This is a genomic window from Thiospirillum jenense, from assembly GCF_014145225.1.
GTDB lineage: Bacteria > Pseudomonadota > Gammaproteobacteria > Chromatiales > Chromatiaceae > Thiospirillum > Thiospirillum jenense.
This window is the reverse complement of sequence record NZ_JABVCQ010000030.1, coordinates 1-42,047: the sequence shown is the minus strand read 5'-3', so window position 1 is coordinate 42,047 and position 42,047 is coordinate 1. Positions and strand designations below refer to the sequence as shown.

Sequence of the window (42,047 nt, the reverse complement as noted above, 5' to 3'; positions counted from 1 at the left end):
ATAAACCTTTATCCGTTTCACTTAAACTCAAGCTGTAGGAGAAGCACACATGGCGATTAGTTTGCAAAAGGGCGCTAATGTCAGTTTAACCAAAACTGACCCAGGATTAGTGAATGCGTTAATTGGATTAGGCTGGGATGCGCGTTCCACTGATGGTGCGGATTTCGATTTAGATTCCAGCATCTTTTTAGTTGGTGAATCGGGCAAGGTATTATCCGATGCGCATTTCGTGTTTTATAATCAAAAGACTTCACCAGATGGCGCCATTGTGCATTCGGGCGATAATTTAACTGGCGCGGGTGAAGGCGATGATGAATCTATTAGCGTCAATTTACCCGGCGTGGATGCCCAAATTCAGCGCATTGTGGTTGCCGTCACTATTCACGAAGCCGAAAGCCGAAAACAAAATTTTGGCATGGTGCGCAATGCGTTTATGCGGGTGGTGAATAAAGATAGCGATACCGAATTGGCCCGGTTTGATTTATCCGAAGATTACTCCACTGAAACTGCCATGATTTTTGGTGAGCTTTATCGCCATGGTGCCGAATGGAAATTCAAAGCCGTTGGTCAAGGATTTGCCGGCGGTTTAGGCGCATTAGCCAAAGATCATGGTGTCAATATTGGTTAAACTAAAGCGCACTGGAGCAAATAAATATGGCAATTAGTTTACAAAAAGGCGGCAATGTCAGTTTAACTAAAACTGATCCCGGCTTAATTAATGCAATAATTGGATTGGGTTGGGATGCCCGCACCACTGACGGCTCACCATTCGATTTGGATGTGAGCGTTTTTTTGGTTGGCGCGAATGAGAAAGTATTATCTGATGCGCACTTTATTTTTTATAATCAACGCACGTCACCTGATGGTGCGGTGGTTTATTCGGGTGATAATTTAACCGGCACGGGTGCGGGTGATGATGAAACTGTCATAATTAACTTGCCCGGTGTAGATGCGCAAATCCAACGCATTGTATTTGCTGTTACTATTCACGAAGCTGAAAGCCGGCGGCAAAATTTCGGCATGGTTCGCAATGCGTTCATGCGCATTCTTAATCAAGATAGCCAAACTGAATTAGCACGGTTTGATTTATCAGAAGACTATTCAATTGAAACCGCAATGGTGTTTGGTGAAATCTATCGCAGCGGTACTGAATGGAAATTCAAAGCCGTTGGACAAGGCTTCACCGGTGGATTAACCGCATTAGCTAAGGATCATGGTGTTAATATCGGTTAATTTCATTTGTTAATCATAATCGCCAGTGGTCTGTCATTCACTGGCGATTCACCATGATCTTGCATTGTTATGCCCATCTTCACTGTCACTGGCGAAATTGATCCATTTCTACATATTCACCTGCGCAAAGGCGAAAAAGTTTTTTGTGAATCCGGCGCAATGGTCATGTTAGAAGCCGTATTGCGCGTCAAAGGGCAATTACGCGGTGGAATTGGCCGTGCTTTATTACGCCGTTTAGCGAGTGATGAATCGCTCTTTCAACAAGAAATTGAAGCAATCGATGATGGCGATTGTCTATTAGCGCCAACTCTGCCGGGTTCAATTGAATTACTGCAAGTGACACCCACATCCGCTTATGTATTATCCGATGGCAGTTTTCTTGCCGCTGATATTGGCGTTGAAGTGCGTCCACAATTAAATACACTGGGCGGCGGTTTATTCGGCGGCACGGGTGGATTTATCATTATGAAAGCACGGGGTAACGGACAATTAGCTGTCTCTGGTTTTGGCGCAATCTTTACATTAGACATCAGCCCAGAACGTGAAACAGTTATTGATAATCATCATGTTGTCGCCTGGTCATCTGATTTGCATTATGAAGTCGGAATGCCGAATAGCGGGAGCGGCGGTTTTTTTGGCACATTAGTCAATTCTGTCACGTCGGGCGAGGGGCTTATTATTCGATTTCGCGGGCGCGGCAAAGTCGTAGTCTGCTCACGCAATCGATCTGTTTTCCGTCCACAACCGAGCGTTTAATTCTAAAACAGAGTCTTGAGGTAATAAAAAATGGCAATTAGTCTGCAAAAAGGTCAAAAGATTTCATTAGAAAAAGAGGCCGGAACAAGTCTCAACCATATCATTATGGGTTTAGGTTGGGATGCCGGTCAACGCAGTCAATCCGGTGGAATGTTTGGTGGTTTATTCAGCGGCGGTGGTGATAATAGCGTTGATTTAGATGCGTCCTGTTTATTATTTAATGAACAGGGGCAATTAGCAGATACCGTCTGGTTTCGGCAATTGCGCAGTCAAGACGGCAGCATTCAACATAGCGGCGATAATCGCACCGGTGAGGGCGAAGGGGATGATGAACAGATTCATGTTCAATTGTCGGCGATTCCAGCGCACATTAAAACGCTCATGTTCACCGTGAATAATTATACGGGGCAAGATTTTTCCCAAGTGGCAAATGCCTATTGTCGTATTATTAATGCGGCGAATAATCAGGAAGTGGCGCGCTATGATTTGAGTTGTCAAGGCGGGCATTCTGCAATGATTATGGCGAAAGTGTATCGGCATGGTGGCGAATGGAAAATGCACGCCATTGGTGACACGGGCCAGGGTAGAACGTTCGACCAATTGATGCCGCAAATCGCAGGTTATCTATAACGCTTGTTGATGATAGTAAATAAACAAAACAACATCTGCTGTCAATTAAAGTTGCACCAGTTTAGATGAGTGACAAATAGCAGTTTGTTATTGCTAAACATCACAGGTGCAACTTGTTTTTAAACACTGAGCCAATGCAGTTGTTTAATTGACCTGACAATAACGGTGATACACGTTTTTAATCAGCGTTGCTTCCAGCATAAAATGCGGATTGGCAATTTCTATCGTGGACGATAAATGCGGGCGATCTGCACGGCAAAACAGCGTGAGCGCATCAATTAGTGTCTCCGTTCCCCAATTGATACATTCCTGTATTAAAACATGACCGCCGGCGCGGCGAATTAATTCAGCATACAATTGACCGCTGACATTTTCAGCACGACAATGCGTATTAGGTTGGGTTTCATTCGCATCCGCCCAATTAGAATGGTGAATAAACGCTACCCCGGTTGTTTTTAATTTCGCCAGGATTTGTGGAATGTAAATTTCGTGGACATCCAAATCAGCATGGACGAGCGAATCGAATGAAAACACCAAATCGAAATGATGATCTGGCGCTGCCGCTAAACTCAATCCATCATTCACATCAAATTGAATGTGCGGTGGTTGCTGAATGAACGTGCGCTGACAATGCCCAATCACTTCATTGGCCATGTCAATCCCGTGATAGCCGCCGTGAATATGTCGCAATAAATGCCGCGTCCAGCGTCCATAACCGGGCGCGATTTCCAACACATGTTCAGCGGGCAAAAAGCGATGCAGACGCGGATATAATGACCCGAACCATTGTGCTTCGCTGCTGCCCCACGCTTCACTCCATTCTTCACCGCGTCCCTGCCAATCATAGCCACCATCCCAATAGGTTTTATTCCACGCCAGGTCGGGCATGTTGTCATTTCCTTTATTGTGCTAATCACATCTATTGCATTGACTAATGCTTAAGTTTTATTTAACCAACCGGGGTGTCTTCATGGGATTGCACTGGTCTAATATGCCGATAATGTGCCAATACCTTATCCACCGTATCACTCGCAACCACGCGCCCGTGTTCAATTAATACTGCCTTTTCGCACATATCACGAATTAAACGTTCTGAATGAGACGCTAATACAATAATAGCCGCTTTATTCCAAAACTCTTTTAAGCGCGCATTGGCTTTGGCCATAAAAGCGGCATCACCAGCGCTTAATCCTTCATCCAGTAATAAAATGTCCGGTTGAATAGCGGTTGACACGGCAAATCCCAAACGCATTCGCATTCCTAATGAATAGGTGCGCAGCGGTAAATTAAGAAAGTCACCTAACTCGGTGAATTCGGCAATGTCATGCGCTTGACGTTTTATTTCCCGTTTGGTCAAACCCAAATATAAACCGCGTAATAAGATGTTGTCATAACCAGTGGCTTCCATTTCCATTCCCAAGCCAATATCGAATAATGGCGCGACTTGACCGGCTATATTCACCTGACCTAATGCGGGTTCATAGATGCCAGCCAGAACGCGCAATAAGGTCGTTTTACCGGCGCCATTATGGCCAATTAACGCCACACGGTCGCCATGTTCAAAATTAAAGGTGACGTCTTCTAATGCTTGAACAATGGTGGTGCGTTTGGCGGTTGGTTCGGCACCAATCCGCCCACCGGTGCTGCTTGCCATTAAACGTTTTTTTAATGAACGGCCAGTGAGTTCATAGAGAGGAAAGCTGACGTGGACGTTGGTTAAATGAATATGCGCCATAAGCGGTTATTTAAATGAGAAGTGTCGCGGAGCAGGAGTGAATAGAGAGCGGCGGGTGTGTTTTAATCAAATGTCTAGTCATTGGTTAAAACACGGCGCCATGCAATGGGTGAATTAAACCCAATACGCAATCCGCCAACGATAGACGGTATAAAACACTAATGTAATGAACCAGCCAACAATGGTAATGGACAGCACGGATAACCATTGTTCAGGTGTTGGTGCTTGCCCTAATAATGGGGAGCGTACGATTTCAACGAGGTGATAAAATGGATTACCGGTCATAATGAATTCGCGCCCCGTCAGCATCTCCGGCCGCCAAATAATCGGGGTTAAAAAGAATGCGAGTTGCACAACAGAGGCAATGATTTGTGGCACATCACGAAACCGCGCACCAATTAACCCGAATAAAACACCGATCCATAAACCATTAATGAGAACTGCCAACAGTCCCGGAATAATATAAAAGACATTCCAGCCCGGGTTAATGCTGAAAATTAAAGCCGTGATAATATAGACCCAGATATTGTGGGCGAAAATGATTAGATTTGTCCACAAGACGCGATAGACATGTAATGATAATGGCCCCGGCAATTGGCGAATTAATGATTCTGAAGCAATGAAACTGCGGGTGCCGTCGAGTATTAAACCCGAAATTAACCCCCAAACAGTAAAGCCCGCTGCGACATAGGGTAAATAATCACCAACCTCTTGACGTAAAATGCCGGCATATAATAAACCGAGGGCTAATACCATGACGCCGAGTGAAATGGTGAGCCAAAATGGCCCGAGCATTGAGCGCCGATAACGATCATGGATTTCTTGCATCCCCATTGTTGACCATAATTCAATACGCAGGAAACCATCAATTAAATCGGCTAATGCTTTGCGCAGGTTATGAATGGTCAGCCCAGTTTTGAGTTGTGCGATGAGCCAAAATCCAGTTTGATTTTTGAGAGATGTCAACACGATAGCGAATAACGGCAGATGGCCGGCGGGAAAAATGATGCGCGTATCATAACGCGAATAGTGCCGCAATGCGCAATCCAAGGTGTGGATTTAATCGAAATCGGCAGCAGCGCATTCACCAGCCCGTTGGATAGCCAAGATAGTCATCGAGGGCAGTGATGCGCGGGCGATACAGCGTTTCTAATACCCGGCGCAAGGTCGGGCGTAATGGTGCGCCGTTGCCGCTAAAAGATTTGCGGTGTAATTGCGCGGCTGGCAGGGTTATAAAATGCTCGGCATCTATTGCTAAGTGATGCGCTAAACGAATTAACAGCGCCCGCGGTTCTTGCACGACGCATTCATAACGTAATAATAATAACTGCTCGGGTGGAAAAATACTCTGCCAATGGCGCAGTGCTAATTCATAATCGCCGCGCAGCAATGATCCCTGTGAATGAAAGTGGTCTATAAACCATTGATCGCTGGCTTCGGTGATGGTCATTTCAGCCCGATTTAATGCCATTAACGCGGCTGACCAGGCCCGATCTATTGGATTTCTAATTAAATAAAACAGCCGTAGGTGCGGCGCGATTTGATAAATCTGCGTAATGATTGCGGGCGGTAAAAACGCATAGGCGGGCGTGATTTCGCCTTCGCGTTGGGTTGGGTGAGTGAATTGATTCAAATAGCGCGCAATGGCGGCATCGTCGGGTTGATGATTCCAAAAGTGCTGTTCTTTGCCATTGGGAAAGTGAATCTCTGGATGGGTGTTTAATTGCTCAAAGAGCCAAGTGGTGGCGGATTTTTGCGCCCCGATACCGAGGAAATGAAACACGGTTTAATGCCTCATCAGTGATTAACACGCATAAAAAAACCGGCTCGTGAGAGCCGGTTTCAACATCAATAATAACGCTGCCCTAAGTGATTAACCAGATAGCGTTATCATCACAACAATTAACGTGACCAGTTATACCCGTGATCCAACATTTGCGCATAGTTCAGCGTACGGCCTTCCTTAGCACGGTTCTTCATCACGAAGCCATACACTGGCAATCCCACGAATGGGTTGGCGCCTGGTGTACCTGACACCCCACTGAATTGCAGATCCATCCAACCATACAACGCATCAGCGTTACCCAACGCATCTTGCGCATCAAACCGCGCTGACATGATGGATTGCAACGGCGCATCTTCTTCATTGGTGGCGAAGCGAATGACGTTGGTTTCAAACTTCAATTCTGCCTGTGCCGAGCCACCTGGTGAGAAGATCGGGCTGTCGGCAATCGCACCACCTTCTTCACGATCAAAGATCGCGGAAGAGTAACGAATGGCTGACTTGGCAATACCATCACTGCCCACGGCCCACAAATTATTGAATGGCGCTAACCGCATACTGGAGGGTGTGGCGCGAGTGCCATCCGCCAACACGGCAGTGTAGTTGGCACGTTCGTCACGCGCTGTGGAGGAATTGTCCTGCGCACATGCCAACACATTCGCGCCATCATTCCGCCACGCATTGTTGTTCGCCTGCACAATATGGCAGAACTGGTCAACGTGGAAACCCTTCGTTGGGAAGTTGACAATCCAGTCAGTGTAGGCAGCGTTATCGGCGTTATCCGCCCATTCGTTGACCACACTCGCCCAAGTGAAACGGCTTTCCAGCAGATTCAACGAACGCGCATCCCACAACCCATTCGGCATGGTCGCAATGGTCGGCTCGAGGAAGTAGTCTGGTGATTGCGCCGTCACTAAGTTAGCGGACTGATTACCACATACCCGCCCCTGCGGCGCGGCTTGACTGTTACAGGCGACGGCATCCAGATGCAGTGCTTGCACACCGCCACCCTGACCATTGACGCTGTTAACAAATGAAATGTTGCCCTTCAACGGTGCGTAAGACATGACCGAACCGTAACCGCGGCCGCTGTAAAGACCTAATGAATTACGATAAGCGGGTGCGCCATGCTTTTGGTTACCAGTGAAGCTGGCACCTAATGCTGGGAACCCGGCGTTGCCATCAGCGACTGACATTGCCCGTGCGCGGGCGCAATCGCGTGGCATACCAGCGACATGCTTGGTCAAATAACCAATGCCATCGTCATCAGGTACCACAGTGCTAAAGTCAGTCATACAGGCGCCGTCTGAGCGACATTCACCGATGACCATCAGCTCAATGTAACCTTCAGCAAGACGTGAATTGTCCGTTGGCCCACCGTCTGCGTTGCCGCCGGAAAATGCCATTGCACTCAAAGGAACGCCTTCAGCAGGCAGGGCAGGCGTGGTGCAAGTCGTATCGTCGGTACGGAACACCGGCGCATCGCCTTCGTTCAAGCCGGGCGTCAGGTAGCCATTCCACACGTCATGCGGCGACATCATCACGTTAAAGTCAAGAATGTCACGGCTATTCTGGGCTTCGTGGAAACGCACCTTCACCAGCAACGCATTGTTCGTGACGTTGGTAAAATTGATTGCGGTAGTCCAGCCACCATTGGTGGTGTAATACGGGACGATCAGCACCTGACCGGTACCGGTCGGGGCAAAGCCAATCGGATCGCCCGGGGTTTGCGCCATCGCTGCCATCGGCACCGAAATCACCGCCACCGCCCCCAGCGCGGAGGCAATCGCTGTACTCAAGCGCGCCTTCTTCATCTGTGTCATCGTCATGTCTCCATTCATTACGGATTAAAAAAAGCTATGGCTTCTGGCTCGAATTCTCAGGAGCCATGCCGGGTATGGTAACTGATTGGGATTGGTGCCACCACTCCCCATCCCGTCGAATCCACCGTTCTTGAGCAAATCGTTCAGTGCGCGTCAAATGATCTGTTCCGTCAACGGGGAAACTGTAATCAAGCAAAAAACTCAGCATTGCAGTGTCGGGTGTTGGATACTGCACGGCAATTGGTTCAATGCCATGCCAAGTGACAAAGGGACCAAACTGGGCATGAAACGTTTTGGCATCAGTCTTGGCACGAAACTCTGGCGTCTCAAATGTGTATGCCCGATCAAAATCACTGGCAATGAGCGCCGCCCAACGAGCTTGCAGGCGCTTGACCAACTGTACCGAGGTGGCGTCAGTCGGTAGGTTAGGCGTTGGACGCGGTGGGCGTAGCTTATCCGCCTCTTTCGTGCTTAACCCGAAAGGGCCGAAACGTGGCTCGGACAGCTCCTCGGGAGTAAATTGCCGAGTAGGCTTGTCAGTGACTGATGTGTGTGGTTCGTGCAACACCGCCGGTGATTGCGCCGAATCAACCACATTATCCACTTTTTGCCCGACGGCAGATGAGGAAAATAGCGGAAAAAACAACAGGCAGACCATAACGGCGCGCTGGTGGTCACGCATCAACTCACACGCGGTGATAACGCGGCGTGACCATTGGATGATTGGGAAGTTAATCAACACGGGCGACAATTTCGCAACTCAAAAATGGTGAGGTTTAAAATGTTAGTAAAAATGTACCCGTACTCCATGCAACTGTCAACTTTTTCGCAAAAAAAATCGTTTTTTTCGCAACGTGACCGCAGTCACGACGACGTCAATAATCTGTGTCAATTTGTTTTAAGAAAAAGTGATATAAATTGATTACTTAGGTTAGAGTAATGTAACTAAATATCCCTGCTAACCTAACGCAAATTCGCCCGCCACCCCGTTAGCTGTTGTAAAATAGCGACGATTATTCATTCAGGCAACAGCCATGCCCACCCATACCGCAACGCGCCACCATTCAAGATCGCAGGTTCTGACCCATTGTATTGTTTTTGTATTATTATCAATGATTGTCACCACGAGTGACGCAATGGACTATCGCGTATTAGCAACTTATCCGCACGATGTACACGCCTTTACCCAGGGATTAATATTCGCGGATGGTCAATTATGGGAAAGTACCGGACGGTACGGTTATTCATCATTACGGCGTGTCGAATTAACCAGTGGTCAAGTATTGCAGTCAGTGCGGTTACCGGCCAATGTATTTGCCGAAGGACTTGCCCAGTGGGGTAATTGCTTAATCCAATTAACTTGGCGCGCTGGCATCGCATTAGTGTATGATCGTACCACCCTGAAGCAGATCACGCAATTCAATTATCAAGGTGAAGGTTGGGGATTAACCAGCGACGGGCAATATTTAATAATGAGTGACGGCACGGCGCAGTTGCGTTGGATTGATCCCGTTACCTATCAAAACACTGGGCAAATTGAAATACGCGATGGCAAAATGCCACTCACTCAGTTAAATGAACTAGAATATATTAACGGCGAGGTCTGGGCAAATGTGTATGGACGTGATGCGATTGTCCGAATTGATCCATTAAAGGGTACGGTGCGCGGTTGGTTGGATTTAACCACGCTCTATCCAAAAGAACGGCGCCCGCCAACCGCGGATGTGATGAATGGAATTGCCTATGATCCGGCCACGCAGCGGTTATTTGTGACCGGTAAATATTGGCCGCTGTTATTTGTCTTGGAGTTGATTCATAATTGACTGACACCGAATTAATATTGATTGTCTCCAAGCGCGGGTACAATCAACTTCACGCCCTCATCATTAAATCTGTTTTGTTAATCGCCCAGTAGTATTTGATTAGATCAATTAACTTTTCAATTGCTTTTTCGTCAGGATTTATTCGCCACATGCACTTTCATTTTCATCCCCCACGCCTCGGTTTTGTTCTGCGCACCATGATTGTTACAACGGTTGCAGTAATGATCGTTGGATTATTATATGGCGTGCATCTTGATCGGATTGTGCGGAATAAGTTTGAAGGCAAACGTTGGGCGCTACCGGCGCGGGTTTATGCGCGACCATTAGAATTATACGTCGGGCGGGTATTAACACCGGCGACGTTCATTGGTGAATTGCAACGCATTAAATACCGTACTACGCCAACAACGCCGCACCCTGGCACTTATCAACAACAAGGCGAGCAAATCACGTTTCACACGCACGGGTTTCAATTCTGGGATGGCACTGAACCGCCGTTATTATTAACCGTGCGATTTGCGAATAATGTCATTACAGAATTGCGGGATGCCACGACCAATCAAGAGGTGGCGCTGGTGCGTTTAGAACCGGCGTTAATTGCCAATATTTATCCCACGCATAATGAAGATCGGGTGTTATTGACGCGGCGGCAGTTGCCTGATTTATTAATTAAAACGTTGCTGGCCGTCGAAGATCGCAATTTTTATCAACACGTTGGATTAGACCCAAAAGGCATTGCGCGGGCGGCGTATAAGAATGTATTAGCCGGGCGCACGGTTGAAGGTGCCAGTACCTTGACGCAGCAGTTGGTGAAGAACTTTTATTTAACCCAACAGCGCACGTTGGAACGCAAATTTAATGAAGCCTACATGGCGCTGTTATTGGAACGGCGGTATAGTAAAGATGAGATTCTGACCGCTTATACCAATGAGATTTACATGGGGCAAGATGGTAATCGCGCCATTCACGGCTTTGGATTAGCCAGTCAATTTTATTTTGACCGCCCGCTGGCGGAATTGCGCAGTGCCGACATTGCATTATTGGTGGCAATGATTAAAGGGCCATCTGAGTTTAATCCGCGCCGTCATCCAGAAAAGGCATTAGCCCGCCGCAATTTGGTATTAGATTTAATGGTGTATTATCAAATTATTTCACCGGCGGAGGGTGAAATAGCGAAGGCGACTGCATTAGGCGTTCACGACGGCGGCGGGCGGCCGGTGGGTGATTATCCGGCGTTTATTCAATTGGTGCGGCGGCAATTACAGCGCGATTATCGAGAAGAGGATTTACGCTCGGAAGGGTTGCGGATTTTCACGACATTAGACCCGTTAATTCAAAGTCACGCCGAGCAGGTAATGAAACGTGAATTAACTGCGATTGAACAGCGCCAGCAATTGCCGCTGGGTGAATTAGAAACGGCAATGGTGATGACCTCGGTGGCGCAGGGTGAAGTATTAGCATTAGTCGGGGCGCGTAAGCCCGGTTATCAGGGATTTAATCGCGCATTGGATGCGGTGCGTTCAATTGGTTCGTTAATTAAACCGGTGATTTATTTGACGGCATTGGCACAGCCAGAGCGCTATTCATTGGTGACGAAATTGGACGATCAACCCGTCAAATTGCGCATCGGCGGTGAATTGTGGCAGCCGCAAAATTACGATCATCGTAGTCACGGCGCGGTGCCGCTGTATCGGGCGTTGGCGAAATCGTACAATTTGGCCACCGTCAATCTTGGGCTGGAATTGGGCATCGATCAAATCGCGCAAACGTTGAATCAACTCGGGGCGTTGCGCGAAATCCGCCCGGTGCCGGCGATGCTACTTGGTTCGGTATCGTTGACGCCGATTGAATTGGCGCAGGTGTATCAAACCATTGCGGCGGGCGGATTTCGGGCGCCGCTGCGGGCGATTCGGGATGTGCAGGACGCCGCCGGGCAGCCGTTAAACCGTTACCCGCTGGCGATTGAGTCGGTGGTCAGCCCAGCGGCGGCGTATCTGACGCAGTGGGCGCTGCGCCGCGTGGTGGCGGAAGGCACGGCGACCTGGTTGCAACAGCGCCTGCCGTCTGGCTTGACCGTCGCCGGTAAAACTGGCACGACCAATGAATTGCGTGACAGTTGGTTTGCCGGCTTTAGTGGCGATAAGGTGGCAGTGATCTGGGTTGGGTACGATAATAACCAGCCGACGCGCTTGACTGGCTCAACTGGTGCGCTGCGGCTGTGGGGTGAATTGATGGCGGAGTTGGATCATCAGCCGCTCGGTGAGGTGATGCCCGACGGCGTGGAATTAGCGAGCGTGTGTGGCTACGATCAACCCGTTCCGTTTGTCAGCGCTCATGCCGGGGTCGGCGTGAATTGCGGCAGTGCCAGCAAACCGCGCCCCGCGAGTCGGGAACGGGATGGTGCTGACGCGGCGGCGCGGGATAACGCGCCTCGTGACGCGGCGGCAGATGATGAGGTCGTGACGCCCCCACCACCGGCACCAATTACTCCGCCACCACCGCGTCGTGCCGCACCACCTGAAGAAAATGCGTTTATGCGTGATTTTTATGATCGTTGATTCATTGATCATGGCTAATAATCATTCACTCGCGTCGTGATTAATCATTAACGATGTGTCACCTTAACTGTGTCATTCCGCAATTCCAATGAACAAACTCGTCGCGTTATCAATCGTTTTATTATTCTCATTCGCGCTACAAGCCTGCGCCATTCCGCAACGTGCCAGTCCACCCGCCCCCATCATTGACGGGGCGCGCACTGATCCCAGTTCCCGCCGAGTACAGCGCGTACCGGTGCCGATTCCCACCCGACCGCCCGCCCCGGCCCCGCGTGAAGAAATCCGCCCAACGCAGGTGTTTGCTTACGCCCCGCCGGCGGATGACAATGAGACTATCCGCGAAGTCGCCCCGCCACCGGTGACAGCGCCAGCATCGCCACCGCCAGTGGTGGCATCACCCGTGCCACTGCCGGCCGCTGAATCACCGTCAACCACGCCGCCACCGTCGCCTGCCGCGACCGCCGCGCCGCCACAGACGAATCAAATCACGGCTAATCCACCGATTAATCAAACGGTTACACCACCCGTCGTGCCAGCACCGCCACCCGTTGCCCGTCCGGCACCACTCACGCTCCCGCCGCCGGTGTCCACACCAGCGGAGGCGCCACACTCGTCACTGCCGCAACCCGTCACGGTGCCGCATTTGGCCGCGCCGAAATTACCGCCCGCAATCAATGCGTTATCGCAACAAGCCGAGCGGCAGCGGTTGAATGGCGACCATGCCGGTGCGGCGGCGACGTTGGAACGGGCATTGCGTTTGCAGCCACAGGAGGCGTACTTGTGGAATCGGCTGGCGCGGGTGCGGTTGGAACAGGGCATGACCGCGCAAGCCAATACGCTGGCGGTACGGTCGAATTCCTTTGCGGGTCATCAAGCCGACCTCAAGCGCAACAATTGGTTGATGATTGCCACTGCCCGCCGGCAAAGTGGTGATGCGCAGGGTGCGACCGACGCCGAGCGGAAAGCCAACGGTGGTTAGTCGAGTTCCGTTGTTGTGACGGCGGCCACTGTACCCACCCCGCCGCCGTGGCCAAGTCAACTGGCGGCGCTGTTTGCTTCGGATGGCGCACTGGCGCAGCAGTTGCGCGGCTTCCGCGAGCGCCCGCAGCAACTCTCGATGGCGCAGACCATTGCCCAAATCATCACCGCTGAAACCAGTTTGATTTGCGAGGCGGGGACGGGGACGGGTAAAACGTTGGCGTATCTCGTCCCCGCCGTGCTGTCAAAACGTAAAGTGGTGCTGTCCACCGGGACGCGGGCGTTGCAGGATCAATTGTTTCGCCACGATTTACCGTTGGTGCTGGCGGCGCTGAACAGTGCCGCACGGGTGGCGTTACTCAAAGGGCGGAGCAATTATCTGTGCCAATATCGGCTGGAGCGGGCGCTCGGGCGGGCGGCGCGGTTGAATCGTGACCTGCGGGCGGATTTGAGCCGCGTGCGCGACTGGGCGCAGGTCACGACGAGCGGCGACATTGCCGAGTGTCAAATTGCCGAAAATGCGTCCGTGTGGCCGCTGGTGACTTCGACGCTCGATAATTGTTTGGCGCAGGATTGCCCGCGTCTCAACCGCTGTCATCCGCAAGCAGCGCGGCGGCAGGCGCAGGAGGCGGATATTGTGATCGTCAATCACCACCTGCTCTGCGCCAACTTTGCTTTGCAACTCAACCAGGTCGGGGCGGTGATTCCTGAGCCGCAATGTTGGATCATTGACGAGGCGCACCAGTTACCGGAAATCGCCATGCAGTTTTTTGGGCTGGCGCTGAGTACAAAACAAGTCCTTGATTTAACAGACGATTTAGTCACCGCCGCCGACAGTGAACACGATTTGATTGGCAGCGCGCCGGGGTTATCTGCCGCCGTGACCGCCTTGACCACCGCCGCGCACACGTTGCACCAAGCCTTTGCGAATGTGACCGGGCGGGTGGCGTGGCAAGATTTGGATGATCCCGAGCCGATTCTCCGCGTGCTGGCGCAGTTGGGTGAGGCATTGACGGCGGTGGCCGATTCGCTGACAGCGGTGGCGGGTCAAAACAAAGAGTGGGATCGCGGGCGGGAGCGGTGCGCGGATTTACTCAAACGGCTGGCGCGCCTCGCCGCACCGCCGAGTGAAGCCGATGCCGACTGGGTGCGCTGGGTGGACGTGCAAAATTGGGGGATGCGGTTGCACTTGACGCCGCTGGATGTTGCACCAATCTTTGCAGCATTGCGCGAGCAGGCGCCGGCGACGTGGATTTTGACCTCGGCGACCATGACCGTCGGTGGCAGTTTCGATCATTTTGCCCGTCAAATGGGCTGGGGGGCGGAGGTGCGCACCGCCAGTTGGGATAGCCCGTTTGATTACCCGCGTCAGGCGCTGTGGTTTTTACCACCCGACATGCCCGATCCGTCCACCGCGCAATACACTCAGCGCGTCGCCGTCATTGCGCGTGAATTAATCACCATTGCCCAGGGGCGCACGTTTTTATTATTCACCAGTCACCGTGCATTACGCGAAGTCGCCGCACAATTTGATACCCCGTCATTCGGTTATCCATTATTAATTCAAGGCAGCGCCCCGCGAGCGGCATTATTAGATCGCTTTCGTTCTTTGGGCAACGCGGTATTACTCGGCAGCACCAGTTTTTGGGAAGGCGTGGACGTGCGCGGCGAGGCGTTATCGTGCGTTATTATTGATAAACTGCCATTTGCAATGCCGGATGATCCGATTTTGCGGGCGAAAATTGCCGCGTTGCAACGTCAGGGTTTGAATCCGTTTTTAGAATATCAATTGCCGCACGCGGTGATTGCGCTAAAACAAGGGGCAGGGCGGTTAATTCGAGATGACACGGATCGCGGTTTATTTGTCGTGTGCGATCCGCGTTTATTAACTCGGCGATACGGAACCGCCTTTTTTAATAGTTTGCCGCCCATGACGCGCACTCAAGAACTCGCCGCCGTGCGCGCTTTTATGCAGCCGCCGGAGACATTAACGCCAGCGGTTAAACCAATTAAACGGCGGCGAGCGCGGACAATTAAAAAAACTGAGGATAATTGACTAACGCTGAATGATTTGCCAGTGCGGCCGCCGCCATCATCCAAATCGTGGCATTGCGCTTGCTTTAAATCCGTTGTCATTGACAAATGACCAGTCACACCCGCCGTTTATTGGCGATAATACGACATCGCAACAGGCAATTGTCATCTTGATAACCAAACAACTGCCCATTTAATTCTGACCAACGTGCATTGCCGATCATGTGGTCAACCCCGACATCACCGCAATAGGATTTATCATTTGTGCTATGAGCGCCACCACCGATAATTATGAACATTTGGTTAATGCCGAATACGAACACGGCTTTGTCACCGAGATTGAATCCGACACGCTGCCGCCTGGGTTGAATGAACAAGTCATTCGCACCATTTCCACCCGCAAACAAGAACCGGCGTTAATGACCGAGTGGCGATTAGCGGCCTATCGGCATTGGTGCGAGATGCCCGCGCCTAATTGGGCGGCCATTCAACACCCGCCAATTGATTTTCAAGCGATTTCTTATTTCTCCGCGCCGAAACAAACGCCCAAATTAAATAGTTTAGACGAAGTGGATCCGCGGTTATTAGACACCTATAATAAACTCGGTATTCCACTGGAAGAACAAAAAGTATTAGCGAATGTCGCGGTGGACGCCGTATTTGACAGCGTATCCGTTGCCACCACCTTTCGCAGTAAATTGGCCGAAGTCGGCGTTATCTTCTGTTCTATTTCCGAAGCCATCCGCGATCATACCGAATTAGTCATGCGTTATTTGGGGACCATTGTTCCACCAAGTGATAACTTTTATGCCGCACTCAATGCCGCCGTATTCACAGACGGCACCTTCGTTTATATTCCAAAACACACCCGTTGCCCAATGGAATTAAGCACCTATTTTCGGATTAACGCGGCCAAAACTGGGCAATTTGAACGCACCTTAATTATTGCCGATGAAGGCAGCTATGTGTCTTATTTGGAAGGTTGCACCGCGCCGCAACGTGATGAAAATCAACTCCATGCCGCAGTGGTTGAGTTAATTGCAATGGATGATGCCACCATTAAATACTCCACCGTGCAGAATTGGTATCCGGGTGATGAAAACGGCCGCGGCGGGATTTATAATTTCGTCACTAAACGCGGTGAATGTCGCGGCGCTCGATCAAAGATTTCTTGGACGCAAGTTGAAACCGGCTCGGCAATTACCTGGAAATATCCCAGTTGTATTCTGCGTGGTGATGATGCGATTGGTGAGTTTTATTCAGTAGCGGTCACTCGCGGCTGTCAACAAGCCGATACGGGAACAAAAATGATTCATTTGGGGCGGAATACGCGCTCGACAATTGTGTCAAAAGGAATCTCCGCCCAACGCGGTCAACAATCCTATCGGGGATTAGTGCGCATTGCCGCCAAAGCCGAACAAGCGCGCAATCATACCCAATGTGATTCATTATTGATTGGCGACCGCTGCGCCGCGCACACCTTTCCCTATATCGAAGTGAAAAATCCCACCGCTCGAATGGAACACGAAGCGACTACATCAAAAATTAGTGCCGATCAATTGTTTTATTGTCAATCACGCGGGCTATCAGAAGAAGATGCCGTGTCAATGATTGTCAATGGTTTTTGCAAACAGGTCTTTAATGAACTGCCAATGGAATTTGCCGTTGAAGCGCAAAAATTATTGAGTATTAGTCTGGAAGGGGCGGTTGGTTAACGCGGAATTATTTTGTGTCAGGAGTGAATGAAAAGATGTTGTCTATTAAAGGTTTGCGCGCTAATGTCGGCGATAAAGAAATCCTGCACGGGCTTGATTTAGAGATTGGTGCGGGTGAAATTCACGCCATTATGGGCCCAAATGGTTCGGGTAAAAGCACCCTTGCCCACGTTTTATCAGGACGCGATGGCTACACCGTCACGGCCGGCAGTGCCGAATTAAATGGCGTCAATTTATTAGCCCTCGAACCCGAACAGCGCGCCCACCTCGGTTTATTCCTCGCGTTTCAATATCCCGTTGAATTACCTGGCGTCAATAATACCTATTTTTTGAAAGCGGCATTAAATGCCATTCGGCGGGCGCGAGGTGAGTCTGAATATGATGCAGTCGCATTTATGCGCTTAATGAAAGAAAAGCTGCGCGTATTGCATCTTGACGAGAGTTTATTAAAACGGCCGGTCAATTTTGGCTTTTCAGGCGGCGAAAAGAAACGCAACGAAATTTTTCAAATGGCGTTATTAGAACCAAAACTTGCTATTCTCGATGAAACTGATTCGGGATTAGATATTGACGCATTGCGTATTGTTGCTGATGGTGTCAATGCCTGTCGCAGTCCCGAGCGGTCAATGATGGTCGTCACTCATTATCAACGCCTATTAGATTACATTCAACCCGATTATGTCCATGTCTTAGCGCACGGGCAGATTATTCGTTCCGGCGGAAAAGAACTCGCATTAGAATTAGAAGAACGCGGTTATGGGTGGATTGAACAAGTGACCGAGGTGGCGGCATGATGACGTCCGTTTCAAATAGCAATGCGTCAATTCATGCTATGCCCAATACTTGGCTATCAGCAGCGCCAAATCAGCTTGCCGGCAATCATATGACTGATATAAAACAAGCGCGTTCTGTGGCCTTGAAACAGGTATTAGAACGCGGCTTGCCAACTGTAAAAAACGAGGGGTGGCGCTATACGAGCCTGCGTTCATTACTAGCGCAAAACTTTATTTGTACGCCCAGTGATGATGTGCTAACTGTTAATGAAGAAGCGCACACGGCAATTGAAACAGCACTACAACCTGCGTTAGAGACTTATCGAGTTGTTTTAATTAATGGACGTTACGCACCGCAATGGTCCTATTTAGAAAATCTCCCAAGTGGTGTGCAGATTGATTCATTAAATGCTGTATTAAACCAGTCGCCGGCGCGGCTCGCTGCTGTATTCACGCAAATTGCTGATACGGCGCATTACCCCTTTACTGCATTAAATATTGCCAGCTGTGATGATGGACTGGTGATATTGATTGATGATGGAGTGACGCTGGAACGTCCAATTGAGTTATTGCATGTGTCCACTGGTTCTTTAAATCAATCAGTGACCCCGCCAATGATGCACCCGCATCATTGCATCCAGCTCGGTACAGGTGCGCAAGCGCAGTTAATTGAGCGGTTTGTCAGTATTGAAAATGCGGGGGTTTATTGCACCAACGCGGTATTAGAAATTGCATTATCACCGCGTGCAGTATTGCGTCATGCACGGTTACAATTAGAAAGTTTAAATGCTTTCCACATCACTGGATTGCATTTACAACAGGCGATAGGCAGCGATTACAGCGGAATTAACATTGGTATTGGTGGCGCCTGGTCACGCACTGATTTAATCACCCGTTTTATTGGTGAACAGGCGCATTGTGAACAACGCGGGTTGTATCTTGTTGGCGATCAACAAATCATGGATTATCATTTAGATATTGCGCATCAAGTGCCGAATTGTTCGAGTCAGGAGCAATTCAAAGGCATTCTGTATGGTCAAGGCAAAGCGGTATTTGATGGGCGAATTTTAGTTGCTGCGAATGCGCAACAGACTGACGCTAATATGACCAATAATAATTTATTATTATCACGCAATGCCGAAATAGATACCAAACCGCAATTAGAAATTTATGCGGATGATGTGAAATGCAGTCATGGTACGACCGTTGGGCAATTAGACCCGGACATGCTGTTTTATTTGCAATCACGCGGATTGACAAGGTCGCAAGCGCGCCAAATGCTCAGTCTTGGTTTTGCTGCCGATGTGCTGACGACATTGGCGCCAGAACAATTGCATGAACAGGTTATCAATCAAATAGAACGGCGGTTAGAAACTGCTACTTTTTGAATAGTTGAATTCGCTATCAGTTTGGTAGATATTTGACTAAGCGATTATACAATTTTGCGGAGAATTGACGGATGAACAGGCTTGCACGCTTTACAAATTATGGTGCCGAAAACAGCACAGAAGAGACATTGCAAGCAACTGTTGATATTGAACAGGTTGCACCAAAACCCACGCGTGAATTAATTATTACTTCACTGCGCTCGGTGTATGATCCAGAAATTCCAGTCAATATCTACGATCTGGGTTTGATTTATTCAATCCTGATTGCTAAAAACGGTGATGTTGCAATTGAAATGACTTTAACAGCACCAGGCTGTCCAGTGGCAGGTATGATGCCAGTTATGGTGAAGAATGCGGTACAACAGGTCGCGGGGGTTGGAGAAGTCGCGGTTGAATTGGTTTGGGATCCGCCTTGGAGTCAAGCTAATATGTCAGATGAGGCGCAATTGCAATTGGGCTTGTTGTAGTATGACGGGCAATTTTAATTCATTTTTAATCCCGCAAAACGCTATCATTCCGCACGATTGGATATGGCGAGTGCGCGGATTTTGATTAAAAATGTTTCGCTGACGAGCGCGGTATTGAAATATTGCGACCCTTCCAAGAGACTTGTCGGCGTACAAATGTGCGATATAATGATCGAATAAAAATGCTAATAAAAAATACCAACGAAGCGGGGTAAAATAACGCAGTTGTCACGCCGTAATTGCCCAAGCGCCGTAATAACCACCATAATTGCCCAACGTAGGCGATGTACGCAATTAACCCGGCAATCACCCACTGTGACCATCCCGTTATCATCCAGCCGCGTATTGCATCTAATGTAGTGATGCTGCCAGAAATCCATGCTGTGGTTAATAAAAACATGATCAAATCTGTCGTCAATACGCCTTGCGCTAAATTTTTTGTCCAACCATTTGCTAAATCACTGATTCCATGCGGATACATGCGAAATGCAATGACGCCATCGCCAATGAAATTATGAGTTGCAATGCCATGTTGATTAAACTGCCGCGCTAATGCGATGTCATCCACAATCTCCTGCCGCACCAATTGATGTCCACCAACGCGCAGATATAATTCACGGTCACAAATAATACAGGGGCCGAAACTGCCATTGGGTTTTATTCGTTCACCCAACAGAGTAAATGAACGTACACTCGCCATCATAATAATAAAAAAGAACGACGATAGTCGTTCATATAAATTGACCATTTGGTGATAGGGCTGTACAGAAACTAAACCACCGTATTGCTGATAAGTCGTCACTAAACGCCGCAGTCCATTCGGCACTAATGCAGTATCCGCGTCGAGAAAAATCAATAGATCACCCGTCGCGTACTGTGCGCCTTGCCAACACGCATAGGGTTTGCCAAGCCAATCATTCGGTAATTCCTCAATCATCACGGTCACTGCACCAGCGGCGCGGGCTAATTCAGCCGTTGCATCCGTTGAATGATCGTCTACGACAATCACCTCATAAGATTTATAATCCTGTATTTGTAGTGAAGCTAGTAACGGCGGCAGGCGTTGTTGTTCATTCCGCGCCGGAATGATGACCGACACTTTTTTAATCGTTCGCTGAATTGTACTATCAAGTATCATTGACGCCTTAATCAATGGCGGACAGGTATGTAACCGTCCAATAAAAATAAAAGCAGCGCTCCAAGGAATTAATAACCAGAGTAACTCTGCAATTGGTAACATGTTAAATAACTCAATTAGATGTTCGGTACGCTGTAATGACTTGATCGTAAAACGTCAATAATCGCTGTGCCAATACTGGCGCCGACCAAAGCTGCGCATATTGTCGCGCTTGTTGACTGAGTTCCGTACGCAGGGCTGAATCTTTTAATAACTTTACCGTTTGCGCCGCGAAATCTGCTTCATGCTCTTCGGCAATTAGACACCCGTGACCAATGTGTAATATTTCGCGGGTACCCATGACAGCTGTTGAAATAACCGGTGTGCCAAGTGCCATTGCTTCTAATAAAACAAGTCCTTGCGTTTCAGTGCGCGATGCAAATACAAATGCATCACCTGCACAATAGCAATCTTCTAAAGCACCATCACGCGATAAGTAGCCAACAAAGCAGGTATTTTCGCTTAACCCCAATCGGTGCGCTAAGTCTTTTAATGAAGATAATGCGGGTCCTTCTCCAGCGATCGCTAATAATACATTGGGAATTTCTTTTTTAACCATGCACAGCATTTTTAACAAAAAATCAATGTTTTTTTCAAATGCTAATCGTCCTACATGAACTAACAGTGGGCGATCTAAATCAATAGCATAGCGCTGGCGAAAGGCAATACCATTGCCGTGACCAAATTGGTTTAATTCAATACCAGTTGGAATGACCGCCGCATGTGTTTCAATTCGATAATCACGCAGTACATCGAGCATTGCTTGTGATGGGACAATTAAGCCATTCACTGTGTTGCATTGCGTACGAGAAAATCGTCGTGCTATCCAACGCAACCAGGCAGCGGGAATTAACGGCACATAATGATTCAAATACTGTTCAAAAAAAGTATGATAACTCTCCACAACTGGCAAATTAAAGCGCCGTGCTAAAGCGATACCCAAATAATGCGCAATAAATGGAGTATGAATATGCACAAGGTCAAATTGGCTAGAAGTTAATTGCTTATCGTACTGACGTAATTGTCGCCAACGCAACATTCGATCTTCAGGATCTAATGGAAGATAGCGCGATGCCATACGAATAACGGTAAATGGGTCAATAGTTTCACGACCATAATCAGGTGCAATTAAAGTAACATCATGTCCTCTGGTAATGAATTCACGCGCAAATGTTTGAATTGAAGTGGAAACGCCATTAACCCGGGGAAAATACACATCAGAAATCATTAAAACATTCATGGGTTAATTCAACCATATTGTTTTGAGTTGGCATAGTCTAGCAAATCATTCCGCACGTTGCTGGATACTTGCATATTTTTTCGACAGAGGCAAAATAGTCAAATTGTTATTTTCCAAAAGATCATATTGCAACTAAACCGTCATCTAATTGTCATTTTAGTTACATATTCTAGTTGCAAACTTGGGAGGGTAAATCCTAACTCAAACTGTACCATATTGGAGCAATAAATGAAAAAAACCCTCATTGCTACGACTGTCATCGCCGCGTTATCCATGTCAACGTATGCAAGCGCCCGCGATTCGATTTATATTGTCGGCTCATCCACTGTTTTTCCTTTTGCAACCGCCGTTGCTGAAAACTTTGGGCGCTCATCAAGTTTTAAGACGCCTAAAATTGAATCAACTGGTTCTGGTGGTGGTATGAAATTATTTTGCAGTGGCGTTGGTGTAGAACATCCCGATGTGACTAATTCATCACGGCGCATGAAGGAATCAGAATTTGAAAAATGTCAGGCAGCGGGTGTTAAAGAAATTGTCGAAGTGACTATTGGTTACGATGGTATTGCAATTGCTAACTCTAAAGAAGGCCCAGCATTAGATTTAACATTACGCGACGTCTTTTTAGCACTCGCTAAAGATGTGCCAGACCCCAGTGGTGAGACAAAACTTATCGCTAATCCGTATAAAACTTGGAAAGATGTCAATCCAGATTTGCCAAATGCACCAATTGAAGTGCTGGGGCCGCCCCCGACTTCTGGAACGCGTGATGCCTTTGCTGAATTGGCAATGGAAGGCGGTTGTAAAACCTTTGATTGGATTGCCGCCATTAAGAAAAAAGATGAGAAGAAATTTCAAGCAATTTGCCAAGCAGTTCGTGAAGATGGCGCTTATGTCGAGGCTGGAGAAAATGATAATTTAATTGTACAAAAATTAAATGCAAACCACGATGCATTAGGCATTTTTGGTTTTAGCTTCCTCGATCAGAATAGTGATAAAGTGCAAGGTTCAAAAATAGAGGGCGTGTCTCCAACCTTCGACAGCATTTCTAGTGGTGAATATCCGGTATCGCGTTCACTATATTTCTACGTCAAAAAAGCACATGTTGGCACTATTCCCGGCATTGAAGAATACGTTAAAGAATTCACTAGTGAAAAGGCCTGGGGGGCAGATGGTTATTTAGCTGATAAAGGGCTGATTTCATTACCTGATAACTTGCGGTCTCAAGTCGCAAAAAGCGCCCAAGCACTTGAACCCATGTCCAGCCCTAAATAACGATTAAAAATTAACTGGCCAAGATGACAAGTGTTCAAATAAAGTTGTTGTCTTGGCCTATGGGTTGTGTATTTGCAACCAGTTTTATTTACAGGATAAAGCGATGAATATATCGCTACTGCTGTTGGCTATTTTAGCCATGATGGTATTAGCATTTCAGGTAGGACGCAATCGTGCAGTCCGAGTCGTTGGTGGTCACAGTCATATCCGTCACCTACATTCATTACCAGCATATTACGGCTATTACGCAGCCCTGTGGGTTGGCATTCCTGCGTTATTATTAGTCTTATTGTGGATTGGATTACAAGAACGTGTTATCACGATATTGGTCGTTGAACAATTACCGCCCAGTTTAACTGTTGCATTATCTGATGGTCATTTAAGTCTGCTCATCAATGATATTAAAAATCTTGCCACTGGTAATATTACATCAGGGAAGATTACTTCCGAAATTCAAGCCGCAGCTGACCATTATCATCAGTTACAGTCATTTGCCAGTATTGGTCTATGGTCATTGGTGTTCTCTATTGCTGGGTTAGGAATGAGCATTGCATGGCATCGTACCCAACCTGCATTTCGAGCGCGCAATCGGGTTGAATCTATTCTTCTGCTGATTATGATTCTGTTTTCATCCTTAGCAATTCTAACCACGCTAGGAATCGTTTTATCAGTTTTATTCGAATCTATTCAATTTTTTCAAAAAATTTCTTGGACTGAATTCTTTTTTGGCATTCAATGGAGTCCGCAAATTGCGCTGCGCGCCGATCAAGTTGGCGCATCGGGTAGTTTCGGAGCGATTCCATTATTTACTGGCACGTTATTAATCTCCGGAATAGCGATGCTTGTCGCCGTGCCTATTGGATTGTTATCAGCAATTTATTTATCTGAATACGCCTCAACACGGGTACGCTCTATCGCCAAACCAATACTGGAAATACTTGCTGGTATTCCCACCGTTGTTTATGGTTTTTTTGCAGCTTTAACTGTCGCACCACTCATACGCGACTGGGGTGAAGCAATTGGATTAACCGTTGCTTCAGAGAGTGCATTGGCTGCTGGATTAGTCATGGGTGTTATGATTATTCCATTTGTTTCCTCATTATCAGACGATGTCATCAATGCTGTGCCACAATCAATGCGCGATGGTTCATACGCACTGGGTGCGACACAGTCGGAAACAGTAAGGCGCGTCATCTTTCCAGCCGCATTACCAGGCATCGTCGGTGGCGTGTTATTAGCTATTTCACGCGCTATTGGTGAAACCATGATTGTCGTCATGGCCGCCGGGTTAGCCGCCAATTTAACTGCTAATCCATTAGCAAGTGTCACGACAGTGACTGTACAAATTGTCACTTTATTAACTGGCGATCAAGAATTCGACAGCGCAAAAACATTAGCCGCATTCGCGTTAGGACTCACATTATTTGTCGTGACTTTAATGCTTAATGTCATTGCTTTGCACATTGTGCGCAAATACCGGGAACAGTATGAATAATACAGATGATTTGACTGCGCAATCTAACGTAGTGCTGCCTGAAACATCAAATCAATCTCCGCCGCGCCGGGCAATTGATATTGTTGATGCAAGTCTTAAACGGCGTTATGCCGCTGAACGACGGTTTCGTTTGTTCGGACTCAGTGCAGTTATTTTGGGGTTGTCATGCGTGGTCGTTTTATTCACGAGCATTATTGGTCAAGGATACACGGCATTTCAACAAACCTATATTGAATTGCCCGTCACATTTGATGTAGCAATGATTGACCCAAACGGGCGCTTAAAACAATCTGGGTTAACATCCTCTGATATTAATACTATTTTGGCAGATGTTAATTTCTTAAAAATAGCACGACAGGCATTAGAAAAGACATTTCCTTATGTAGAAGCGCGTCATCAAAAACGATTGCTTTACAGTTTATTAAGTTCTAATGCCACACAATTTTTACGCGATAAAGTTGCGGCTAATCCAACCATCATCGGCACTACTCAAACCCTCAAGTTATTAGCCGATGATGATGTAGATATGTTTATGAAAGGCCGATCAACGTCAATTAACACGTTAATGACACACGGACAAGCAACAGTTATACAGTCCAATCAGCGAGCGCAAATCATTTCTACGGGAGAGGATTTTGTCATTATTCGTAAACAGGTCAAAACCTTTTTAACTACTTCGGCACAGCAACAAGAACGTGCTATAACACGCATTCAAACAGCATTACTTGACATCGAAGCAGAGCGTACAGCGCGCCATCAAGCACAGCAGAACGCATTAGCTGCCGGACAAGCTGAACAAGCTGAACGGTTAATAGCCAATGATGCCGAATTATTAGCGCGTCATACACGCTTGAGTCGTGATTTATTAGCAGCACAAACAAAGGCGGCTGATTTTCGTGCACGAGCTGAGGCAACGCACGGCAATGAACTGCTTAATTCAAATATGCCTAGCTACTTTGTTAACATCAATGGTGGATTGGTAAAGGTTACTGAGGTTAAAAATAATACAATCAGTGGAGAAATTTTTGCCCCGTTTAATTCAAAGGTCGCAGCTACAGGCGGCGAGTGGAACATAATAGAATTTGCACAACCCGAGGCAGATCGGCGCTTAAAAGATAATCAAGTTGCATGGATATGGCAACTAAAACAACAAGAAATGATTGCGAAATATTTTAATACTTTATTTTTCATTAACAGCGCCTCACGCGAACCCGAACAGGCCGGCATTGCTGGGGCCTTAATGGGATCAATGTATACGTTATTATTAACCATGTTATTTTCATTTCCGATTGGGGTTGGGGCGGCGCTTTATTTAGAAGAATTCGCACCTAAAAACCGCTGGACTGATTTTATTGAAGTTAACATTAATAATCTTGCTGCCGTACCATCAGTCGTATTTGGCTTGTTGGGCTTGGCTGTCTTTATTAATTTTTTCGGTATTCCGCGTTCGACGCCATTAGTGGCAGCAATGGTGCTGACATTAATGACACTGCCAATTATCATTATTGCTGGGCGCGCTGCATTAAAGTCTGTCCCACCCTCTATTCGAGAAGCAGCGCTGGGCATTGGTGCATCGCCATTACAAACGCAATTGCATCATGTGTTACCATTAGCCATGCCCGGTATTTTAACGGGCAGTATTCTTGGGATGGCACATGCCTTAGGCGAAACGGCGCCGTTATTAATGATTGGTATGATTGCGTTTATTGTCGATATTCCGGGCGGTATTACCGATCCTGCCACCGTGTTACCAGTGCAAATCTTTTTATGGGCGGATAGTCCAGAACGTGGTTTTGTTGAACGCACGTCGGCAGCAATTTTAGTGCTACTATTGTTTTTATTCTTGATGAATTTAACAGCCGTATTATTACGGCGACGGTTTGAACGGCGCTGGTAAAATGGTTTTAATCCCAGCCAACCATATCGGTTATACTCCAAACTTTTATACAACTCGCATTGAGTTTTAATATGAATACTGCAGTACAGGTTGTTAATACTAGGATCGGCATTGTGACCGCGACTGATTTAGAACAAGATCAAAGTTTTACGCGCACACTGGGTGAAATTACCTCACCTAATGCACGAATGCAGTGTCGCAATATCAACGTATGGTATGCGAATAAGCAGGCAATTAAAGATGTGAGCCTTGATATTGGCAAACATGAAGTGGTGGCGATGATTGGCCCATCGGGTTGTGGTAAATCAACGTTTTTACGTTGTTTAAATCGTATGAATGACACCATTCCAATTGCGCGTGTCAACGGTTCTATTAAACTGGATGGTAAAGAGATTCTTGACCGCGGTATTGATGTTGTGCCATTGCGCGCTCAGGTCGGCATGGTATTTCAAAAACCCAATCCATTTCCCAAATCTATCTATGAAAACATTGCTTATGGCCCGCGTATTCATGGATTAACCACGAGCCGCACTGAATTGGATGAATTGGTAGAAATCAGTTTGCGGCGGGCGGGATTGTGGAATGAAGTGAAGGATCGCTTGAATCAAGCAGGCACGGGATTATCAGGTGGTCAACAACAGCGATTGTGTATTGCGCGCACCATTGCGGTGTCACCCGAAGTAATTTTAATGGATGAGCCGTGTTCGGCACTTGATCCAATTGCAACGGCAATTATTGAAGAGTTAATTGATGAATTGCGGGCGCATTACAGCATTGCAATTGTAACTCATTCAATGCAGCAGGCGGCACGGGTGTCACAACGCACGGCATATTTTCATTTAGGTGATTTAGTCGAAGTTGGACCGACTGAGCAAATCTTTAATCAACCACAACACAAGTTGACTGAAGATTACATTACCGGTCGCTTTGGTTAAACGCGAACAGTTATTTAATGATTTTTATGGCGGTTTATACCAAATAATTGGTTTGCTGAAGCGTTGCGCGAATGCAGGCGGGATGACACGGTGACTAATCCACAATAACGCTTGGTAATACACTACATCCACCATATCTAATGAACTCAATTGGTGTAAATTGCTAGGTAAGTCGCCCGTGCGGCCATTGGCATGGTGCCGCCACCAATTATCACTACCGTTTTCTTGAATGAGTGCAACGGGGTGTTTGTTAACCATTGCGGCGCTGGCTTGTCGCAATGCCGTTGTCTCTGCTTCCACGCGCCAACCTAATTCCTGTCCTAATAAATCCACTGCTAATGTCAATTGACAATCCGAGGCGGTTGTTATGACTGCTGTTGCATTCAAAAGCTGTGCTAAATGTGCGGCGAGCGCATTGCCGCCGCCTAAATGACCGCTGAGAATGGGAACGACAAATTGCCCCGTTTGATCTAATACTATGACGGCTGGATCGTGATATTTATCTATTAAATACGGGGCAATAAGTCGCACGACTGCACCAATGGCTAGAATGGCAACAATGGCATGACGTGATTGATTTGTGGGCGGTTTGGTAAATAACGTTGGCATTAAATCACGCAAGCATCCGTGATACCAGGTGGTTGGTGGCAAGTGGGCGGGTGTAATGATGCTGGTTAATTGCGCAGGAGCGTACAACTGCATAGTTGGCAGTTGTGCATATAAACGCTGGGTTAATTGCACACCGGTTGTAGTGGTGGTTAATACTTTCAAATGTGGCGGGTAATACATTTAAATTTCATCGTGGCTCGGTATCAATGCTTTAATTGCTTAACGTATTATCAACACAATGTTATCCTTTGTAAATTTCTTCTGCTTTTGCCCAATAGTTTTCAACTGGAAATATACACACCTGAATCAGGTTTTCGAAATTTTAGAGCAAAAGATTGGCAAAGAACCAATTAGGTGGCATCATTTCGCGATGATTGATTACACTCTAACGATAAAAGGTATTGCAGCATATTTGTTATTAACATATTCTTGTAGCCAAGAAGCAGAGACGTCAATACAGCGTTGAATACTTCTCAACGAAGTACGCTCTAATAATAACCGATCAACTCGCTCTTTTGTTTCCTAACTAATTGCCGTTTTGCTTGGATTTAAAACAAATTGGCGCCCACATGCTTTACAGCAATAAATTGGTTTATTTAAGCGGTTAAACCCGTTTTCATGCAAATTGTTAATACGATGCGGGAATTAGAACGCCCACCAATTTATCACAATTAGATCAACTGACAACCTTGTTATTTCAAGTGCGGCGAGAAACCTCGTTATCATTTGATTGATCGTTCCCACGCTCCAGGGTAGAAACACACTCTTGCTTGAAAAATCAATCCATTAGAATTTGAAATGCGTAACGAGTTTCCGCCCAATACGCGGTGGCACTGAATGCAGCGCCGGTGGTTGAATACGCGCAAAAGTGCGATGTGGATATTTATAGCGATAATAACTGTCACTTTCATGCGGTTTAATTGGTAATTGAAACGGATCAAACGGCACAGGTTTTAATTCTAACCAACGATGAATACCAGTCATTACCACCACCGGTTGTTCTATTAATTCCTCAAAGATCACATAATACAACTGCTGCTGCCATTGTTCCGGCACATCCTGCAAAGCTTCAATCGCTTTTAATGGCGCACCTAATAGCCCGTCACTAGCGAGCAATTTATCTGCGCGGGCATAACGCGATAAATGCGCTAAATGATCGGGAAAGTCTAACAACCGGGTTTTGGGATGTTGTGCTTCAATTGATCCGAGGATTTGACCCAATTCACGAATACACACCAACATCCGAAAATTCGGATCAACTGCCTGTACAGTTTCAATTTGTGCTAACCAACCGCGATTCTTATCCACTGCCCAATGCTTGTTTGTTTTTTAAAACCAACCACTTATAAAACCGCGCCATGCGTCCAATAAACGGGCATAAGTCAATTCAAAATCAACATCCAATTGTGCTAATAAAAACTCATTGTCACTCCACTGGTGACGCAATTGTATTAATAGTGGACATAACGGCGAACTGTGACCGCTGCTGTCAATATCAGGATGCAACCCTAATAATTGACAAAGCAAAATTGAACCGGCGCGTGGTAAGCCAGTAACGTGTAATAAATGTGGTGTTGCATTCAATACTATTACCATTTATCAGCAGTGAATTTTAGACTATAGTATAATCAATTCAACATAAAATACCTGTCAAAAAGGGCATAGCTACTTGATTTTGATTACTGTACTGCGATCAAATTATTTGGGATCAGCTTATACATGCCGAAACATGAATAATAATTATAAAGAATGTATTTGATCGTTTCCACGCGCCCGCATGAGAACACTCACTTCAATTAGTGGCTTAACTATCCAACTACATAACTTTTAAATTCAATTGATTATTTAAATCACTTCGGAATCAATAACCACTGCCAGTGGTAAATCACGCTCAATAGACTTGCGCATTAACGTCGCATCATTCATCACCCAAATGGCGTCACATTGCCGCAACATATTTAATTCCCGCCCCCGCCGTTGGGTGAATTGCGCACAGTCCGTATCGCTCACTTCGGTATTGATTAAACTACATTCCAACGGCGTGTTATACATCAAAACCAGCCGCACTTGTGGCGTTAATTGTTTAATCAGCGGTAGTTGCGCCGCCGCGTGATCTAATCCCAACAACATGATTTGATTCAATACGGCGCCAAACTGCACCAGCGCATCACTGAGTGACATGACCTGCGGCGCCGTGAGTAATTCAATGCCGCGCTGTTGCAATACAAACTGCTCTGTTGCAGAAGTGTTTTCAGGATTCCAACCCACCACGCTAACATGCGTATTAGCTGCAATATCGCAATTAATTAACATATTTACCCAGCCAGTGAGTGCTGGATCAATGCTGACCAATACCCAGCGTTGAATAAAAGGATCATAAATAAAGGGAATAGCGTCACCCGTTAACGGCCGTTGCATGGTGCGGTCTGACCAATAGCGCGTTAATAATTGTTGCTCAGTATTTGTGAATACAGGCTGCCCAGTTGTTGGTTGCCGACTATGCGCTGATAATCGCTGCACCACTGCCGCCGGTTGATACCACACCTGCCATTCGGTATTATCAAAACAAAGACTTAATGCCGCTACCGCTGCATCGGGCGAAATAAAACACGCCTGAAAACCACCCGCCGATATGAATTGCACTCGCGGTATTAACACGCATCCCCAGGGCGCGACATCTAATTGACGCAAATAATTAAATGTTGAGCGCAGTGGATCATCACCACGCCCGGCATACCATAAATCACCATCGCGCCATAGCACAGCGCCAGCGGCTAATAAGGGACCGTCGGCATAACATAATTTTGCCGTGATCATGCCAATGTGTGCATGGTTTGGCGGATGTTGAATTGCATTAAACAGGTGTTGCAACGTGGCCGGTTGCAATTGACTACTGGCATCTAACCATAATAAATATTGCCCAGTGGTATTGGTCACACAGTGATTTGCCCATTGCCACAGTGTTAATTCAGATTGGAATGGATAACAATGAACATTGGGTAAATTGAAACCTTGACAAAACTGTGCAGCGGTGTGTGCGGCGTCATCTAATACATGCACCGTGCAATTCAGACCGGCATGAATGGCACTGGTCAACAACGCATCAAGACAATCAGCTAACCAATGTGCATTATCTGTTGGTGATAATAGTGGTAATAGAATAAACGCGGTCAATTCATCTGGCGCGGTTGTGGCAAGGGGGGGAATTAAAACCGACTCATTTTGAGCTATTGGCGGGGAAATGACGGCGGGATTAGTCAGTGGCTGTAATCGAATTGATTTGAACCGCATTAACCAGCGCCGCGCTCGCCGGCTGAATGGTTGCCGTTGATTGAATTGCCAAGTATTTAATTGCTGCCACAGGTGGCGTGGGCGGCGCACATCATTTGTGAATTGCTGACACTGCGCAGTGAATTGCAACCATTGATGCCACCAGCGCACGACCTGGCTGGTTTCTAATGCGTTCAATGCCACTTGCGCGGCGTGGCGTTCTCGTTCTAATAACGCGACGTATTCGGCATGAGCATGGCGTTGATGCGCTAATTCCCGCGTTAATAATGAATAATCCCGCTCGACTTGACGCAATCGCATTCGCAAAGCGCGCCGATCCCATTCGGCATCACCCAGGGCTAATTCAATTTCCGGCACTCGCCGTGCCAATTCAGGTTTATATTGCCAATGCTGATAATCCAGCACAGCCGAATACAACTCTGATAATGATAACGGCGGAGTGATTTGCGCCGGGGTTAAATGAAATGCAGTTGGCGGCCAGTAATCATAATGCGCAAATTTGATTTGCCGATCATTTAATAAAACTGACGTTGCATGAAAATGTGTATTGGAATCTATTTGCACAGATGTATTTGTTGACGCAGACGTTTGTATGAGTGTATTAATAGTGCTTGACTGGTCAAGTTGCGCCGCCGCTAATAACTGCGCATTCCAATCTTCAATTGCGCTATCCAATGGCAATAAGTGCGCGAGTGGATAATTTGCCAGCCGTTCAATAAATGCACCCAATGCCGTTGCAACAATAGGTAATCCCGTCTGCAATGCCGCTGATAATGTATAAGAAAAGGTCTCAGGGATTTGCGCGGGAAATAAAAAAACATCCGCCCGTTCTAATGCAATTAACGCCATTAAATCGCGTTCTTCATAGCTACCCGTCACTTGCAATGGCACGGCCGGCCAGGTTTGCGGTAATGGTTCAGCCGGCCCGATGACGCGAAAAAACAACGGTTGCTGGTGTTGTTGCGCAAATAACGCACATTGATAAACCAAATCCCGCCCTTTGGGTTGCGATAATCCACCTAAAATCAACACTTTAACGCACTGAGCAGCGGTCAGATGCGCATGTTGATTGGGCAACGGTGGGCGTGGGTGCGGCGCCACTGTGCAATGTAACGTCGGCCAATACCGCTGTAGCCGCGACGCAACATCCTGCGACGGGCAAATCACCCGCGTCGCCTGCGCCAACCACGCCTGCCAACGCTGCCGCCAATTGGTGATCGAAAACGGCGTCCAGTGCGCAAATGCCTGCGGCGGCCGATCCGCTAAACACTTGTCACACAACGAAATTTCTGGCTCACCACAGTAGCGCCCGGCGGCAGTCAGCAGATGAATATGCGGACAAATCACCATGTAATCGTGAATGGTAACATCATACGGTAACGCTAAATCGTCCGCCAATGCCAACACCCGCTCGGGCAAACCGACGACCTGATGATAGTGCAGGCGCGCAACACCCAGGTCGCGCAGTCGCGCCAACGTAACAGTATCAGCGTCACTACCGCGCTCGCCGAGGTGCAAATAACAACAAAACTCCTCGCGCTCATCCTGCCAACGCACCTGTTGCGTCGCGCCGTGATACGGTGATAACGTTAAAATTAGCGCCTGCCCGCGTGACAATTCTGCCACTTCTGCAACGTGCCGCTCGACCCCACCGCCACCGTTGTGGGTGATAAACAACACAACAGACTGTGTTGCATTTGTAATACGAGCGAGGTCAAGTCGCCGCCGCAACTGCCGTGCTGGATCGCGTTGAAACCATTCCGCCACTTGGCGCTGAAAATCGGGAAAATTGGCGTCAATCTGAGCTTGTGCAGCGATTTTGCGCGTGTTTGCGACCTCATTACCAAACGAAACGCTGCCATGATGCGCGACAAACACGTCGGCGGCGAGCAGGTGACGGAAGCCTAACTGACTGGCACGCAAGCAAAATTCGACTTCTTCGCCATAGCCGTGACCAAATTGCGCAGTGTCGAATTCGCCGACCTGATCGAGACAAACGCGGCGAATTAGTAGGCAAAAACCCACACCAACGGGTAAATCTACCGTGCAACCGGCGTTGACTGTTGCGGCAAAGTGGTCTAGTTGTTTTAATCCAACAAGGTCAGTGGTTGACGCACCCGGCCACGGGTTGTCGCGGGTGACGTGGGGGTAACTGCATACGCTGCCGGCGTTGCTAAAAGGTGTCACTGTGCCAACGCACTGTTGCGAATGAGCCGCAGCGACGAGCCGATCTAACCAGTCGTGCGCAACAGCTGTGTCGCTGTTAAGTAACACCACGTCTGATTTTGGATACAGTGCCATGCCTAAGTTGACGGCGGCGACAAAGCCGCGATTAATTGGCTGGCGGATCAAGTGGATACGCCCTGCGGCTGCGAGTTGGTCAAGCCAAATACGCAATGCTGGCTCGGGGCTGGCGTCATCAATGACAACGAGTTGGTAGGGGGTGCGGGACGTGGCGGCGAGAATGCTGGTTAAACAACAACATGTTTCATCTATACCACGATAGACCGGCACGATGACGGCAATGGGAGAAACGGGGGCTGACATGATTTGGAATGTAACCGCGATTGAATTGATTGCAGGATTAACCCGGGTTGAATTGGGCATTCAAAATGGCGCCGTTGATTATGAATGCGGTTAAACAGCGTTTTTACCACGCTGGTGCATTAAAAGCTGTTTTAATTCTACCTAGCGTGTGAGTTTTTAATTGCTGCAAGCAGCGGGTTAATCACTTTTGCACCACGCCCACAATCCCGCTGTCGTCCACTACAATTAACGCTGTGATGCGCCGTGCCGCCATGAGTTCAATTGCGACATTCATACGACTATCTGCACCAATCACAATAGGATTGGGCGTCATCATATTGCCGGCGGTGAGACTAAAGAATTGCTCACGATTGCATTGCACTGCCCGGCGCAGGTCGCCATCGGTAATGATGCCCAGCGGGTTTATTCGATCAATTGTGACAATTGCCAATCCCAGCCGCGCATGAGTAATGCAATTAACCACCGCTTCGGCACAGGTGGTTGGTAATACAAATGGCAATTCATGTTGACGCATTTCATCACGCACTAATGCTAATAAACGTCGCCCAAGCGCTCCGCCCGGATGTAAGCGGGCGAAATGATGCGGTTGAAAATTACGCGCTCGCATCAATGCGACTGCAATTGCATCGCCCATTGCCAATGTCGCAGTGGTGGATGCGGTCGGTGCTAATTGTAAGGGGCAAGCTTCTTGTTCCACGCACACTGATAATGAATAGGTGACTTGTTGCGCTAAGGTCGAGCGATGATTGCCAGTTAATGCAATAGTGCTATTGCCGTTGTCGCGTAAAAAGGGTAATAAGCGTAATAATTCTTCCGCCTCGCCAGAATAAGAAATGGCAATCAAAATGTCATGCGATTCGACCATGCCTAAATCGCCGTGATAGGCTTCGGCGGGGTGCATAAAAAAGGCGGGCGTGCCAGTGCTGGCAAGGGTTGCGGCGATTTTCTTACCAATGATGCCGGATTTTCCAATCCCACAGACAATCACGCGGCCATGACTGGTTAAAATGGCTTCAATGGCGGCGGTGAATTGATAATCGAGTCGGTCGGTTAATCCTGCAACAGCGGCAGCTTCAATTGTAAAAACATCGCGGGCAATTGCAGTGTAATCCAACATGATAGGGTATTTTTAATGCAAGATAATAAAAAATAGGGCAGGAAAATAATTATTCAACAGGCAGCATGTGCTGTATTGACGTGGATACAAAAGCAGCTTTTTTAAATACTTTTTGATGCAGCGGTAAATCACTGCGGCGATGCTCATCAATCATCTCGCGCACTGTCACCAATTGAATGGCTGGATAATCCCGATGCAATAATTCGTGATGATAATAGCCGGCCGCCATTGCATCCTCGTGCATTGCTTTAGTGGGTTCTTCAAGCGTAATAAAAATCCCCATGACTGCATTTTCGCGTGCCATATCACCGCGCAATGCCGCAACGTCAGTGCGCTTCACTTTACCCGATTTGACTTGTATAACCACGCGGGCAAGTGCTTTATCGCCTTTACCAGTAACGATGTAAGCCATGCCGTCAATACCTTTGTCCGCGCCTTTTTTATCATCAATGATGGCATGGTGATTGGTATAGGTTAATACTGCCCATTTTTCAAACTCTTTCCGCAAGCGATCATCTTTTTTATTTGCCAAAGCGCGTGCAGATTCCATATCACGCGGAATGCCGCCCAACGTGATTTGATTTAATACTTCAGTACCAAAGCTATCTTCAAGACGCCCGAGGATAATTGCAATGCTTTGATAGGTAATGTCAATACCAATCCATTGGCGATTTAATCTCTGGGCAACGGCGATGGTGGTGCCGCAACCGCAATACGCATCTAATACTACGTCACCTTCATTGCTGCTGGCTTGAATGATGCGTTCTAATAAAGTTTCAGGTTTTTGGGTGGGATAGCTGAACGCATCTTTACCTTGAGAGTTAATTGGCAATATGTCGTTCCAAACATTAGTTAGAACAGCACCTTTCATTTCATCTAAATAACGTTTATAGGCAGGAATCTTTCCTTTGGGCGGTATTTCTATTCTATTTTCATTTAGCCATTGCAGCGCCCTACTTTCCGGCATTCGCCAACCATTCGGTGGTGGTGAGCAACCGAGTAAAATATAAAAATAACCGGCGCTACCTTTTGGTTTAACTAGATTATCATACCTAAATTTTCGTCCAAATTCATCTGTATTTGTATAATGAGACGTGACGTAATTTTCATCATACTCAGCATATCCTTTATTCCATTGATATTGATTAGATTTAACATAAAACAAAACAGAATCGCTGACTTTAGCATAGCGTTTTGCATCACTGTGTGCTGAGGTTCTTTTCCACACAATCTCATTCAAATAGTCCCCACCGCGTGGACAAAAGATACTGTCCAATATGAGCTTGAGATAATGGCTACAGGTTGGATCACAATGCAAATAAAAACTCCCGGTTGGTTTTAAGACACGCCAAATCTCATTAACCCGCTGCGTCATACTAATTAAATACGCCAGCAACCCGCTCATGCCTAACACCGCTCGCAATCCATTAATCAATTCAATAGTTTGGCGCGTGTAACTGCTTTGGTTATTTTGAGTAATATCACGCAGTCCGAGATCGGCTAATTGATTCCATGTCCAAGTATCAATAAACATCTGCGCTTGCGCCGTGTCTTCCTTGCCTATGTTGTTATAAATCTGGAAATAATTCCGCTTGGAATTAAACGGCGGATCAATGTAGCATAAATCCACGCTCTCATCTTTGAGTTTATGCCGCAGCACATCAAGATTATCGCCATAAAAGAGTTGATTCATGTTCACTAACGCCACGAGTGAATCACCGCATTACCCGAATTAAAACTGCTTCTTTAGGGTTCGCACTTTACGCCTAAAATCATTCGTGACATTGGCAACATCACTATCACTGGCAATAACTCGTGGAGTTAAAACCACAACTAATTCGGTGCGTTCTGCTTTACGCGCTGTTTTGCCAAATAATCCGCCAACGAATGGCGCACGATATAAACCTGGCAGCCCTGATTTATTATCTTCGCGGTTATCTTGAATTAACCCACCTAATACCACTGCTTGATTAGAACGCACTGCAACATTACTGGTAATATTACGGGTGCTAAAAGTGGGCGAATCTAATGCACCACTTTCTTCAGCAACGGTGCTGACTTCTTGTTCAATTTCCATTTGCACTAAACCGCCAGGCGTGACCCGCGGTTTCACAGTCAACATAACACCAATACTGCGATATTCAATTTGATTAACAATACGTTCAGTAGTTGAAGTTCCCTGTTGCTGCGTGGTGGCAATTGGCACTTCTTTACCGACTTGAATCTTGGCTTCTTGATTATCCATGACCATGACCGACGGCGATGATAATACATTAACTAAACCATCAGATGCCAGCGCATTCAAATTGGCACGAATTGTATCGGGTTGTAATACCACAGACCAATTAAAACCGGGTAGCGTAGGAGCTGCTACATCAGTTTTACTGCTCATCAAACTTGCATTACCAACATACCCATCTTTAGCACCCGCAAATAAATTCCATTGCACACCGTATTCCAATGAACCAGTCAACGCAATCTCAACAATGGTTGCTTCAACTAATACTTGTAATGGCATGATGTCGAGTTGTTTTAACGCATCGAGGATTTTTTTATAATCACGCGGGCTCGATTTAATTAACAACGAATTATTGACTGCATCGGCAACTACGCTCACCTGTGACGATAATTCTAAAGTATTTGACGTTGCAGCACGACGCGACGTTGATGATGAAGTATTCGTTTTTCCATTCGCATTTGTATTCGTTTGTGCCGTTGAGGCTTCACGTTTACCGGGCGCAACACTCCCAACAGTACGCTTGCTGGCCGTGCTGCCACCATCACTGGCGAATAATTGACTTAATACATCAGCCAGGTTTTCAGCATCACCGTGTTTAACCCGATAAACATATAATTGTTGCGCACTGGTGCCGCTGGCTTCGGCTAAATCCAAACGTTCGATCCAATGCTGCATTTTTTCTAAATAACTGGGCTGTGGTGAAATGACTAATAAAGCATTGGCGCTATCTACTGGAATGAAACGAAACATGCCCGTTAGTGGGTTACTTTTTTCATCAGTTAAGAGAGCTTCTAATTGCGCGACAACATCTTTAGCTTTGGCATATTCTAATGTGAAGAAGCCGACAGATAATCCAGCCATCCAATCCACATCAAAGACTTCAATTGTATCTATCAATTGCGTCATTTCTGCTCCGGCGGCCGCAATCACTAATAAATTGCGCAGAGTATCCACGCGCACAATGCTACCCTCGGGGGCTAATGGTTCAAGGATATTAGCCATTTCCTGGGCACCAATGTAGCGCAATGGAATGATTTGCAATGTATAACCACTTGGTAGGGCGCGAATATTTTCACCTAATTGAGGTGCCGAGCGCCCGCGTACTGCATTGCCAATTGGCACGACTTCATAACGATCACCCTTGTCTATTAAGGCAGCATTATTCATGCGCAATAGCGTTTCTAATGTTGGTAATAATAAATCACGCCGTAATGCGCGGCCAGTTTGTAATGATACTGATCCCTGCACGGCTGGATCAATCACATAATTAGCGCCTAATAATTCGCCTAAAATTACTTTAACAACTTCGCGTATATCTGTGCCATCAAAATTGAGTGTCACGTCGCCCGGCGTGGTATCCACTTTTGGGCGTTTTACTTGACCAACAAATCGTCCAGTGCCGCGTTCAATGCGTGTCTGGGCTTTTGGCAATGGATCATTACCAATTGCGATACCACCGGCCGGTGGCAAATGTTCAGCGGTAGCAGTTTGGGATTGAATATGCAAATCGGTATCAGCAATATGACCTTGATTACTACTAATCCCTGCGCTGGGATCAAATACCAAGCTGCTGCAACCACTAATAATAGCAGTGGCGCTGGCAATTAACCAATAAGATTGAATACGCCGGCGGGCGGTGGTTAATTGAATAAAATTGAATTGGCTGGGTAGTGACAACATTGGATTAAACGAGGTGGGGGTGGGAGTGCGAATCAATGGGTGTGAGTTTAACGGAATCTGGCCGTTTGTGTTGGGTTGTCACAAGCGGGGCGGTGCGCGAAAATTTTTTAGCACTCGCCTTGACAGAGTGCTAACAAGCCGCTACAGTTATACTTACAGTCGCTCCCTGTTGAGGGCTGTTAATTAGGTGGTTCATTCAAGAACACCGTTTTTATATCGCTCATTTGGAGGATAAGTGTATGACAACGCTAGACTTTTCACCGCTGTTTCGTTCAATGATTGGCTTTGATCGGCTCGCTGCTTCATTAGAAAATGCGTACCGTACTGAAGCGGGTGGCTATCCGCCTTATAATGTTGAACTGCAAGATGATAATCGCTATTGCATTACAATGGCGGTGGCGGGGTTCTCGAATGATGATTTAACTATTGAATTAAAAGAGAACATTTTGACTGTCGGTGGTGAGCGTGCTGAAGAGAATGGTGAACGTCGTTTCTTGTATCGCGGCATTGCCAACCGCAGCTTTGAACGTAAGTTTCAATTGGCGGATTATGTGCGGGTGATTGATGCACGTTTGCAAGATGGACTGTTGCACATTGACCTAATACGCGAAATGCCAGAGGCAATGAAGCCGCGCAAGATTGCTATTCGCACAGCAAATGAAGAACGTGTCGTTGGCTCATTAAATGATGCTAATCAGCAACGTGCGGCGGCCTAATCTAATTGCCTTAATCGGCGTTTAACGTCAATAAAACCGGGTAGGAAACTGCCCGGTTTTTTATTGCCCGGCAGTAGCAATTAATGAAATTTCTCGCGGTACGAAAGATAATAAGATGTGTTTTTTATAATTCGTTTACACATATAGATTTCAGTTAAAATGACGTTACCGGAGATGTTCTGGTGACACGATTCAACAATTTAAAAACGTTGTTACCATTCAGATTGAGAAATTGTGTTAGTCCCATGCTTGACGTGATGGCAATTTTTTCTAATTAATCTAATTGAATGTTTCAATAGCCTATGAATGATTAATTAAAGAGTATATGATTCAGTCGAGGTGCGGTTTAATTTGTACATTGCATTGACGATCTGCATCGTTTCAATACTGACGGTCGTCACCCGCGCAATTAAATTAATCACAGATTCTTTGTAATCGGCAAAGCGGTAGGTATTAAACCGAGCGCGGATCGTCGGGTCTTTCGGCGTCTTTTCTTTGTATTGGTCGAGTATCCATTCAATCGCGCAGCGGTTGCCGAGTTGATATGTCCAGGCAGTGGCGGGAATATCAAACAGCGTGGTTTCGCTATCAATCCGAATGCTGCCATTATTCACATCAGCGCGTAATAAGACTTTGGGATTGACGCCGGCAGCGCGGGCGCGGTCGTCGGGTGTGTCAATGCGGGTGAATGGAAATGGTGTGGTCTGTTCATAATTGAGATGCAAATCAAGTAATGCCGCACCCCAATCAACCCAGCGCCAAAACTCCGAATAGAATGGAATGCGCGGGAAGTCACGTTTCAAATTAAGCGCGTATTTGTCACGGTAAATCGGATCGTGTAAAACGGCGTAGCAATAATGAAAAATGGCGGGTTTATCAAGGGCGCGGGCGGGGCTGGTTAATTCAGTTTGATAATGCGCAGTGAATTGTTCTAGCGCCCAATCGGTGATGTTGTCGGAGCAATCACCAGATTCATTAAAAACATGCAATGGAAATGTTTGGCTGCCACCAGATGCTGGGCTAACGAAATTCAAATCGGGGATGCGGTCAATTGCTAATGTGAAATAAGGTTTGCCAGTCGAGTCGCCCATCACTGTAATGGACGCGTTAATAAACTGACATGGATAGCCGAAAAGCCGCGGCGTTTGATTGCCCATTTCGTTTAGCAATTTATCACGATACAAAAAACAGCGCATAAATGGACGATAATTGGCCACAGTGATTTTTGCCGGATTATAATCAATAGAGATGTTTTTGCCCAGCGCCGCTTTGACTGCCCTAGTCCATTTAATTTGATAATTAAGCAAATGCGATGTGTCCTGTTTTGCTGACTGCGCAGCTAATACAAACCGGTCAGCGTTATAAACATCAATTAAAAAACGGACTTTGTTTTCTAAAGATTGTTGATTGACATCGTACATCCATTCGTCACGCGCCGTTACTACTCCTAACGAATACAACTTAAAAATTGCCCGTTCACTCGCCGCTGTTTTTGCCGCTTTTGTTTCTTTATTTGCCACTGGTAATAAATGATCCCAGTCTTCGGTGGGTTGATTTAACCAATTATTTTTTTCATCTGGTCGAATGTACTCAAATTGCTGTTTATCCAATGGCAGACAGTCAATCCATGCCAATTTTTCATCTGCTGTCGCATAATCTTTAACTTCTGTGTATAAGATTTGCGCATTTTTAATATCGTTTTCTTGCCGTTTGACACAAAACCAAATTGCAATACCAACGCGGATTTGGTCACGAAAGATATTACCGCCTTCTTGACGACGACGTTTGCCACTGGTACGCGCATTACCTTTTAAATTAATAATTCTAATTTCACTAAATTCTTGCGCAATGAGTTTCCGAAAACCATCAAATGTTCGGCTATCAATAAATGAGTTGTTACTAACAAATGCAATGATGCCATCAACTTTTAACCGATCACTCGCCCAGCGAAAAAAGCGCGCATACATGTCATATAACTTAGTTTTTTGCGCGGTACTGGCGGCAATGTAAGTCGCACGAATCCGGGTATCAACATCTTTATACTCGCGGTTTTTATTATTATCGTTCTCATTCATTTGATTCGCATTATATGGCGGATTACCAATAATCACACTAATACGCCGTTCATTCTGCCGC

General features: G+C 46.9%; 32 protein-coding genes and 2 pseudogenes. 18 read left to right on the top strand and 16 right to left on the bottom strand.

Features of this window, described 5'->3' with window-relative positions; translation table 11 throughout:
* The first annotated feature begins 49 nt into the window (after positions 1-49).
* From HUK38_RS12090 to HUK38_RS12075, 4 genes are all read left to right on the top strand, one after another.
* Positions 50-628, top strand: a complete 579-nt coding sequence (locus HUK38_RS12090; protein ID WP_182584585.1) for a TerD family protein — start codon at positions 50-52, stop codon at positions 626-628.
* 26 nt (positions 629-654) lie between these two features.
* The gene (locus HUK38_RS12085) at positions 655-1,233 is read left to right on the top strand and encodes a TerD family protein (protein WP_182584584.1); all 579 of its coding nucleotides are present in this window, start codon (positions 655-657) and stop codon (positions 1,231-1,233) included.
* A 69-nt stretch (positions 1,234-1,302) separates the two neighbouring features.
* The gene (locus HUK38_RS12080; RefSeq protein ID WP_182584583.1) at positions 1,303-1,989 is read left to right on the top strand and encodes a TIGR00266 family protein; all 687 of its coding nucleotides are present in this window, start codon (positions 1,303-1,305) and stop codon (positions 1,987-1,989) included.
* Between the two features lie 30 nt (positions 1,990-2,019).
* Positions 2,020-2,619 carry a TerD family protein gene (locus tag HUK38_RS12075; protein ID WP_182584582.1) on the top strand — a complete coding sequence of 200 codons (600 nt, stop codon included), beginning with the start codon at positions 2,020-2,022 and terminating at the stop codon, positions 2,617-2,619.
* 144 nt (positions 2,620-2,763) lie between these two features.
* On the opposite strand, the gene HUK38_RS12070 is transcribed toward HUK38_RS12075, so the two are convergent.
* From HUK38_RS12070 to HUK38_RS12045, 6 genes are all read right to left on the bottom strand, one after another.
* Positions 2,764-3,507 (bottom strand): class I SAM-dependent methyltransferase, encoded by a 744-nt coding sequence (locus HUK38_RS12070; RefSeq protein WP_182584581.1) that lies wholly within the window; start codon positions 3,505-3,507, stop codon positions 2,764-2,766.
* A gap of 61 nt (positions 3,508-3,568) precedes the next feature.
* Entirely contained in the window at positions 3,569-4,354 is a 786-nt protein-coding gene (locus HUK38_RS12065) for an ABC transporter ATP-binding protein (protein WP_182584580.1), read from the bottom strand.
* Between the two features lie 114 nt (positions 4,355-4,468).
* A complete protein-coding gene (locus HUK38_RS12060) occupies positions 4,469-5,392 on the bottom strand; it encodes an ABC transporter permease (RefSeq protein ID WP_182584579.1) in 924 nt (307 codons plus the stop codon).
* Positions 5,393-5,438: 46 nt separating this feature from the next.
* Positions 5,439-6,137: a sulfotransferase gene (locus tag HUK38_RS12055; protein ID WP_182584578.1), complete on the bottom strand. Its 699-nt coding sequence runs from the start codon at positions 6,135-6,137 to the stop codon at positions 5,439-5,441.
* A gap of 119 nt (positions 6,138-6,256) precedes the next feature.
* Positions 6,257-7,966, bottom strand: coding sequence for a hypothetical protein (locus tag HUK38_RS12050; protein ID WP_238787633.1), 1,710 nt, complete (start codon positions 7,964-7,966; stop codon positions 6,257-6,259).
* Positions 7,967-7,994: 28 nt separating this feature from the next.
* Entirely contained in the window at positions 7,995-8,642 is a 648-nt protein-coding gene (locus HUK38_RS12045) for a nuclear transport factor 2 family protein (protein ID WP_182584576.1), read from the bottom strand.
* Positions 8,643-9,072: 430 nt separating this feature from the next.
* Here HUK38_RS12045 and HUK38_RS12040 point away from each other — a divergent pair, with 430 nt between their 5' ends.
* The 8 genes from HUK38_RS12040 (at position 9,073) to HUK38_RS12005 (ending at position 19,696) form a co-directional block, all read left to right on the top strand.
* Entirely contained in the window at positions 9,073-9,783 is a 711-nt protein-coding gene (locus HUK38_RS12040) for a glutaminyl-peptide cyclotransferase (RefSeq protein ID WP_182584575.1), read from the top strand.
* Positions 9,784-9,932: 149 nt separating this feature from the next.
* A complete protein-coding gene (gene mrcB / locus HUK38_RS12035) occupies positions 9,933-12,341 on the top strand; it encodes a penicillin-binding protein 1B (protein ID WP_182584574.1) in 2,409 nt (802 codons plus the stop codon).
* Positions 12,342-12,429: 88 nt separating this feature from the next.
* Positions 12,430-13,320 carry a tetratricopeptide repeat protein gene (locus HUK38_RS12030; protein ID WP_182584573.1) on the top strand — a complete coding sequence of 297 codons (891 nt, stop codon included), beginning with the start codon at positions 12,430-12,432 and terminating at the stop codon, positions 13,318-13,320.
* A 15-nt stretch (positions 13,321-13,335) separates the two neighbouring features.
* A complete protein-coding gene (locus HUK38_RS12025; RefSeq protein WP_338065416.1) occupies positions 13,336-15,375 on the top strand; it encodes a DNA repair helicase YoaA in 2,040 nt (679 codons plus the stop codon).
* Between the two features lie 247 nt (positions 15,376-15,622).
* A complete protein-coding gene (sufB, locus tag HUK38_RS12020; RefSeq protein ID WP_182584572.1) occupies positions 15,623-17,068 on the top strand; it encodes a Fe-S cluster assembly protein SufB in 1,446 nt (481 codons plus the stop codon).
* A 35-nt stretch (positions 17,069-17,103) separates the two neighbouring features.
* Entirely contained in the window at positions 17,104-17,862 is a 759-nt protein-coding gene (sufC, locus tag HUK38_RS12015; RefSeq protein WP_182584587.1) for a Fe-S cluster assembly ATPase SufC, read from the top strand.
* Entirely contained in the window at positions 17,859-19,229 is a 1,371-nt protein-coding gene (gene sufD / locus HUK38_RS12010) for a Fe-S cluster assembly protein SufD (RefSeq protein ID WP_238787632.1), read from the top strand. Before sufC ends, sufD begins: the two co-directional genes overlap by 4 nt.
* Before the next feature lie 71 nt (positions 19,230-19,300).
* On the top strand, positions 19,301-19,696 hold the full coding sequence (locus HUK38_RS12005) for an SUF system Fe-S cluster assembly protein (RefSeq protein ID WP_182584571.1): 396 nt from the start codon (positions 19,301-19,303) through the stop codon (positions 19,694-19,696).
* Between the two features lie 85 nt (positions 19,697-19,781).
* Here HUK38_RS12005 and HUK38_RS12000 read toward each other — a convergent pair whose 3' ends face one another.
* Positions 19,782-20,936: a glycosyltransferase family 2 protein gene (locus tag HUK38_RS12000; RefSeq protein WP_182584570.1), complete on the bottom strand. Its 1,155-nt coding sequence runs from the start codon at positions 20,934-20,936 to the stop codon at positions 19,782-19,784.
* A 10-nt stretch (positions 20,937-20,946) separates the two neighbouring features.
* On the bottom strand, positions 20,947-22,113 hold the full coding sequence (locus tag HUK38_RS11995) for a glycosyltransferase (RefSeq protein ID WP_182584569.1): 1,167 nt from the start codon (positions 22,111-22,113) through the stop codon (positions 20,947-20,949).
* Between the two features lie 228 nt (positions 22,114-22,341).
* Here HUK38_RS11995 and HUK38_RS11990 point away from each other — a divergent pair, with 228 nt between their 5' ends.
* The 5 genes and pseudogenes from HUK38_RS11990 (at position 22,342) to pstB (ending at position 27,712) form a co-directional block, all read left to right on the top strand.
* On the top strand, positions 22,342-23,385 hold the full coding sequence (locus tag HUK38_RS11990; protein ID WP_182584568.1) for a PstS family phosphate ABC transporter substrate-binding protein: 1,044 nt from the start codon (positions 22,342-22,344) through the stop codon (positions 23,383-23,385).
* A gap of 103 nt (positions 23,386-23,488) precedes the next feature.
* Entirely contained in the window at positions 23,489-24,880 is a 1,392-nt protein-coding gene (pstC, locus tag HUK38_RS11985; protein WP_182584567.1) for a phosphate ABC transporter permease subunit PstC, read from the top strand.
* A pseudogene (locus HUK38_RS15215) lies at positions 24,831-25,418 on the top strand (DUF3333 domain-containing protein); the annotation flags it as partial. The gene pstC and the pseudogene HUK38_RS15215, both read left to right, overlap by 50 nt.
* Positions 25,419-25,970: 552 nt before the next feature.
* Positions 25,971-26,777 (top strand): annotated as a pseudogene (gene pstA / locus HUK38_RS15210) (phosphate ABC transporter permease PstA); the annotation flags it as partial.
* A gap of 71 nt (positions 26,778-26,848) precedes the next feature.
* Positions 26,849-27,712 carry a phosphate ABC transporter ATP-binding protein PstB gene (pstB, locus tag HUK38_RS11975; RefSeq protein ID WP_182584565.1) on the top strand — a complete coding sequence of 288 codons (864 nt, stop codon included), beginning with the start codon at positions 26,849-26,851 and terminating at the stop codon, positions 27,710-27,712.
* Positions 27,713-27,736: 24 nt separating this feature from the next.
* Here the strand turns inward: pstB and HUK38_RS11970 are convergent, their stop codons facing one another.
* The 7 genes from HUK38_RS11970 to gspD all read right to left on the bottom strand — a co-directional run bounded on the left by HUK38_RS11970 (position 27,737) and on the right by gspD (position 39,195).
* Positions 27,737-28,501: a cobalamin biosynthesis central domain-containing protein gene (locus HUK38_RS11970; RefSeq protein ID WP_182584564.1), complete on the bottom strand. Its 765-nt coding sequence runs from the start codon at positions 28,499-28,501 to the stop codon at positions 27,737-27,739.
* Positions 28,502-29,107: 606 nt separating this feature from the next.
* Positions 29,108-29,629, bottom strand: a complete 522-nt coding sequence (locus HUK38_RS14940) for a hypothetical protein (protein WP_202985559.1) — start codon at positions 29,627-29,629, stop codon at positions 29,108-29,110.
* A gap of 21 nt (positions 29,630-29,650) precedes the next feature.
* The gene (locus HUK38_RS14935; protein ID WP_202985558.1) at positions 29,651-29,905 is read right to left on the bottom strand and encodes a sulfotransferase; all 255 of its coding nucleotides are present in this window, start codon (positions 29,903-29,905) and stop codon (positions 29,651-29,653) included.
* Positions 29,906-30,166: 261 nt separating this feature from the next.
* Positions 30,167-34,159, bottom strand: a complete 3,993-nt coding sequence (locus HUK38_RS11960) for a glycosyltransferase (protein ID WP_182584563.1) — start codon at positions 34,157-34,159, stop codon at positions 30,167-30,169.
* 181 nt (positions 34,160-34,340) lie between these two features.
* A complete protein-coding gene (locus HUK38_RS11955; protein ID WP_182584562.1) occupies positions 34,341-35,276 on the bottom strand; it encodes a KpsF/GutQ family sugar-phosphate isomerase in 936 nt (311 codons plus the stop codon).
* Positions 35,277-35,325: 49 nt separating this feature from the next.
* Positions 35,326-36,969 (bottom strand): DNA methyltransferase, encoded by a 1,644-nt coding sequence (locus HUK38_RS11950; protein ID WP_182584561.1) that lies wholly within the window; start codon positions 36,967-36,969, stop codon positions 35,326-35,328.
* A 39-nt stretch (positions 36,970-37,008) separates the two neighbouring features.
* Positions 37,009-39,195 carry a type II secretion system secretin GspD gene (gene gspD / locus HUK38_RS11945; RefSeq protein ID WP_182584560.1) on the bottom strand — a complete coding sequence of 729 codons (2,187 nt, stop codon included), beginning with the start codon at positions 39,193-39,195 and terminating at the stop codon, positions 37,009-37,011.
* 239 nt (positions 39,196-39,434) lie between these two features.
* Between gspD and HUK38_RS11940 the strand changes: the two genes are divergently transcribed.
* Complete coding sequence (locus HUK38_RS11940) at positions 39,435-39,911, top strand: Hsp20 family protein (RefSeq protein WP_182584559.1); 477 nt, start codon at positions 39,435-39,437, stop codon at positions 39,909-39,911.
* Between the two features lie 314 nt (positions 39,912-40,225).
* Here HUK38_RS11940 and HUK38_RS11935 read toward each other — a convergent pair.
* The coding region (locus HUK38_RS11935; protein WP_182584558.1) for a type ISP restriction/modification enzyme at positions 40,226-42,047 on the bottom strand (1,822 nt) is incomplete at its 5' end.

What these genes read in the sequence shown, in the direction of transcription:
- HUK38_RS12090 (WP_182584585.1), top strand. Translation starts at nt 50, where the DNA reads ATGGCGATTAGTTTGCAAAAGGGCGCTAATGTCAGTTTAACCAAAACT.
- HUK38_RS12085 (WP_182584584.1), top strand. Translation starts at nt 655, where the DNA reads ATGGCAATTAGTTTACAAAAAGGCGGCAATGTCAGTTTAACTAAAACT.
- HUK38_RS12080 (WP_182584583.1), top strand. Translation starts at nt 1,303, where the DNA reads ATGCCCATCTTCACTGTCACTGGCGAAATTGATCCATTTCTACATATT.
- HUK38_RS12075 (WP_182584582.1), top strand. Translation starts at nt 2,020, where the DNA reads ATGGCAATTAGTCTGCAAAAAGGTCAAAAGATTTCATTAGAAAAAGAG.
- HUK38_RS12070 (WP_182584581.1), bottom strand. Translation starts at nt 3,507, where the DNA reads ATGCCCGACCTGGCGTGGAATAAAACCTATTGGGATGGTGGCTATGAT.
- HUK38_RS12065 (WP_182584580.1), bottom strand. Translation starts at nt 4,354, where the DNA reads ATGGCGCATATTCATTTAACCAACGTCCACGTCAGCTTTCCTCTCTAT.
- HUK38_RS12050 (WP_238787633.1), bottom strand. Translation starts at nt 7,966, where the DNA reads ATGACGATGACACAGATGAAGAAGGCGCGCTTGAGTACAGCGATTGCC.
- HUK38_RS12045 (WP_182584576.1), bottom strand. Translation starts at nt 8,642, where the DNA reads ATGCGTGACCACCAGCGCGCCGTTATGGTCTGCCTGTTGTTTTTTCCG.
- HUK38_RS12040 (WP_182584575.1), top strand. Translation starts at nt 9,073, where the DNA reads ATGATTGTCACCACGAGTGACGCAATGGACTATCGCGTATTAGCAACT.
- mrcB (WP_182584574.1), top strand. Translation starts at nt 9,933, where the DNA reads ATGCACTTTCATTTTCATCCCCCACGCCTCGGTTTTGTTCTGCGCACC.
- HUK38_RS12030 (WP_182584573.1), top strand. Translation starts at nt 12,430, where the DNA reads ATGAACAAACTCGTCGCGTTATCAATCGTTTTATTATTCTCATTCGCG.
- sufB (WP_182584572.1), top strand. Translation starts at nt 15,623, where the DNA reads ATGAGCGCCACCACCGATAATTATGAACATTTGGTTAATGCCGAATAC.
- sufC (WP_182584587.1), top strand. Translation starts at nt 17,104, where the DNA reads ATGTTGTCTATTAAAGGTTTGCGCGCTAATGTCGGCGATAAAGAAATC.
- sufD (WP_238787632.1), top strand. Translation starts at nt 17,859, where the DNA reads ATGATGACGTCCGTTTCAAATAGCAATGCGTCAATTCATGCTATGCCC.
- HUK38_RS12005 (WP_182584571.1), top strand. Translation starts at nt 19,301, where the DNA reads ATGAACAGGCTTGCACGCTTTACAAATTATGGTGCCGAAAACAGCACA.
- HUK38_RS12000 (WP_182584570.1), bottom strand. Translation starts at nt 20,936, where the DNA reads ATGTTACCAATTGCAGAGTTACTCTGGTTATTAATTCCTTGGAGCGCT.
- HUK38_RS11995 (WP_182584569.1), bottom strand. Translation starts at nt 22,113, where the DNA reads ATGAATGTTTTAATGATTTCTGATGTGTATTTTCCCCGGGTTAATGGC.
- HUK38_RS11990 (WP_182584568.1), top strand. Translation starts at nt 22,342, where the DNA reads ATGAAAAAAACCCTCATTGCTACGACTGTCATCGCCGCGTTATCCATG.
- pstC (WP_182584567.1), top strand. Translation starts at nt 23,489, where the DNA reads ATGAATATATCGCTACTGCTGTTGGCTATTTTAGCCATGATGGTATTA.
- pstB (WP_182584565.1), top strand. Translation starts at nt 26,849, where the DNA reads ATGAATACTGCAGTACAGGTTGTTAATACTAGGATCGGCATTGTGACC.
- HUK38_RS11970 (WP_182584564.1), bottom strand. Translation starts at nt 28,501, where the DNA reads ATGTATTACCCGCCACATTTGAAAGTATTAACCACCACTACAACCGGT.
- HUK38_RS11960 (WP_182584563.1), bottom strand. Translation starts at nt 34,159, where the DNA reads ATGTCAGCCCCCGTTTCTCCCATTGCCGTCATCGTGCCGGTCTATCGT.
- HUK38_RS11955 (WP_182584562.1), bottom strand. Translation starts at nt 35,276, where the DNA reads ATGTTGGATTACACTGCAATTGCCCGCGATGTTTTTACAATTGAAGCT.
- HUK38_RS11950 (WP_182584561.1), bottom strand. Translation starts at nt 36,969, where the DNA reads ATGAATCAACTCTTTTATGGCGATAATCTTGATGTGCTGCGGCATAAA.
- gspD (WP_182584560.1), bottom strand. Translation starts at nt 39,195, where the DNA reads ATGTTGTCACTACCCAGCCAATTCAATTTTATTCAATTAACCACCGCC.
- HUK38_RS11940 (WP_182584559.1), top strand. Translation starts at nt 39,435, where the DNA reads ATGACAACGCTAGACTTTTCACCGCTGTTTCGTTCAATGATTGGCTTT.